Here is a 53,466-nt window from a genome sequence, read left to right on the forward strand (position 1 = left end):
GACGGAACATCCTGAAAAAAGGGCATGCCTGGCATGTCCTTTTTTCATTTTCCAAGAAACTCAGCAGGGCTTCTACGCGTCTTGATACATGAATACACATTTTGAGAATCGGAAAAAACAGAGGTGTCGCAGAGATGAGAGGTCCCGGAGTGAAAGTGTTCCTCATCGCCATGCTGCTCGGATTCGCCACAGGAGATTTCGTCATGGCCGAGGAACCCCAGTCACAGCAAACGAACGGTACAAATCTGACGGTGCAAACGGAAGCAGGGCAGGCAGCAGCAACCGAAGCGGAGTAAAAAACAGAGGAGTGGGAGACGCAGAAAACCCGGCGTGCGGCGCGCCGGGTTTTCTTGTATGTCTTACTTAAAATCCCCATGATGCAAAAGTGTACTCATACTCACCGCGTTCCACACAAAGACCAAACCTCAATTGAGGCTGCACGATCAGGATGTCAAATCGTCCTTGGGTAAAGCCTGTTAAAGGCAGCAAAAGGGAGAAATTTTCTTGAAGTGCCCGGAACTCCAACTTTACAGCTTCAATCTCTCCCTCCTCGTACAGAAACAGAATCACTTCTGTATCGGGTGGAAGGACTACTTCTGCCAAGGTGTCCGACAACCGTTGTATGAAAGATTCTATACTCGGCTCTGATTTTGCCAAGTTGTCAGCACGATCGATTTTCTGAAAAGCAGCATGAAGCAAGCGCTGCGTTTCTTCCACCGTGAGAAACGATTCCGGTGTAAGGCCGATACGCGGGGACAACCCTTTGAGCAGGTTCTGTTGTTTCTGTTTTCGTTTCAATTCTGTTATCTTCTTTTGCCGTTCTTCCAGGTTCAAGGCAAAGTCCTCCATTTCAATATTATATTTTTTGTCCATGAGCATCACATTCGTATACACAGGAGTGACCTAGTGTATGTCCAAAGCATTATCAGAGATATTTATCGAGACGCAAGGCAAACCATTCGAGCATGAAGGCAAATTGGTTTCCATGGGGTTTACAGCATCGGTCTCAAAGGGGCAACAAGTAACACTTGAGTTGATCAGCGCCAATTCGGAGCTTGAACAAGGAATCGAGGTCTCAGTTGATTCAAGAAAAGGGGAAGTGGAATTTTCAGAAGGAAAAGTGAAGCGGCCTATTTTCTGGACAAATTTTGCTCCTGATCAAATACCTTTTGTTTGTTACCCCAAAAAACAAGACGGGATCTTACGGATCTGGAATGTGTGGTGTTATCCCGGCGAAAAAGAGCCAAACGCTTGGATCAACAACGCAGGAATTGTCATCGAACCAATCAGTGACAGCGAGTCGATCTTGCATTGCAGCAATGGCTATGGTGATGTGGATTTCTCGAATCTGGTTTTCAGAGTCACCATTCAATCATAATCTTCTTTCCCCCTCAGAGACTTGTTCTCTGAGGGTTTTTCATTTTCAGTACCACCTGCAGGCGTGGTACATATGCTGATCCTATAGAAAGTTGACTTCTGTAGTCAGGATTCGCCTGAAGGAGGGATGAACGATGACGCAAGCAGAGTTGAAACTGCATCAATTGCAAGTCAGCGCAGGCGGCACGCCGATTCTTAACGGGGTGTCCCTCGACATCAAAGGCGGGGAAGTGCACGCCATCATGGGCCCGAACGGGACGGGGAAAAGCACCTTGTCACTGGCCTTGATGGGCCACCCGCGCTATGAAGTGACCGGCGGAAGCGCCACGCTGGACGGGCAGGACTTGCTGGCGATGAAGGTCGATGAGCGGGCGCGGGCCGGGCTGTTCCTGGCCATGCAATACCCAAGCGAGATCGCCGGCGTGTCCAACGCCAACTTCCTGCGCACCGCCGTCAACGCCCGGCAGCCGGACGGAAAAGAGATCGGCGTGCTGCCGTTTCGCAAACAGCTCGAAGCAGAGATGGCGTCACTTGGCATCGAAAGCAAATTTGCCGACCGCTACCTCAACGAAGGGTTCTCCGGCGGCGAGAAAAAACGCAACGAAATCCTCCAACTGGCCATGCTCAAGCCCCGCATCGCCATCCTTGACGAGATCGATTCCGGGCTCGACATCGACGCGCTGAAAGTGGTCGCCCAAGCGGTCAACAGCCTGCGCTCGCCGCAGATGGGCGTGCTGATCATCACCCATTACCAGCGCCTGCTCGAATACATCGCGCCCGACCATGTCCACGTCCTGATCGGCGGCCGCATCGTCAAAAGCGGCGGCAAAGAGCTGGCACAGGAACTGGAAGCAAAAGGCTACGACTGGCTGAAACCACAAGATCCCGCCGATCCCCAAGGGGGCGGGGCCCCATGACAAGCGACACGGCAGAACAAAAGCGCGTGCAGAAGCTCCATACCGAAAAGCTCGAACCCGACTGGATGCGCGACCTGCGCCTGGCTGCGCTCACACACTATGAACAGCTCTCCACCCCCCAGACAACGCACCCCAACACCGGCTTCTTCCCGGCAGCCCGCACCCCCGCGCCATGTCCCGACCTGTTCGAGCCGGAGCACCTGTTTCTCAAAACGGGACGCAACCGCCTTTCCTACGCCAACAGCCGGATCACCGTCCACCACCTCGAAGCCAACCTCGCCAAAGCAGGCGTGCTGCTCGTCGACCTGTCCTTAGCGATCCGCGTCTACCCGCAGTTGGTGCGCCCGTATCTCGCACAACTGATCCCGCCCGCCGAACACAAGTGGGCCGCCCTGCAGACCGCCGTGTGGAACGCCGGCCTGTTTCTCTACGTCCCGAAAAACATCCGCGTCAAAGTCCCGCTCCAAGCGTGGTGGCACCGCACCACAGGCGGCGGCACCCTGCATCCGCGCGTGCTGGTCGTCGCCGAAGAGAACAGCGACGTAACCTTGCTCACCGGCGAAGTCTCCAAGCTCGAAGAGGCCGCCTTCTCCATCCTCGTCAGCGAAGTCTTCGCCAAAAAAAATGCCCGGGTGCGCATCGCCTCCATCGGGGAGCATGACGCCGCCATGACACGCCACACCTTCGCCCGCGCCAAGGCCGAGCGCGACGCGCAGGTCGAGTGGCTGTTCCTCGACGGCTCCGCAGGCGCCGTCACCGCCGACATCACAAGCGTGCTGGCCGGCGACAACGCTCAAACGAAAATCGACGTTGCCGCACTCAGCCATGCCGCCCAGCGCCTCGACCTGACCTTGACCGCCCGGCACATCGCCCGCCACACATCCAGCTCGATCCGCACGCGCGGCGTCGTCACCGGGGCAGCGGAGACCAACACCCGCGTCATCTCCCAGATCGAAAAAAACGCCGTCGGCACCAACGCCGTACAAGATGCGCGAATGCTCCTGCTCAGTGAAAAAGCCCGCGCCAAAGCCCTGCCGATGCTCTTAATCGACGAAGAAGACGTCAAATGCGACCACGCCGTCTCCGTCGGCCAACTGCCGCCCGAGCCGCTGTTCTACCTAATGTCGCGGGGGCTGTCGGAGCGCGCGGCAAAGCGGCTGCTCTTGAGCGGCTTTTTGTCACCGCTCGCCCCTGACATGACCGAACTGCTCGAGCTCTGGATCGAAAGGAAGGCGTCGCCATGAAACAAGACTTTCCGCTCTTGAAGCAACACATGAATGGCAAGCCCCTGATCTACCTCGACAGCGCCGCCACCACACAAAAACCGCAGCCTGTGCTCGATGCGCTCCACCGCTACTACACCACGCAAAACGCCAACGTCCATCGCGGCGTGTACGCCCTCGCCGCCACCGCCACCGACCTTTACGAAGGCGCGCGGGAAAAAGCGGCCCGGTTCGTAAACGCCCACTCTGCGCGGCAGATCGTCTTCACGCGCGGCACGACCGAAGCGCTCAACCTCGTCGCCAGCGGCTATCTGCGGCCCCGCCTGCAGCCGGGCGACGAAATCCTCACCACCGTCGCCGAACACCACAGCAACCTCATCCCGTGGCAGATGGCCGCCAAACAAACGGGAGCACGGCTCCGCTTCCTGCCGCTCGAAGCGGACGGCACCCTCGATCTGGCAAAAGCCGCCCCATGCATCACGCCGCGCACCCGCGCCATCGCCATCGCCCACATCTCCAACGTTCTCGGCACCATTCATCCAATCCAAGAGCTCGCCGCCCTCGCGCACCAAAACCACGCGGTGCTGATCGTCGACGCCGCCCAGTCGGCTCCGCATCATCCGCTCGATGTGCAGGCGCTCGACTGCGACTTCCTCGCTTTTTCCGGACACAAGCTCTACGGTCCGACGGGCATCGGGGTCCTGTACGGCAAACGGGAATTGCTCGCCGCCACCGAACCGGTGCAGTACGGCGGAGAGATGATCGACGAGGTCGAACTGCTCGACGCCTCCTGGAAAGACGCCCCGTGGAAACTCGAAGCAGGCACGCCGCCAATCGCCGAAGCGGCCGGGCTGGCGGCTGCGATCGACTACCTCGAAGCTCGCGGGCGCGACACCATCCAACAACACATCGCCGACCTCACCGCCTACGCCTACGACCAGCTCTCCACCCTCGACAGCCTCACGCTCTATGGCCCGAAAAAGCGGGGCGGGGTGGTTTCGTTCAACCTCGGCGGCGTCCATCCGCACGACGTGGCAACCGTGCTCGACGCTGCGGGCATCGCCGTCCGCGCCGGACACCACTGCGCACAGCCGCTGATGAAATGGCTGGGCGTGGCGGCGACCGTTCGGGCGAGTTTTGGCATCTACAACACCCGCGCAGATGTCGACGCATTGACCGCCGCCCTGCGCGAAGCAAAGGGGCTGTTTGACGTATGAACCTCGCAGAACTGTACCGCCAAGTCATCCTCGACCACTCCCAGCAGCCGCGCAACTTCCGTGTACAAGACGGCGTTGTTGGAGTGAAGTTGAAAAACCCGACCTGCGGCGACGACGTGACGTTATACTTGACGATCCACAACGGCCTTGTGCAAGCCGCCTCTTTCCAAGGCACAGGCTGCTCGATCTCCATCGCTTCGGCCTCAATGCTGACCGAAGCGGTGCAAGGGCAGCCCCTCGCTGACGTGCTCCTGCTCGACGAAGAATTCCGCAAGCTCGTGCAGGGCCAGCAGGCGGACGGCGAGCGCCTCGGCGATCTCGAAGTCTTTGCCGGCGTCGCGCGCTTTCCGGCCCGCGTCAAATGTGCGACGCTGGTCTGGAACGCCTTGCTGCAAGCGCTACAGGAAGGGGAGGGACACCTTGATGAGTGATGAAAAACAGCGGCCCGATCTGCCGGGCTACCAGTATGGATTTGCCGATCAGCACGTCTCGCTCGTCCGCTTCGGCAAAGGGCTCACCCGCAAGACGGTGGAGGAGATCTCCAGCATGAAAAACGAGCCGGGCTGGATGACCGACTTCCGCCTGCGCTCCTTGGAGCTCTTTGAAAAGATGCCCTTGCCGAACTGGGGCGGCGATCTTTCCGGGCTTAAGTTTGACGATATCACTTATTATGTAAAGCCCGCCGACCGCAAAGGAAAAACGTGGGACGAGGTGCCGGAGGAGATCAAAGACACGTTTGAAAAACTCGGCATTCCCAAGGCGGAACGGGAGTTTCTCGCCGGCGTCTCCGCGCAGTACGAGTCGGAAGTCGTCTACCATTCGATCCAAAAAGACCTGGTCAGCCAAGGCGTGCTGTTCACCGACACCGACACGGCACTCCGCGAGCACCCGGAGCTTTTCAAAAAGTATTTCGGCAGCATCATCCCGCCCTCCGACAACAAATTCGCCGCGCTGAACTCGGCGGTCTGGTCGGGCGGCTCGTTCGTCTACGTGCCAAAAGGGGTGCGCTGCGAGGTGCCGCTGCAGGCGTATTTTCGGATCAACTCGGAAAACATGGGCCAGTTTGAACGCACGCTGATCATCGCTGAAGATGACAGTTTCGTACATTATGTAGAGGGCTGCACAGCGCCGATCTACTCCACCGACTCCCTGCATTCGGCCGTCGTCGAGATCATCGTCAAAGACCGCGCCCGCTGCCGCTACACGACGATCCAGAACTGGGCGCCGAACATCTACAACCTCGTCACCAAGCGCGCCGTCGCTTATGCGGACGCGACGATGGAATGGGTCGACGGCAACATCGGATCGAAGCTGACGATGAAATACCCCGCTGTCTATATGCTTGGCCCGCGCGCAAAAGGCACGATCCTCTCCATCGCCGTCGCCGGCCAAGGGCAGCACCAGGACGCCGGAGCCAAAGTCGTCCACCTCGCGCCGGACTGCACCTCGACCGTCGTCTCCAAATCGATCTCCAAACAAGGCGGCAAGACCACCTACCGCGGCCTGTGCGAATTTGGCCCCAAAGCGCGGGGATCGAAAGCAAACATCAAATGCGACACGCTGATCTTTGACCCGGATTCCAGTTCTGACACCATCCCGCAGAACAATGTGCGCACCGACGACGTGACCTTGGAGCATGAAGCGAGCGTTTCGAAAGTGTCGGAGGATCAGCTGTTCTACCTGATGAGCCGAGGTTTGAGCGAAGAGCAGGCGACAACGATGATCGTGATGGGCTTTATCGAGCCGTTCACCCGCGAGTTGCCGATGGAATATGCCGTGGAGATGAACCGCTTGATCAACTTCGAAATGAAGGGATCGATCGGCTAGTGAAATGCGACGCAAAGCAGCAGCCAGCCCCGGACTGACAGACCCCGTTTTAAACGCGGGGAGTCTGTTGGAAAGGGGAATTTTTTTCGTGTAAAGCAGGATTTTGTTTTCAGTAAGATGAATTTTAAAGATCATCTATTTATGATATTTATTCGGGTGGAAGGAGCCTAGGCATGAAATTTAGCATTCGAACCAAGTTGATACTGGCCTTTACGATCATTTTACTGATGCTGGCGGGAACGGCAATTACGACGGTTGTCAATTTAAATCTGGTATATGAAGATGCTGAGCAGATCGATCAGGAGGTATTGCCAAGCATCGTGATGCTGGCCGACCTGCGGACCGACGTGATGGAACTGAACCGTTTGGTGTTGCGGATTCGTCTGGAGAAGGTGCCGTCCGAAATCGATCGTCTCAACACCAAATTGACCGATCATATCGCTGAATTGGACAAGCATATGAAAGATTACAGCACCATGCTGGAGGATGAGCAGGAGCAGGAGCTGTTCCAAAGCATGAACGCTTCTTTTCTAACCTATAAGCAGCAAATTCCGAGATTGCTGGATAACTCGATCCGCGATCAAGAGTGGCTGGAACTGAATACGGAAGCGCAAAAAGTGTTTATCAAGGCGAGCGATACCTCCCTTGAACTGGTCAACTTGCATGTCGAGGAAGGGAATCAGGCGACCGACCAATCGGTTCAAGTCGTCAAAGAGTCGCGGACGCTGATCATCATCCTGTCGGTCATCGCCTATCTGATCGGCATCGGGATTACATCGTACATGGCACGCAACATGTCCAAGCCGATCCGCAGGCTGACCGCACAGGTGCAGCGGGTGGCAGAAGGCGATCTGACGGTGGAAGACCTGAAGATCAAGAGCCGCGACGAAGTGGGCGAACTGTCCGGCCACTTCACGAAGATGACCGGCAACCTGCGCGCCTTGCTCCGGCAGGTGGCGCTCAATTCCGAGCAGGTCGCCGCAACGTCTGAGGAGCTGACGGCAAGCGCCGACCAGACCACCATCGTTGCTGAGCAGATCTCGCAGTCGGTGCAGGACGTTTCGTTTGGTGCAGAAAAACAGCTGCAGGGCATTCAAGATTCCACACAGGTCGTCGCCGACATTTCGGAAAGCGTCGGGCAGATCGCCCAGTCGATCCAAGGGGTCACCGATTCCTCACTGCGGGCGACAGGCAAAGCGACCGACGGGCAAAATGTCGTCAACCGCACCGTCTCGCAGATGGAAGTGATCGGGGACCGGGTGAACTCGACGGCCGATGTGATCAATGACCTCGGCAAAAAGTCGGAAGAGATCGGCGCGATCGTCGGTCTGATCACGTCGATCGCCGGGCAAACCAACCTGCTGGCGTTAAATGCCGCGATCGAAGCGGCAAGAGCAGGCGAGCATGGCAAAGGATTTGCCGTCGTGGCCGATGAAGTGCGCAAGCTGGCCGAGCAGTCGGGCGAGGCGGCCGATCACATCCGCCGCCTGATCACCGAGGTGCAGGCGGACACCGGGCGCGCGATCGCTTCGATGGAGGAAGGCACCCGGGCGGTGGAAGACGGGGTGCGCCTGATCGGGGACACCGGTGCGGCGTTCCGTGAGATTCTGGCGTCCGTCTCGACCTTGTCCGACCAGGCGCAGGAAGTGGCCGCTGCCGTGCAGCAGGTCAGCGCCGGCACGCAGACGATGGTCAGCGCCATGGAAGGCATCGCCGCCGTTTCCGAACAGGCGGCCGCCAACACCCAGCAGGTCGCAGCTTCGGTGGAAGAGCAAAATGCTTCGATGGAGGAAATCGCCAGCGCGGCAACCTTGCTCTCCAAGATGGCAAGCGAACTGCAAGACGGCATCAGCACGTTCAAATTGTAAAAAATAAACAAAAGGCTCCCTGCGGGGAGCCTTTGTTTATGGGTTAATATTTATACGCCACAACGGCTTATAAAAAATTGCTTTCAAATTCAACTGTTATCATTTATTATAAGAATCAGATATGTCGAAATCGTGTCGATTTATGACAAAAAATTAAAGTGTTGGCAATGGGGGGGCAAATTACATGAAATTTTCAGTACGCTTGAAATTATTCGTCAGCTTTTTCCTCGTCTTGTTGTTGCTGATCGCGACTGGGGCTGTCGCGGTGATGCAGATGAACAACATGGAGCAAAAAGCCATGGAAGTAGACGGGCACATGATGCCAAGCGTGGTGCTGGCTGGTGAGATCAATGAGAAAGTCACCAACTTGCAGCGCTTGATGACCCGCATGCGGATGGCGCAGTCGCCGGAAGATGCGCAGGCGGTCATCGACAAGATCCACGCAGAACAAAAAGCGGTGGCGGAGATGCTGCCGAAGTTTCAAGAGCTGTCGGAAACCGGGGACGAGAAAGCGCTGTACGATGGGTTTGCTGTCGAGTACGCGAAATTTGACACCCAGATTCCGCTCTTGCTCGCTGCTGCCGAAGCGCGCGATCCGGAAGCTTTTGCCACGGCAGACGAAGCGTCGCTGGTCGCCTATGACAAAGCGACCGAACAGCTGAATCTCCTGAAGCAGATCAACCAGGACCTCGGCGCGGCGACAACCAAAGAAGCGGTGTCGATCAACCACAAGGCAAAAAACCTCGTGCTTGGGCTCTCCATCGGCGCGATCGTGCTGACGATCGTTGTCGTACTGGTCATCTCCGGCATGATCACCACGCCGGTCTATCGTCTGGCCGCACAGGTGAAAAAGATGTCGGACGGCGACTTGACGCTGGAAGCGCTGAACTTGAAATCCCGTGATGAAATCGGCGATCTTGGCCGTGATTTTGATAAAATGGTGCAAAACCTGCGCACCATCCTGCACCAGGTGTCGCTGAACTCTACACAGGTGGCGGCGACTTCGGAGCAACTGATGGCGGGCGCCGATCATACGGCCCGCGCAGCGGAGCAGATCGCAGCGTCGGTGCAGGAAGTGTCCTCGGGGGCGGACAAGCAACTGCAAGGCGTGACCGACACGACGACGATCGTGACCGACATGAAGGTGAACATCGACCAGATCGTATCCGGCATCGCCACGGTGACCGACTCGACGCGCATCGCAACCGAACGCGCCAAAGACGGGCATGAAGTGGTGGACAAGACGATCAAGCAGATGGAGACCAGCACCGAGAAGATCCACAGCACCGCACAAGTTTTGAACAAGCTGGGCCAAAAGACCGACGAGATCGGTCAGATCGTGGCCTTGATCACTTCCATCGCCGGTCAAACCAACCTGCTGGCACTGAACGCGGCGATCGAAGCATCCCGCGCCGGCGAGCAAGGCAAAGGTTTTGCGGTCGTCGCCGACGAAGTGCGCAAACTGGCGGAGCAGTCCGCATCGGCAGCCGACCACATCCGTGCGCTGATTGGGGAAGTGCAGACGGATGCGGGCGTGGCGATCGTTTCGATGAACGAAGGCACCAAGTCGTTTGACGAAGGCATTCGGATGATCCATCTGACCGGCGATTCGTTCAAAGGCATCCACTCGGCGGTCGACGCCCTGGCCAGACAGGCGCAGGATACGGTGGCAGCGGTGGAGCAGGTGAGCGTTGGCACACAGGAACTGATTCAGGCCATCGACACCATCGCTTCCTTCTCCGACCAGGCGGCAGGCAACACGCAGCAGGTCGCAGCGACGGTGCAAGAGCAGACCGCGTCGATGGAAGAGATCAATGCGGCTTCCAACCTGCTGGCCCGCATGGCCAGCGAGCTGCAGGATTCGGTGTCCACGTTTAAGCTGTAACAGATAGATAGAAGAAAGGCTCCCGGATCGGGAGCCTTTTTCTGTTACTGCTGTTTCGGAAAGGTCATTTTCAACAGCGGCGGGGTGAGCACGGTCGTCACCAGCACCACGACAACCAGCACGGCGAACAGGGAATTGTCGAGCAGTCCGGCCTCCAGGCCGATCGCGGCGATGATCAAGGCCACTTCGCCGCGCGAGACCATCCCGGCCCCGACGGCGAGCGAGCTTGGCGTGGAGAATCCGGCCAGCTTGGCGCCGACGCCGGAGCCGCCCCATTTCGTCAAGACGGCGATGATGCTCAACACGACGACCAGCCACCAGTTGCCGCCGATGCCTTGGATTTCGGTCATCACGCCAATTGAGGTGAAAAAGACGGGGACAAAGATCGAGTAGGCGATCGTTTCCGTTTTGTGCATCACCTCTGCTTTTTGTTTGGTCTGGGAGATCGCCACCCCGGCGATATACGCGCCGATGATCGCGGCGACGCCGGTCAGTTCGGCGAACCAGGCGAAGAGGAAGCACAACGCCAGCGCCATCGTGACCACCGCTTCGGTGACGCGCAGCGGGACAAATTTTTGCAACAGCCACGGCACCGCTTTCCAACCGACGAGGATGGCGATCAGGAAGAAGGCGATTTTTTTGCCGATCAACAGCGGCAGGTTGACGTCGCCGCCCGCAAAACCAAGCAGGAAGGCGAGCAGGATGACGACGACCACATCGTCGATGACAGCGGCGCTCATCAGCGTGTTGCCTTCGCGGGTGTTCAGCTGTCCCATCTCGCGCAGGGACTGCACGGTGATCGAGACGGAGGTCGCGGAGAGCAAAAGGCCCAGGAAGATCGCTTCCAGCGTATCTAAGCCGATGGCAAGCCCGGAGAGCCAGCCGAGTCCAAGCGGTACGACGATACCTCCCAAGCCGACCAGCGCACCCGCCTTGCCGGAGCGTTTGAATTCTTTGAGGTCCGTTTCCAGACCGGCGATAAACATCAGCAAAATGACGCCGATCTGCGAAATTTCGCTCAGGACGTCCGTATTTTCGATCCAGCCCAGCACGGAAGGGCCGAGGATCAGGCCGATCAGCAGTTTGCCGAGAACGGAAGGCTGCCCGAGCCGGGCGGCCAGATCTCCGGCGAGCTTGGTGGCGACGAGGATGATCATGAGTTCAAAGATGAGCATAGGGCATCTCCTTTCAGCACCGGAAAACTCAGCTTAGGGTGCCACGAATTTGGCAAAAGGATATCATGTCTGCGATACTGGGGGAAAGACATTGCGACAAGGGAGAGAGGATGCTGTGCAAGAACTGTGGTCCTTAGTTTATGAAGGAATAAGAAGTGAACAAAATGTGAACTTGCCGGACACGCTCCGTTTCGGGAGCAGTTGGCTGAATTTTTGCAAGAGAAGCTGCCCGAAAAGTTTGGCGCGGTGCAGGGGCAGATCTTTTCGCTGGACGGCACGGCGGCAGACGAGAGCGATGTCGTACTGTATGACCGGCTGCACACGCCAAAGCTCTCCGCCGGCAAGCGGATGCTGATCCCGGCGGAGACGGCCGGAGCGGCGCTGCAGACCCTGGAGGCGCTGACCGCCGGTCTGCTCGTCGAAGAAGCGCGGCAACTGCGCGAGGTGCGCAGGCTGCAGAAGGTGACAAAGAAAGGCTTCACCGGCGGCTTGGAGCTGATCAGCGCTCATCCGTATACGCTTGGCGTGATCGTGGCGCGGACCAGCGAGCTGTCTTTAGAAGAGATCGCAGAGACGCTCAACGGCGAGCAGGCAGCGTGGCCGCTGCCGGAGCGGGTAAGCGCAGTATTTGTGCTCGACGTCGGTCTGGTCGTCTATCAGACCCCGGCGACCGGGGAAGTGCGCTATTTTCCGCTCGACGGGAGCGAGCTTGGCACAGTGGCAGCAGGCGCAGATACGCTGGCTTTTCTGCTCTTGTATCTGAGCAGCTATCTGAACTCGATCGAGGTGATTGCGCCCGACTTGATGCCGTTGCTTGCTCAGCGATTTTAGCAAGCGCAGCAGGCGGCAGATGATCATCTCTCACAATCTCAGTTCCTTCTTTCAGAGCTTTTGCTCGTTCTTTTACGAGCGTTTGTTTCAAGTCGGAAGTTGAGATGCGCGCCGGAATCCTGTAGGATAAAGACATCGCTTCGGTGCAACACTAGTACCACGGTGAGACGGCAAACAACAAACAGAACTACATATTCCTGCAGTGTTCGTTAGGGTCCAACTGTTTTGAACCTTGAGTGTTTCTTGGGAGACAGAACTCTTTGGTGTATGGCAGGCCCACCTCTTGCAAAAGACGATTGGGAAGTCAGATCACTTTGGACGGGTCACCCACCTGCGAGAGCAGGTTCTGAAACATGGGGCTCGACGGCACATGCGGGGTACATATTGCAAGTGAATAAACAGAGCGGCCTCCCGGATTGGGAGGCCGCTTTTTTGGTTGACGGATTTGACTGGCTATTCTAATATAGAATTATGAAATGAATGGACACTCATTCATTGAGGTGAGGACGATCGCACAGAAGAAGAACAATGAAAAGTACGAGGCGATCCTCAATGCCGCCGTCAAAGTGATTGGCCAAGCCGGCTATCACAATGCGCCAATCTCTAAGATTGCGAGGGAGGCGGGGGTCGCAGATGGTACTGTGTATCTGTATTTCAAGAACAAAGAAGACATTCTCATCTCGATTCTCCGCGAGACGATCGGCACGATTGTCGACCGGATCCACGACGAGTTGAAGCTCGAAGACGGGGATGCGGCCGAATCTTTAAAAGGATTGATCACGATCTATTTTGGCATCTTTGGCGTCAATCCTGATTTGGCGATGTTTACACAAGTTCATTTGCGCCAGTCCAATGCGGAAATGCGCAAGCAGATCGGCGACATCATCCGCCCGTATTACCAAATCATCGACCAGATCATCTTGAAGGGCATCGAATCCGGCGTGTTTCGGGAAAGTATGGATAAGAGAATTGCCCGCCGCATGATCTTTGGCACGATGGACGAAACTGTGACCGCGTGGATACTCACCGGTGCCAAGTACAGCTTGGCGTCACAAGTTCAGCCGGTTTACGATGTGATGGTAGGCGGACTTCGCGCATAGCAATGCATAACACTTGGATTTCAAGTCTGAAAGGAGTTCACACCGATGAATATTTTCGTGTGCCTCAAACAAACGTTTGATACTGAGGAAAAGATCGTTGTCGAAAACGGCCAAGTCAAAGAAGACGGCGTCCGCTTCGTCATGAACCCGTACGATGAGTATGCGGTTGAAGAAGCGATCAAACTGCGTGATGCAAACGGCGGTTCCGTGACCGTCATCACCATCGGCCCGGAGCGCGCTCAAGAAGCGCTGCGCACGGCGCTGGCGATGGGCGCTGACGAAGCGGTGCACATCACCGACGAGTCTCTCTTTGGCGATGAATATACGGCATCCAACGTGTTGGCTGCTTACCTGAAAGATCAGTCTTATGACATCATCCTCTGCGGCAACCAGGCGGTTGACGACGGTTCCGGCCAAGTGGCGATCCGTCTGGCCGAGCTCCTGAACATCCCGCACGTGAGCACGATCACCAAGCTGGAAGTAAGCGGCACCGATGTGGTGGCGCACCGCGACGCGGAAGGCGACCTCGAAATCGTCGGCGGCAACTTGCCGATCCTCGTTACTGCCCAGCAAGGCCTGAACGATCCGCGTTACCCGTCTCTGATCGGGATTCGCAAAGCGAACAAGAAGCCGCTCGCGAATCCGGGCGCAGGCGACCTGAACGTAGCTGGCGATATCGCGAAGAAAGCCGCAGTTCTGGAAACGTTCCTGCCGGCAGCAAAATCCGGCGGCCGCATCCTGGAAGGCGACAACGAATCGCGCGTCAAAGAACTGGTCGGCTTGCTGCGCACCGAAGCGAAAGTCCTGTAAATTAGGGATCTTGAACTCGAAAGACAGAGAGGAGCACTACACATGAGCAGAACAATTCTCGTACTGGCAGACCTGCGCAACGGCGCGGTCCGCAACGTGACTTTTGAAATGCTGTCCGCTGCAAAGCGACTGGCGAACGGCGGCACGGTTGTCGCTTCCATCATCGGCAACAACGGCGCAAACATCAACACCGACGCGCTGGCTCACTACGGCGCTGACAAAGTGCTGGTGGCTGACGACGCGCAATTTGAGAACTACGTGCCGGATGCGTACGCATCCGTTCTCGAAGCGATGATCAAAGAAGTGAACCCGAACCTCGTGTTCATGTCGCACTCCGCAATCGGCCGCGACCTCGCGCCGAAGCTGGCTGCACGTTTTGCTGCCGGTCAAGTGTCCGACATCATCGACGTGACCGAAGACGGCGGCAACCTCGTCTTCACCCGTCCGATCTACGCGGGCAAAGCGTTCACCAAAAACACCGTCGCTGGCGACATCGTATTTGCGACCGTCCGCCCGAACAACTTGACTGCAGACGAAGCGGACACGTCCCGCTCCGCTGAAAAAGTTGCCAAGGCATGGGCAGAACTCCCGGCTGGCTCCCTGCGCACCTTCATCAAAGAAGTTGTGAAAAAGTCGACCGGCGGCGTTGACCTGTCCGAGGCGAAAATCATCGTCTCCGGCGGCCGCGGCGTCAAGTCGCAAGAAGGCTTCAAGCCGCTGTACGAACTGGCGGAAGTCCTCGGTGCAGCTGTCGGCGCATCCCGCGGCGCTTGCGACGCAGACTACTGCGACTACGCGCTGCAGATCGGCCAAACCGGTAAGGTGGTAACGCCGGACCTGTACTTTGCAGTTGGCATCTCCGGTGCGATCCAGCACTTGGCAGGCATGTCCAACTCCAAAGTGATCGTGGCGATCAACAAAGATCCGGAAGCTCCGATCTTCAAAGTGGCAGACTACGGCATCGTCGGCGACCTGTTCGACATCGTGCCGATCCTGACCGAAGAGCTGAAAAAACTGCTGGCTGAGTAATCCGTTCAGCAAACAAGTTCAGCAAAAAAAGACCCTCTTTTGCAGAGGGTCTTTTTTTATCGCACCGCTCCCACCGGTCCGGTCGTCGCCGGAACGATCGAGGCAACTGGCCGTACCCCGCGCGAGATGGAAACGGATTGGGGCGTGATGATTTCCGTATCGCCAAGCAGCACGACCGAAGACGAGGAGATCGAGTTGATCTTGAACATCCCGACTTGCAGGTCGCCGTTGTTGACCACTTTGAGTTTGACTTTTTTCACCTGGGGTCCACACCTCTTGTATTGGGACGAAAGGCTTCCAATGTGCCGCCCCACATATTTGCATCGCGCACTTCTTCATCCACTTGGTTTGCAAAATGCACCCGAGTGTCAATCGGTTCTTCAAACCGGCCTTTGGAAGCGAAACTGGGAGCGCCGCGGTATCCGGAATATGCTTCGCTGTAGTCAAACGGATCAACGCCTTGCCAGACATCGCCGATCTGCACGACGCCGGAGTTGCCGACGGCGAGCACGATCATCTCCTGTACGATGGTCTGTTTGGCGCGCGTTCGCTTAAACATCCGCCTACACCCCGGAATTGGTGCTGCCGTCGACGACATCAGGATCGAACGTCGAGGTGTTGTTGATCCCGTTGATCGATACTGCGAAATCTCCGGTCAGGCCGCCGCCGGAACCGCTGTAGCTTTTTGCTGCTTCTTTGGGCGCGATAAATCCGGAATCGCCAAAGATGACGGTGCCGCCTGAGATGCTGACAATTTTGATCGGACCTCCGACCACGGATGGCATGGCACTCGCTCCTTTGTTCATACAAGTCTCTAAAGGCAGGATATGTCGAAGCAGAGGAAAGGGTGCGGGCTTTCACCCATGACAGCTGACATGCATAGACTGCCTAGAGAAAAGATTTTAGGCAGCAGAGGTGGTGGCGTCGTGCCTGCGATTCTCGGCAATCTAAAAGTGATCAACATCTCTTCTGGCGGAGTATTAAGCATCGGGGATGTAGGTCTTATCTCTCCGAAAACGACAGCCAAAACGTATGCCGGTTCCGGATCGTTTAATACGGGTGACTTCCCGCAAACGTATAACGTGATCTCCTCGACGAACACCAATGACAATGATGTGCTGGACGAAAACGTGATCAGCGCTTTCTAACGGGAGGTGAATCGATGCGCGTCAATCAAACGATCAGGATTGGATCACTCAGCGTCAATACGATGTCGAACTCGTCGATTTTGCAGATTGGAACCAGCGGCGCCATCAAGGCCCGTTCGGAAGAGATCACCGAGCAAATCACACAAGCGCAGGCCAATCAGGTTGTTGAAGATAAGATTCACAAAGAGATCGCTCCGATCCTGAACGCAGAGGGACTGCCGCCTGAAATGCAGCCTCTACAGCAACAGCAACAGCAGCAGCAGCAGCAGCCCGGCAGCAGGGCGAGAACGAAAAATCGTACCTGAGCAGATTGCAACTGCTCAGGTACGATTTTTTTGCTGCGGCTGGTCGGGCTGGAGGCGGTCGAGTCCGTAGATGTTGTCGAGGACGTAGGCGTACTGGCGCGTCGCTTCGTAGTACGCTTCCCGGGCGATGGCACATTCCTGCGTTTCCTGTCCAACCGGGCAGGCAGCGTAGCGCGCTTCTGCTGCCGCCATCACCGCTTGCCACTGCGGAAATGTCGGGTCGGCCGGGCCAAAGGGCGGCGGAGACAAAACATTGTAAAACGGGTCATCAAAAAAGACCTGCCCGGTGATCAGCTGTGTCTCTTCAAAATACTCTTCCCCGACGATGCCAAATCCGGGCGGAATGGGCGGCGGTACAAGAAAATCGGACGGGACATGCGGCAAGAGTCTGACTTGCTGGCGGCGGCGGCGTTTCCACCGGCGGTAGGCGCGGCCCATGGGCTGGCTCCCTCCTCTGTGTTAGATCAGCACTTTTGATCAGCACTTTTGATCAGCACTTTTGATCAGCACTTTTGATCAGCACTTTTGATCAGCACTTTTGATCAGCACTTTTGATCAGCATATGGAGCGGCCTATGGGAGGGTGTGCCGGATTGTGCGGCCGGGCGGCGATTTCGTTCGACAATTTCCCGGGAAATCGACGGCAAAGGAGGTTGCTGTCGAAAGAGAAACGGCCCTCCCGCGAAGGGAGAGCCGTTTTGTCGAGGGGTGCCAGGTTTACTTTTCTTCGATGGTGATCGTTTCGATGTGCACGTCTTCCTGCGGTTTGCTCATTTCGCCGCTTGGGCTTTGGCCGACCGGCACAGAGGCGATTTTGTCGACGATCTCGATGCCTTCGGTCACTTCGCCAAAGACGGTGTAGTTCGGCATGCGATTGAGCCCGTCCACTTGCGAGCCGCTGCCGATGAAGAATTGGCTGCCGTTGGTGTCGGGGCCGGCGTTGGCCATCGCGACGATGCCTTTGGTGTATTGTTTTGCCGGGGGCAGTTCGTCTTCGAATTGGTAGCCGGGGCCGCCGGCGCCTGTGCCGGTCGGGTCGCCGGACTGGATCATGAAGTCTTTGATCACGCGGTGGAAAGTGACACCGTCGTAGTATTTGTCTTGGGCGAGGAAGACGAAGTTGTTGACCGTAACCGGAGCTTCGTCATCGAGCAGCTTGATTTTGATATCGCCTTTGTTGGTTTTCAATGTGGCAGTGTACGTTTTGGCTTTGTCGATCTTCATCTCCGGCTTCTTGGCGTATTGCTTTTGCGGTTTCGAAGTGTCGACAGAACCGCTGTTGTTCTGGTCCTGCTGCTGGTTGTTGTTGTTCTCTTGCGTGTTTTCGTCTGTGCCGCAGCCGGACAGAATCGTCGTGACCAGCGCGGTCGCCAGCACGGTGGTAAACAAGGTCCGTTTGTTCATCTGTTGCTCCTCCAGTTCAATTAGGGCATATTCTGACTCTATTGTATCAGGCATCCAAATGAAGGCAAGTCTGTTGACAAAGGTTGACAAGGTGCTTACAATAAAAGACAAATAAATTCCATCTTGTTGCAAAAGCTGTGAGAAGGAGAGTACAACTTTTTAGATCGTGCAGAGAGCCGGTGGGTGGTGCGAACCGGTCGGTCGGAGAGTTGGAAACACACCTTTGAGCTGTGGCCCGAACGGCTGCCCGATGGCAGCTCACTAGACGTCACCGGAGACTTCCACCGTTATCAGCGGAAGAGGGGTTAGTTGTTTTGACTCCTGATGAGTGGTCATGTGCGGCTGTTGAGTTCGTGCATGGCAAGATGGGTGGTACCGCGAGCAAGCTCTCGTCCCGTTATGGGATGGGAGTTTTTTTATTTGCTCAAACAAATTTTTGGAGGAGGGTTTTGAAGATGGAACGTGTGAATCGTCCGCGCGGCACAGCAGATCTGCTGCCGCGGGAAGTGCAGGATTGGCAGCGTCTGGAGGCAAAGGCAAGGGAGGTGTGCGGGCATTTCCATGTTCAGGAGATCAGAACCCCGCTGTTTGAGCACACCGAGCTGTTTATGCGCGGCGTCGGTGACGGGACCGACATTGTGGAGAAGGAGATGTACACGTTTCTCGACAAAGGCGGGCGGAGTTTGACGCTGCGGCCGGAAGGGACGTCGGCGGTGGCCAGGGCGGTGCTGGAAAACAAGCTGTATGTGGAAACGCTCCCGCTCAAGCTGTATTATCTGGCCCCGATGTTTCGCTATGAGCGGCCGGGGACGGGGCGGCTGCGTCAGCACCACCAGTTTGGGATCGAAGTGGTCGGCAGCGATAGCGCCGCCGCCGATGTGGAAGTTGTGGCGCTGGCGATGCGGTTTTATGAGGAGATCGGAGCCAAAGGGCTGACGGTGGCGCTCAACTCGGTCGGATGCAAGGAATGCCGCCCGCAGTACCGGGAGGAGTTGCTGGAGTACTTGGAGCTGCGGCTGGAGGCGATGTGCGGGGATTGTCAGCGGCGGGCGGAGAAGAATCCGCTGCGCATCCTCGACTGCAAAGAATCGTGCTGCCAGGCGGCGGTGCTGGGGGCTCCGTCGATTCAGGAGTGTTTGTGCGGCGCCTGCAAGGCGCATTTTGACCGGGTGGTGCAAGGGCTGGATGCGCTTAGACTACCGTATCGGGTCGATGCGCGTCTGGTGCGCGGGCTCGATTATTACACGCGGACGGTGTTTGAAGTGATGACCCCATCGGGAGCGACAGTGTCGGCCGGGGGACGCTATAACGGGCTGTACACGGAGTTGGGCGGCGTGGAGCTGCCGGCCGTGGGCTTCGGGGCCGGGCTGGAGCGAGCACTGCTCTTGTTGCAGGAGCAGGGCGTGACACTTGCGGAAACTGAGCCGGGCGTGGATGTGTTTGTGATTCCGCTGGGCGAAGCGGCGGAGATCGCCGTCCTCCAGACGCTGGATGCTTTGCGCAGAGCCGGGCTGACCGTCGAACGGGACTTCGGCGGCAAAGGGCTGAAGAGCGGGTTAAAGCGCGCCAACCGCTTGCAGGCGAAGCGGGCGGTGATCGTCGGTGAGGAAGAGCTGGCCGCCGGGAAATTGCTGGTGAAAGACCTGCAGGACGGCGGGCAGGAGACGCTGGAACTGGAAGAACTGCTGTATCGGTTGACATAAAATCAAGAAAAAGCAAGTAAAGCGAAAGCGACCCGGGAGTTACCGGGTCGCTTTTTTTGCAAAGTCGAGCGTTTGGAGAATGATGCTCCGGGTGGTGTCGTCAGGCAAGGTGACATCAAAGCCGTGTGGCGCGGTCGGGTGTTCGAGGTAGTCGAGTTGAACCCTGCGGCTGACGGCTTCCTGATAGAAGCTGTCGAGCGGGGTGTTGATCGCGGCAGAGTCCTGGCCGGCCTTGACCAGAAGCAGGGGCGGGAGCTGCTCCGGAGAACGGGCCAGATGCGTGATCGGGGAGTAGGTGCGGAGCGCCTCATCGGTCACTGTTTCCGGCAGCTCTGAGCGGCGGTCGCGCAGGTCGAGCAGCGGGTAGTAGGCGATGAGGCCTTTTATGTAACTTGGACGCTCTTGCAAAGCCATCCGCAGGCCGAGCGGAGCCCCGGCGGAACAGGACCAGATCACGATCCGCTCCGGGTCGAGGCCGTATTCGCTTGCCCGCTCGCGAACATAGGAGATCAAGTCGTCCACGTCGGCGCCTGCTGCGGTCAACTCCGTGAAATTGTCGGTGGAACGGTGGTTGAACGTCACCGCCGCCATCCCGGTTGCGGCGACCGCACGCGCCCAAGACGAGTATTGCCCCCAGTCCTTGGCCCCTTTCAGCTCGGCGGGAGGAGCATCGCCATGCACAAAGATGACGACGGGAAGCTTGCCGTCCGGCTTTTTGGCAGGGGTGTAGACATCGAAGCGGAGTTCTTCATCGTCCACCAGCTTGTACGGGATGTCTTTTTCAATTTGGACGTTCTCTGCACCTTCGGGGATATATGCGATCGGCCGCTGATCGAGCGGCAGGGTAGTTGGGTCAACAGAAGCGGTGTCGGCTTTTTTCGGTTGTTCGGCTGAGGAATTATCGGCGGCATGTTGGCTGTTGTTTGAAGCGGCACAGCCTGCGATCATCGAGCTGGTCAAGAGGATCGGGAGCAAAGCAAACCAGCGGCGTTTAGGCATAAATGTTCCTCCTTATTGGAAACTTTGTATTTATTTTGTCGCACGAAAGAAGCAGGCGTTACAGGGAAAACAGAATATAACCGGCAAAAATAGGCTGACTGGTTTGCGGGGTGTCGAATAGAATGTGACCATCAAAATCAATTTTTAGTGGTTGAATCGGCGGCTGCGGGGGTCTTTGATGGCATGAAGTCTAGAACGCAAAGAAAAGCCAGCTTCGTCTAGAAGCTGGCTTTTTGTATGCGTAAGCGTCAGGACGCCAATTCGCCCGGGTTGAGCAGCACGACCGGCTGATCGACTCGCGGCAGGCGCAGGATCAGCTGCGGGTAGGTGATCGCCTGCAGGAGCATCGCGCCCGGCTCAGGACGGATCAGCTCGACGAGGATCTCGATCTGGTCGTTGCCTTGGACGACGCTGGTCGGCACGATGCTGTAGCCGCCCGTGTTGCGCTCGCCGCCGGAGATGACGACGTAGGTGGCTTCTTCGGAGCTGACGACATTGACGCCCGGCTCGATCATCGATTCGGCCGCCTTATCCATCACCAACTGCGGCAGAACTTCCGCTTCGGTGATGATTTCGTACGGGACAGGGCGCTTGCGGGACTGGATGCGCTCTTGGGCGCGGCGCAAGATCCAGTCTGCTTCCTCGCGCTCCAGCTTGCGGTGCGGCTCGAACACGCCGGCGTCGTTGCCAATCATGATGCCGAGGTGGTAGACGCGCGATACGGCGCTCTGCTGGCCGGCGGTCAGGGAGGTGATGTCTTTGAACGGTGCGGGCAGGCCGCCTGCGATGCCGGTGTTCATCGGCGGCAAGGTGCTGGACAGCAGCACGGCTGTTTCGATGCGGGTGACAGTTTCGTCGGGACGATCAACCACTTCTGACGAGGAAAGTCCGCTGATCTGCATCACCTTGGTATGTAGTTCTTCGCGGGTCACATGATTTTGGTTCATGTTCAAACGCCTCCTTGGTGTGGGTGGATTGATCTGTCGTGTTATACCCTACGCCGCACCTGCCCTCTTTCAAGCTGGGAGAAAAGTCCCGTTTTCTGGAGGACAAGTTTTTCGTGTATACTCAAGGGTGAGGTGGTGATCGGGATGTTTTCCTACTATGGCGGCCTGTTGTGGGTCGATTTTATCAATACGGAGCGTCTGGAGCAAGGGCAGGTCGAAGATCTGATTCCGGAGTTCCCGCTGTTTGAGCGCTGGCTGCAGGAAGCGGGGGTCGACGACTTGCCCGAGCCTGCCGGAGTGGATGGCAGGCAGGCGCTGCAAAAGGCGGCCGGGCTGCGTCGCCAGCTTCGGAAGATGGCGGAAGAATTGACCGACCCCGCAGTGGTGCCGGGCGACTGGGCAGCTTTTTTAAACGGGGAGCTGGCCGCAGTCAAGGGGCATTGGCAGATCCACGAGGGCAAGGCGGTGTTTGTGCCGGATGGGGGCTGGCTGGAGCGGGCGCTGTGGCCGGTGCTGCAGTCGGCGATGCTGTTTTGGACGGAAGGCGACCGGGCGCGCTTGAAGGCTTGCTCGAACCACGCCTGCATCAAATATTACTACGACACATCGAAAAACGGCACGCGCCGCTGGTGCCGGATGGAAACGTGCGGCAACCGCGCCAAAGCGCGCCGCCATTATTCCAAGCGCAAAGGAGCAAGTCAGGATGAGTGAAGCACAAGAACCGCGCTATGTCGAATACGCGCTTGCCGTCGATTCGGAGCGCGCGGAGGAAGTGATCGCGAAGCTGCAGATGCGCGGTATCGAGTATGTGTGGATCGATGCGCCGTTTGAGACGTTTGTGACGGAAGACGGCTACGGCTATCAGGAAGTGGAGACGGAGCGGACGACCGTCCGGGCGTATGAGGAAGTCGGGGAAGAGCCGACAGAGGAGTTGCTGGTGAAGTTGCGCGGGGAGATTCAGGCGCTGCTCGGCGAGCTCGCGCATGACGTCTCGGCGAGTGTGCCACAAGCGGTGACGGAAGACCCGGTGTATGAGTTCACGGCGCTGGAAGTCCGGCCCGGCCTGATGATCCGTCCGCCGTGGGATGAAGAGCGCGGGGCGGGGGAGACGACGATCGTCATCGAGCCGTCGGCCGCGTTTGGCACCGGACTGCATCCGACGACACGGCATTGTCTGGAGCTGATCGATGAACTCGTGCGGCCGGGCGATGCGGTGGCCGACCTCGGCGCCGGTTCGGGGATCTTGAGCCTGTTCGCGCGGATGAAAGGCGCATCGCCGGTGGTGGCGGTCGACCTCAACCCGTCGGCGGAAAGCAGCATCTCGTATCACATGGAGCTGAACGGTGTCGAAGGCATCGAGATCCGCATCGGCGATGTTTTTACAGAATTCGCAGGCGTGGAGCATCATTTCGACATGGTGGCGGTGAACATCGGCGGCAAAGAGGCGATGGAGCTGGCTCCGCTGCTGTTGCAGATCGTGAAACAAGACGGTGTGCTGCTCTTGTCGGGGATCGTCGAGTGGATCGAAGAGCAGGTGCGGGACTGCTTTGCCGCGCTGGGCTGGACGGTGAGCGGGCGCAGACAGGGCGAGGAATGGGTGACGCTTGCCGTGAAGCGGGTGCAAATGGAGCATGCATAAGCAAGAGGCGGCTGAAACGAGGCCGCCTCTTTTTTATTTACCGGGACGCCGGTTGTCTGGCTGTTTGATCCACCAGCGGATGCCTTTGCCTGTGTGCGGCTCGTCAGCAAAGCGGGGGATGATGTGGAAGTGCGCGTGCATGATCGTCTGTCCGGCCGGCTCGAAACAGTTCCAGCCGAGGTTGTAGCCGTCGGGGCTTAGGGTCTCGTCGAGCAGTTGCCGGGCTTGCTGCAGCAGATCTTGGGTGGCGGCCCACTCCTCCGGGGTGAGCTCAAATGCGGTGGTGCGGTGCTGTTTGGGCACGATCAGACCGGAGCCTTGCAAGATGTCCTGCTCCTTCTGCAGGAACCGGCAGTGTTCATTTTCCAGCACGATCCGCTGCCTGGGGTCGGCGTGCGGATGGCAATGCGGGCATACCATGCGGAGTCCTTCTTTCTCGTCTCGCGTTTTTCCACCAGTCTAGCACAGAACGGCTAGATCCAAAATGTCTGCGTGGATTGCTTCAGCAGGCCCATCATCAGTTCGGTGTCGAGGATGAGCTTGGGGAGGAGGCTTCTATACATGGCGATGATCGAGAGGCAGGAGGCGATTTCCCGTTCGCTCAGCACTTGCTGCAGGCGGCCGGGGGAGAGCGGAAGCGGGTAGGGGAGGCTGCGAGCTAACGTTTGCGCGGTGTGGAGCAGGCGGCGGCTCTGGTCGCGGTACCAGGGGGTGTGCAGGTAACCTTCCACGCCTTGCCAGGCGCCGGCGAGAAAGGTCGGGTACAAAGCCAGGGCCCGAATGTCGCCGGGCGGGGCAAATCCGTAGTGCGTGTCGGTGATCTGGCGCAGCAGGCGCTGGACCTCAGGAGGTGCTGTTTCGGTGCGCAGGAGCGGCACATTTTTCGGGAAGGTTACGGGGATGCCGGGCGGGACAAACGTTTCTTCCTGCTGCCAGCCGGGGATCGGACGCTCCGACAAGGCTTCGTACCAGGCGGTGGTCAAGAGCAGCAGTTTGGCATTGCCGTAGTGGAAGACGGGCAGCACGGCCGATGCGCCGCGCAGGTCGCGCCGCGTGACAAACGACGGCAGCTGAGGCAGGGGCGGAGAAGGGGGAGGCAAGGCGCGCAACTGGTCGGACAACAGCTCGAAGTGGTGGGACAGCAGATTGCTTCGGCTCGTTTCCAGCGCGTAGGTCAGGAAAGACGGATAGTGGGCGAGCACGCGAAACACGTCGCTGACGAGCGGCAGATGCAAGGTGTTTTTGATATTGTGGTACAGGTTGCGAAGCCGCCCTCGCGCCTCCCCCTCCAGAATCTCGGGGATGTACAAGCAACGTGCCTCCTTTCCTAACCAAAAGCTCTGTTGTAAAAGCATATGTTCCGCCAGCCCGAAAACAACCCCTATAAATAAAGCCGGGATTGAAAATCCCGGCCGTTACGTTTGAAACGTCGATTGTGGAATTTTTTCGGCGAGCGACTCGCGCACCTGTTTGTAAGTCGGGAGCAGCCGGCAGATGCCAACCGCGCCGATCTCCATCACGCCGCAGATCATGAACACCGCCCGCGTGCCGATCACCGAAGCGAGCGATGTGCCCGCGCCGACGGAGAGCAGCGACAAGGGACCGGTGATCGGGCCAAACGCGCCGTAGACGCGCCCGCGCATGTTTTCCGGAACGATGGTCTGGATCAGCGTATCCTGCACGATCTGGTTGACCGACCCGATGATGCCAAAGAAAGCGAAGCAGGTGATAGCGACCACCATCGTATCGCACATCGCAAAGATCACCACCATCACCCCGTCAAAGGCGAGCGAGGTGAAGAGGAGCAGCAGCAATGGCAGCCGCTTGACGAGCAGGGTGGTCAGGAAAGCCCCGACCAGCCCGCCGATGCCAAGCGCCGAGAACAACAGCCCGACCGCGCCGCTCGCCTGCTCCTCCGGCACGAGGTGCTGGCCGACAAACAGCATCGTCAAGGTCCCTTGCGTGCCCATACAGAGCGTAAACAGCATCATAAACACGAACAGGTAGACCAAGATCGGCTCCGTGCGAATGTACGCGACCCCTTCGCGCACCTCCTGCCACATCGAGGAACGGGCCCGCTCTTCTTTCGTGCGGTGCGCGGCGCTGTCATGCGCCTTGACCATGAGCAGCAAGAGCGGCGCCAGCAGATACATCCCCATCCCGACCAAAAAAGCGGTCTGGGAGCCAAACGTGAACACCACCCAGCCGCCGATCGCCGGGCGGAAGATCTGCCAGAGGTTGTTCATCGTTGCGATCAGCGAGTTCATCGACACGTATTGCTCCGGGCGCACCAAGAGCGGCAAAAACGCGCGGTGCGGCGGTTCGCCAAAAGCGACAAACGTCGAATGCAGCCCGGCCAGCAGATACAGCTGCCACAGCTCCGTCGACAAAAACATCAGGAACAAGGTGCCGGCGCGCAAGACGTAGCAGATGATCATCAGGGTCCGTTTCGACATCCGGTCTGCGAGCAGCCCCGCCCACGGCGAGATGAGGATGCCGGGCAGGATCTCCATCATCGTCACCATCCCCAGCGCCAGCGGATCTTGGCCCGACAAGCGGAGCGCCTGTGCCCAGATCGCAAACATCTGCACAAAATTGGCAAAGCCGCCGACATAATAGCTCGTGATATACGTCGTGAAATTGCGGTTCTTCAAGATCTCCTGAAACCGCTTGAAGTTGCGCGCCATAGGCACATCCCCCCTTTTTCCCCCTGAAACAAAAACGACCGCAAGCGACAATCGCCCGCGGCGGAATCCGACAGCAAATTTTACTCATTATCTCTGCCAAGACGCTCCGTTGTCAATATGCTATACTTAAAATGTTTTCAACCTTGCACGGAGCAGGAGGAATCCAACATGGAAGTCATCAAAATTTCACCGCGCGGCTATTGTTACGGGGTGGTCGATGCGATGGTGCTGGCCCAGCAGGCGGCCAAAGACCTCGATCTGCCGCGCCCGGTCTATATACTCGGCAAGATCGTCCACAACCAGCATGTGGTCGACGCCTTCACAGAGCAGGGCATCGTCACGCTGGACGGCGAGAACCGCATGGAACTGCTCGACAAGATCGACAAAGGCACAGTCATTTTCACGGCGCACGGCGTGTCGCCGGAAGTCCGCAAAAAGGCGCAGGAAAAAGGCTTGACCACCGTCGACGCCACCTGCCCGGACGTGACAAAAACGCATGACCTGATCCGCGAAAAAACGGCGCAGGGCTATGAGATCATCTATATCGGCAAGAAGAACCATCCGGAACCGGAAGGCGCGATGGGCGTGGCGCCCGACCTCGTGCATCTGGTGGAAAAAGAAGGGGACGTCGAGCATCTGACGCTGAAAAGCGACAAGATCCTCGTCACCAACCAGACCACGATGAGCCAATGGGACACCAAGCACCTGATGAACGTCGTGCTGCGCAAGTTCCCGCACGTCGAGATTCATAATGAAATCTGCCTCGCCACGCAGATTCGCCAGGAAGCGGTGGCAGAGCAGGCCGGGGCGGCCGACCTGACGATCGTCGTTGGCGACCCGGCTTCGAACAACTCCAACCGTCTGGCCCAAGTCTCCGAAGACATCGCCGATACCAAGGCGTACCGCATCGCCGACATCTCCGAGCTGCAGCTGGAGTGGCTGCAAGGCGTAAACAAAGTCGCCGTCACCTCAGGCGCATCGACGCCGACGCAGATCACCAAGGAAGTGATCGATTTCCTCGAGCAGTACGACCCGCAGGACGAAGCGACGTGGGGGCGGCTGCGCAAGATCACCGTCGACCGGATTTTACCGCGCTTCAAAGAGAAGTCCAAGTAAGACGAAACGAAACGAGTCAACATCCGTAGTAGATGTTGACTCTTTTTTCGTAAGATGTTTGTAAGAAGTCCGTAACAAGGAGGAACTCATACCGATGCGCAATCCGCCGCAGCACCAAGTGGACCGGCATGCGGTAAGCGTCTGGAGGATCAAAGAAGCGCTTATCGGGCTGCTCTACGGAATCGTTCCGCTGGCCTACTTTTTGCTATCTCGTGTTATCGAGCAACTGCCCGGCTGGGGGTTGTACGTCTTGATCGCCTTGGCGCTGCTCGGCTATCTCTTCGAAGTTGGTTTGGTGCCGCTGATCCGCTACCGCACCTTGCGCTATGAGATCACCGCCGAAGAGGTGTATCTGCAATACGGTGTCCTGATCATCCGCCGCAGCCTGATCCCGATGAACCGCGTCCAGCACGTCGAGACGGCGCAAGGCTTGCTCTTGCGTACCTACGACCTCGCCAACGTGACGATCTACACGGCGGCAGGCAAACATCAGATCCCGGCCTTGCAGTTGCAGATCGCCGATGGCCTGCGCAACAAGATCGCCGAATTCGCCAAGGTGGTGGATGATGACGATGTCTAATCCGCGCCGTGTGCATCCGCTGGCGATCATCCCGTATACGATCTCCTTTCTGCGCAACGCCTTGCTGCCATTTTTGTTTGGGAGTATCTCCCTGATTCGCGAACATCCGCTGATCACCGTTTTCGGAGCATTCGGACTGCTTGTGCTGACGGCGGTGTTTGGCTTTTTGTTCTGGTACAACTTCTCCTATACGATCGAAGCGGGCGAACTGCGCGTCAAGAAAGGCATCTTCAACAAACAGCGCCGCTTCATTCCGCTGGAGCGCATCCAGTCGATCGACATCAAGGCGGGCATCATCCTGCAACTGGTCGGACTGGTGCAACTGCAGATCGAAACGGCATCCGAAGGCAAAGTGCCGGAGATCTCGCTGGCCGGCATCACGCGGGAAGAGGCGGAGGATTTGAAAAAAGTGCTCAGCGACGCCAAAGCGGCCCGCCAGCCGCACGCGGAAACGGTCGCAGGGCAAGCGGCCGCGCCGGAGCAGATCCAATACCGCCTGACGATGAAACAGCTGATCTTCATGTCGCTGACATCCTCATCGATCGGCTTGATCGCGCCGTTTCTGTCGGCTGTCATCGAGCCGCTGACCAGCTACTCCGAGCATCTGGTGAAATGGTTGGGCCTGTTTCAAAACAGCAACCCCAACCTGATCGAAATCGGCATCCTCGTCGTGCTCACCGCGATCCTTTCAGTGCTCGGCTCGATCATTGTCACCATGCTCGCCTACGCCCGCTTTACGCTGACCCGGCAAGGCGACGTGTTGAAAATCTCGCGCGGGCTGCTGGAAAAACGCGAGCTGACCTTGCCGCTCGACCGCCTGCAGGGCATCCGCATCGTCGAAGGGCTCCTGCGCCAGCCGTTTGGCTATGTCACCTTGCATGTGGAGAGCGGCGGCGGCTACGGGAAAAAGCAAGGCCAGACCACCGTGCTCTATCCGCTCCTGAAGCGAAAAGACGTCAAGCAGTTTCTGCAGGAGATGGCGCCCGGCTTTGAAGCAGGTGCGAAGCTCAACCGGCTTCCGCAGCGTGCCCAAAGACGATACGGCGGCCGCCCGCTCCTGATCGCCTGCGCAGCGGCCGCTGTGATCGCCTTGCTGTTCTACCCGTTTGGCCTGTTCGCTTTGCTGCTCCTGCCGTTGTCGCTGGCCTGTGGCCTGCTGCAATACCGCGACGCGGGCTGGTCGTCCAGCCCGTCCTGCCTGACGATCCGCCGACGCAAGTTCGCCCGCACCACCGTGGTGATCCCGTGGCGCAAAGTGCAGTCTTACCACCGCCAGCAGTCCCTGTTGCAAAAACGGGCCCGCCTTGCCACCGCCTCCGTCCGCATCATCTCCGGGGGAGAGGGGAAGGAGTACAAAATCATCGATGTCGAAGCAGACCAAGTGCTTGGATCATAAAAAGGAGAGCCTCGCGGTAGGCTCTCCTTTTTTATGTTCAACTGTTAAGCTCAGCCGGTTATTCCGGCATGATGCCCGTATAGGTCGACTGCGGACGGATGATCTTGCCTTGTGCCGCTTCGAGGATGTGCGCACACCAGCCGACGGTGCGGGAGACCGCAAACGACGGGGTGAACAGCTCATCGGGCAGGCCGATCGCACGCATCACGGCAGCCGCGTAGAATTCCACGTTGGTGTTCAGGGGACGGTTGGGCTTGAACTCTTTCAACAGGCGCAGGCCCACTTCCTCAACATGCACGGCCAGCGCAAACCACGGGTCATCCCCGGCCAGCCCCGTCGCGATTGTCGACAACGCTTTGGCGCGCGGGTCGTAGGTGCGGTAGACGCGGTGGCCGAAGCCCATCAGGCGCTCGCCCGCTTCCAGCTTGGCACGCAGCCACGGCTCGGCATTTTCCTTGGTGCCGATCGCTTCGATCATCTCGGTCACTTCGGACGGAGCGCCGCCGTGCAGCGGGCCTTTCAGTGCGCCAATCGCTGCGGTCACCGACGAGATCAGGTCGGAGCGGGTGGAGGCGACCACGCGGCCGGCGAACGTCGACGCGTTCAGCCCGTGCTCCTGGGTCAGAATCAGGTAGGCATCGAGCGCACGCACATGCGCCGCCTGCGGTTCCTGGCCTTTCAGCATGTACAGGTAATTCGCCGTGTGCCCGAGGTCAGCGCGCGGCGCGAGCGGTTCGCGCCCTTCGAGGCGGGCATAGCGGTACGCGACGAGGGTCGGCACTTTCGCCGTCAGCGCGATCACCTGCTCCAAGGTCGGCGGCCAGGCGGCAAAATCTTCGGTGCCGAGCAGGGACACGCCTGTCCGCAGCGCGCTCATCATATCGGTGTCAGCCGGGATCGCGTCGAGCGCCGCTTTCACAAAAGCTGGGAGTTCGCGCTGGGCAGCCAGCTTGTCGTGCAATGCTTTTGCTTCTTCTGCATTTGGCAGATGTCCGTACCAGAGGAGGTGGGCGACTTCTTCAAACGTATGGTTGAGGGCAAGGTCGCTGGCCCAATGGTTGCGGTAGACGAGCAGACCGTTTTGACCGTCGACGAGGCTCAAATCGGTTTGTGCAACGACGACATTTTCAAGTCCGAGCGAGATCAGGTTGTTTTCCATGTTCATCCAACTCCTTTTCGTTTTTGCTTCTAGTTTCAGTATATCGACACATTTTCGAAAGGAGAAATAGAGATACTTGTCGTATTCGATTATAAAATATAATCGCTGAAAGGGTTGACAAGACTAAAACATGGATATCAAGCTCCTCCGAACGTTTATCATGATGGCGAAAGAGCTGAATTTCCACCGCACCGCCGAACGGCTGTACCTCGCCCAGCCCACCGTTTCTGTCCACATTCGCCAGTTGGAAGAGATGGTCGGCTATGCTTTGTTTGAGCGCACGGGACGCAAAGTGCGCCTGACCGCCGCCGGGGAACGGTTTCGCCTGCACGCCGACAAGATTTTGCAGGCGCACGACGAGGCGCTGTCCGATCTGGCGCGGTGGAAGGCCGGCTATGACGACCGCTTGGATCTGCTGCTCGCGCCTTTGTGCGCCGAGCATGTGCTGCCTCCGCTTTGGAAGCAGTATACGATGAAGCATCCGAACGTAGAAGTCCGCATCTATACCACGCTCTCCCCGTCGGTCGGCCCGGGCATCGCGGCCGGGCGCTCGCACGTTGGCTTGGCGCGGACGGCGTCCACGCATCCCGACACCGAATCGCACGTCCTGCACGAAGACCCGGTGCTGCTGGTCGCGCCAGGCACGGTCGACCCGGAGCAAGTCGACTACCGCGAACTGCTGCTCGACCATCCGCTGCTCACGAAAAACCACCCTGAATACTGGGACGAACTCCTGTTCCAGCTCCACGAGACCCGCGCCCCGATCCGCCCGATGTCCGTCTCTCAGGTCGCCGTCACCCGCAAGCTGATCATCGAAGGGCTCGGCGTGTCGTTCCTGCCCCGGTCGGCCGTGCAGGAAGATCTGGAAAAAGGGGATCTGGTCGCCTTGCCCACGCCCGATCTGCGCCTGCCCACCGCCTACACCTATGTGATCACCCCACGCAACAAAGAGCTGCCCCGGGCTGCGCAGGATTTTCTAAAATTGCTTTATGTAAACGAAGCCTCTTCATGATAAACTAGAAGCTGGAGGTGGCGATGAACGATGATGAAACGACTCGTACTTTCCGGACTGATCCTCACCTGTGCGCTGACTTTTACCGGCTGCAGCGAGCAGGATCATGACCATGCTGCAACTCCTGCAACGCAGGCGCAGCACAACCACAACTAATCACAACTGCACACGCATAAAAAAGCCGCCGAGCACGAGACTCTGCGGCTTTTTGCTTTTGATCAGAACATTACTTTTGCGGCTTTTGATACGGCTTGCGGCGCGAGAACTTGCGCGCCACGTTGTTGATCAGCAAAAACGCGCAGAAGATCCACGCATACCCGGTCAGCCCCATCAGCCAGTAGGGGAGCGTACCGCCTTGCCATTTGATCCGCACGGCAAAAGTCGTGCCCACCACCAGCAGCAAAAACGACAAAAACGCAAGCAGCCGGCCCAACTTGCTCCGACGCCTTTCATTCATCCTTGCACCTCAACGTTTGCCCCTTGCAGCTTCTCCTGCAGGGCGGCCAAGTCGTCTGCCAGCGGCGCGGTCAGCTCCATCTTCTCGCCGCTCACCGGGTGGGAGAAGGAGATCCGCGACGCATGCAGCGCCTGGCGTTTGATCAAGTTCAGCCCGACCCGCCCATACTGGCGGTCGCCGAGCACAGGATGGCCGAGGTGAGTCATATGTACGCGGATCTGGTGCGTGCGGCCCGTTTCCAATTCCAGATGCACAAGCGTCGCCGTGTCATAGCGCGTCACCACTTCATAGCGGGTCAACGCAAATTCACCGGCGTTGGGACGCACGGCGCGCAGGTTCGGATTTTGCTTATGCTTGCCGATCGGCGCATCGATCTGCCCGCGCTCTTCGGAGACGGTGCCGTCGACAAACGCCAGATACTCGCGCTTCAGCTCCCGTTCGCGCAGTTGGCGGTCGAGATGCTGGTGGGCAAACGCCGTCTTCGCCACGACCAGCACGCCCGACGTGTCGCGGTCGATGCGGTGCACCGGGCGGATTTTGGCCTGCAGGCCCTGCTGCAAAAAGTGCCAGGTCAGCCCGTGCGACAACGTTTCGGTCTGCGTTGGGTTGGTCGGATGCACCAGCACAAAAGGCGGCTTGTTCACAACGATCAGATGCTCGTCTTCAAATAAAATATTGAGCGGCATTTCAACAGGTGCCAGCCCCGCTTCCTCTGTAAAGGACATCGCGGCGCGGATCACGTCGCCTTCCTTCACTTCGCGGCCGAGAAAAGCCGGCTTTTTATTGAGCTGCACGCCTTTGGAGCGCGTCAGCTTCTGGATCATCCGCCGCGAGATGGAGAGCGTGCCCGTCAAAATCTCCTCCACCGTCCGGCCCGCTTCTGCAGCGGTCACCGTGTGGGCGGTCCATTTCCGTTCCGACATGAAAATTGCCTCCGTTCCGTTGTTTCACCGTAGTATTCCCTTTGTATCACAGTCCACTCGTTCTGCAAAGCCAAACGATACAAAAAGAGCAGCCGGTGAGGGCTGCCCGATTTGTGGTGCGCAGTTACTGCTCTTTTTTCTTTTGTTTGAAAGTGTGGCACATGGTAGCGGCACTGTTTTGCGCGTAATCTTTGTGCACACCGTCGCCGACCTCGCCGAACTCCGTCGAGAAGTCGCGATTTGCGTGAGCGTCGATCTCCACCAGAATGGAATTTGCGACGCAAGCGCCGCCTTTCGCCCAGTATTCACAGTTGCTTACCGAACAGCGTACCTCCGGCATCCACATGCACTCCTTTCAAAATGGGGTCTGGGCTTAGTATGGCTTCCCGCGATTGTCGAAACCATGTCAAGTTTTGGCGAAAGTGTCTTTTGTGCTTTACCGCATAACTGCATACGGGCGGTGACGCATCCTCTTGCAGGACAAGGGCAGAGATTGGTAATCTGAACTTGAAATGTTTTGAAAACGGATTCCCGACAAATGGGAACCTGTCAAAGAGGGAAGTCTACTTTCGAGAGACCTTTTATAGTAGGGGGAATATGGATAATGGCAGAACAAATGGACTTTTTACCGCTTCGTCATGTCGATTTTGTAGAATTTTATGTAGGGAATGCGAAACAAGCAGCCTACTACCTCGCTGGCGCATTCGGCTTCAAGCCGGTCGCGTTCAAAGGTCTTGAGACGGGTTCCCGTGACCGCGTTTCTTATTTGATGCAATCGGGCGACATCAACATCGTCCTGACCGGCACCTTGGTGCAGGACAACGAGATCGCAGAGCACGTGAAAGTGCATGGCGACGGCGTCAAAGACATCGCAATGCGCGTTGACGATGCTGCGGCAGCGTACGAGGAAGCGATCAAACGCGGCGCGAAATCCGCGTTCGAACCCCAAGAAATCTCCGATGAAAACGGCTCCGTCAAAGTGGCGGCGATCTATACCTACGGCGAAACCCTGCACACCTTTGTGGAGCGCGACAACTACAAAGGCATCTTCCTGCCGGGCTTCAAGGCATTCACCGGCCAAATGCCGGTCAACAACTCCGGCCTCGTGGCATGCGACCACATCGTCGGCAACGTCGAAGAAGGCAAGATGAACGAGTGGATGGACTACTATGCACAAGTGCTGGGCTTCTCGCAGCTGATCTCCTTCGACGACAACGACATCTCCACCGAATACACCGCGCTGATGTCCAAAGTGATGCAAAACGGCACCGGCCGCATCAAGTTCCCGATCAACGAGCCGGCACAAGGCAAGAAGAAGTCGCAGATCGAAGAGTATCTCGACTTCTACAACGGCCCGGGCGCACAGCACATGGCGCTGCTCACCCATGACATCATCGAAACGGTGGCGATTCTGCGCGAAAACGGCGTCGAGTTCCTCAACGTTCCGGACACCTACTACGAAGACCTGAAGAGCCGCGTCGGCGAGATCGACGAGGAGATTGAAGAGATCAAGAAGCTGAACCTGCTCGTCGACCGCGACGAAGACGGCTACCTGCTCCAGATCTTCACCAAGCCGATCATGGACCGCCCGACCTTCTTCTTTGAGATCATCCAGCGCAAAGGCGCGAAGAGCTTCGGCAAAGGCAACTTCAAGGCGCTGTTCGAAGCGATCGAGCGCGAGCAAGAACTGCGCGGCACCCTGTAATGAAATTCGTATCGTATCAGCACAAGGAGCTGGGCGAGCGCGCGGGGTATCTGCAGCACGATCATGTGCTGGACCTGGCGCTCGCAGAGTCTTGGGCACAGGAGCAAGGACGTTGCCATACGCAACGTCCTCTTCCTGTAACGATGGCCGGGATTTTGGAACTGGAGGCGGAGGGGCTGGCTCAGGCGCGCGCGATCGCCGAAGTCACCCGAGACACGCCGGCAGCCGAACTTCCTTTTGCGATTCCGCTGACCGCAGCGCACCTGCTGGCGCCGGTGCCGCGTCCGCGGTCGTTTCGCGACTTCTATGCGTTTGAAGAGCATGTGAAGACCGCGCGCGGCCGCCGTGGCCTCGACATGGTGCCGGAGTGGTACGATTTTCCGGTGTTTTATTTCTCCAACCACAACGCGTTTGTGGGTCCCGATGCCGATGTGGAGCGCCCGGCGTACACCACCTGGCTCGACTATGAGCTGGAGATCGCCTGCGTGATCGGCAAGACGGGGCGCGACATCAAGCCGGAAGCGGCGCATGAGTACATCGCCGGTTTTGCCGTCCTGAACGACTGGTCGGCCCGCGACGTGCAGCGCGAAGAGGTGAAAGTGGGCTTGGGTCCGGCGAAAGGCAAAGATTTTGCCACTTCGATGGGGCCGTACCTGCTGACGCTCGACGAGTTGGAAGATGTGCGCGACGGCGACCGCTGGAAACTGGAGATGACAGCGAAAGTGAACGGGCAAGAGCTTTCGCGCGGCAACTTCGGCAGAATCTATTTTTCCTTTGGCGACCTGATCGCCCGCGCATCGGACGGCGTGACGCTCTATCCGGGCGATGTGATCGGATCAGGCACAGTGGGCACCGGCTGCATTTTGGAGCTTGGCACCGAGGTGCACCGCTGGCTGGAACCGGGCGACGTGGTCGAACTGGAGATCGAACGGCTGGGCGTCCTGCGCAACCGCGTGAAATAGAGAAAAACAGAGATTGATTGAAGCAGAGAGGAGGCAGAGGCTGTGCCATTCTATCATAAATTAGGCGAAGTTCCGGCCAAGCGCCATACGCAGTTCCGCCAGGCGGACGGCTCCTTGTACCGCGAACAGCTGATGTCGACAAAAGGCTTTTCCGACATCTACTCGCTGACCTACCATATCAACCCGCCGACGCAAGTGACGCGGGTGGAGAAGATCCGTGACATCGTGATCGAAAAAGAAGAGCAAGGCGCGCTGAAACACCGCCACTTCCTGGCGCATCGCGCGGAGCTGAAAGGCGACCCGATCGACTCCCGCCAAGTCCTGATGTTCAACAGCGACGTGTCGCTGGCGATCTCCAAGCCGACCGAAGAGATGAACTACCACTACCGCAACTCGGACTGCGACGAAGTGCTGTTTGTCCACGAAGGCGAAGGCGTGCTGGAGACGATCTTCGGCAACCTGACCTACGGCAAAGGCGATTACCTCGTCATCCCGGTCGGCACGACCTACCGCGTGGTGATGCACACCCCGAGCCGCTTTTTCGTGATCGAATCGGCGTCGATGATCAAAACGCCGAAGCGCTACCGCAACGAACACGGTCAGTTGGAAGAGCATGCGCCGTTCTACGAGCGCGACATCCGTCCGCCGTCTGAACTGGTCACCCACGATGAAAAAGGCGAGTTCGAAGTTCGCGTGAAGTCGCGCAATCAACTGCACTCGTACATTTTCGATTTCCATCCGCTCGACGTGGTGGGCTGGGACGGCTACCTGTTCCCGTATGCGTTTAACATCGGGGACTTCGAGCCGATCACCGGGCGTCTGCATCAGCCGCCGCCGGTGCACCAGACTTTCCAAGGCGAAGGTTTTGTCATCTGCTCGTTTGTGCCGCGCCTGTACGACTACCATCCGCTGTCCATTCCGGCGCCTTACTTCCACTCGAACATCGAGTCGGATGAAGTGCTGTACTATGTGGACGGCAACTTCATGAGCCGCAAAGGCATCGAAGAAGGCTCCGTCACCCTGCATCCGATGGGCATCCCGCACGGCCCGCATCCGGGCACGATCGAAGCGTCGATCGGCAAGACGGAAACGAACGAGCTGGCCGTCATGGTCGACACGTTCAAGCCGCTGCACATCGCCAAAGCTGCGCACAAGGTGGAAGACGAGAACTACATGTACTCCTGGCTGCCACCGAAGGCGTAAAGAAAGAGAGGAAAAGACATGCAACTCGATCCGGCTACACTCTCTTGGGAAGCTGCGTACAAATACCTGAACGGAGCGATCCTGCCGCGTCCGATCGCTTTTGTTTCCACGGTCGACGGGGAAGGGAACACCAACCTCGCGCCGTTTTCCTTCTTCACCGCAGTGGCGGCGAATCCGCTGACGATCTGCTTTTCGGTCATGCGCCGTGGCACGGACGGTGAGAAGAAAGACACCTTGGTCAACATCGAAAACACCAAGGAGTTTGTCGTCAACGTCGTTTCCGAATCGTTTGCCAACCAGATGAACGTGACGGCTACCGAGTTCCCGCACGGCGTTTCCGAGTTCTCCGAGTCCGGCCTGACACCGGTGCCAAGCACGGTCGTGCAAGCGCCGCGCGTCAAGGAATCCTTGGTCAACTTCGAATGCAAGCTGACCGAGATCGTGCACATCGGGGACGGCAAAGGCGCCGGGTCGCTGGTCATCGGTCAGGTGGTGCAGGTGCACGTCGACGATGAAATTCATTTTGACGGCAAGATCGATACGCATAAACTCCAGCCGATCGGACGTCTCGCCGGGGCCGACTATGTGCGCGTCACCGACACGTTTGAAATGGTGCGGAAAAAATAGTACGCTAAACAAGGCAACCTGTCGCACAGGTTGCCTTGTCCTTTGCGAAGGGAGGCCTACATAAGATGTCAGAATCGTATTACGCAACGTATGCGGTCGAAGCGCTGGGGCCGATGAAGGCGCGGTTTGCCGATATCGACAAGCGGGACGGATTTGAGATTTCGCTTGGGATGTACAAAGCCAATCTCGGGCCGGTGACGCGCGATGTATTTTTGCAATACGCACAACGATTTGAAGGCGAAGTGCTGGAACTTGCCGAATCGGAAGGGGAAAAAACGAAATGACGAAGCTGATCATCACCTTGCTCTTGCCGCTCTTGGCGGTCGTGTGGCTGTTTTATGTGATCAAGCGCAAGGCGAAATACCAAACGGCGGTGGACGGCATCGGCGCGATGCTGATCTATTGGATCGTCGGGTTCCTCGTGACCTGGCTGTTTGCGACCTACCTCGGGCTCTACCTGTACGGGATGGCGCAGCAGCAGGAAGTGGGCGGCAGCGCGAAGATTCTGTTTGTGCTGAGCGTTTATGTCGGCGGCCTGTGGGGCGCGTTGCTGCCGTACCGGGCGTATGCGCGTTCGAACAAGGACAGCGTGTGGATTTGGCTGGGCAGCGCGCTTTTGTACAGCGTGCTGTTCTATCTGTCGACGATGTTTGTACGGTAGAAATTTGATTTTCGATTATTATTAAATTTCTGTCTATTTCTGTTGAAATACAGATTTTTATGTCGTATAATGTTCTTGGGGGATGCACTTATTTAAAGCAGTGAAGCAGCGATAGAGAGCTGCCACGGGGGAGCGGGTGTCTGCGCCCGGGGGGGACGGCGCTTGGGGAAGTGCCGGAAAGCAGGCATTCGCTCTCGGCAGCAGTGCGGCTTGTCAGGAATCGGAAAATGATTTACAATCGAGAGAAAGAGATTGCTGACAACCTTTACAACTGAGAACCGTCTCGCATAACTGGCGGAAACGTGGAGCGTACCACGAGGGAGTGCGAGAGGAACAAACATAGCCGACCGCCTGGGCACCTTTGGATTTTTTGATCCGAGGCTCAGGGCGGTTTTGTCTTTTTCTGAGCCGAGTACTGTTGGGATGAGAGGGAGGCGTGTTGAGATGGTATTTGAGGAGCGATACGGTGAGCGGGTGACCTGCCCGCATTGTGAAGCGAACGGAGCTGCGTTTGAGGAGATCGAGACGTCGGAAGGCAGCTTTGAAGAGGTGCCGTGGCACGTTTCGTCCTGTCTGAAGTGCGGGGCGGAAGTGCTCTACAAGCGGGTGCGCGATCTGGAACTCATCACCTCACTGTGGCTGGCCGACCCGAGCGGAGAGCCCTTGCGCCGCTACGTGATCTTCCCGGAGCCAAACGGCCGCCGCGTCCTCTGGCGCATGTTCGTCGAGGACCCCTTGCATACGTTTCTGGCCCGCCAAGGCTTCTACGACCGCTACCTGCGTCCCGTCCTGCCCGTCAAACGCGCCGCCGGCGGTACTGTTGAGAAACAAGCTCTGGCGAAGAAGTAGCCCGGCAGACCTTCCTGCAAAATGCAGCTTGGCAAGATTACGCGGACTTGCAAGACTGCACGGACATATAAGACTGCAGACTTGAAGTCTTGCAGTCTTGCAGAAGACCATGTGTATCGGTGAATTCTAAATGAGTTTATAAAGAAGCCCTTGTCCTGATGATGTCAGACAAGGGCTTTTGTTATGAGTGCAGGCGTTAGCCTCGTTACTTAAAGTCTTTCCAGTTCTGCTTGGACTGTTTGAGCAGATATTCGAAATTGTTCTCCAGCTCTTTCTGCTCTTTTTCGCGGCGAGTGACTTCGGCTTGGCGGCGCTGGTCTTGTTGGACGCGCTCCTGCTCTTTCATCTCGGAGGACTTCTCTTGCAGTTTCTTCAGCATTTCCGGGTTGAGCATGTCTTTGAGCGTGGTGCCTTTTTCTTTCGGCATGTCACCTTTGCCGACGCGGTAGTTGTCCAGCGGATCGCGCTGCCCGGCGTTTTGTCCGGAAGATTTGCTTTTGCTTTTACCTTTTTTCATCTTTTTCACCTTCTCCTTCAGATGCCCGCGGGTGCGCAGCTCTTCCAGCACCCGCTGTTTGTCACTGTCTTCGCAGACGATGAAAATCTCCTGAATCGCTTCGGTCGTTTTTGCCAGCAGCTTCAGCCCGGTATCGGTAAAATACTGAAACGTCAGCTCCTCACGCTCCGACTTGTGCGGGGAGATGACGCCGGTGATCACCGAGCGCACCTGGGGGATCGTGCCAAGCTCCTCCAGCACCTTTTCATAGCCGCCGATGATCGTGTGCATTTTCTTGACTTTGTTCTCGCGGTGGCGGTGCTTGCGGCTCACTGGGCAGCTCCTTGCTCCTTGTCGACCAGCATCGCAAACGGGTACGCTTCTTCCAGCCGCACGCCGTTCAGATAGCCCCACGCCATCACGCCGTCCGTCCGCGTCACTTCAAAGCGGTCGTTGGAGTCGATAATCGTGTAGCTCTTGCCGACTTTGATCTGATCTTTGTCCATCGTATACGAAAGAGCTAAGTAATATTTACGCTCCAAAACATCAAGTTCCTCGTAGCGCTGCTCCGCAAGCGCGCGGTGCCCTTCATCCTGCAGGCGCTTCATCTCCGCCGTCAATTCCTCGCCGTTCATATCCCGGTACAGTTTCGCCATTGTGTCTAGGTCTCCTTTTGCAAAGGGGTGTCGATCTTTCCATTATACACATTTCCTCCATTTCCCGTCTTGAGTGCAAATCTTCGCAATGTTAGCATCAAACGGGGGGAATGACCGTTGAAAAAGATCATATGGCTGGGCAGCGGGCTTGGTGTGCTCGTCTTGGGCCTGTTTTTCCTGTATGTGTTTACGCAGCATGAACAGACCCGGCTTGCCAACGCAGAGCCCGGTTTCACCGCCGAACAAGTAGCATACTGGGACGCCTTGGAAGCGCACAAGATCAAGTTTAATCTACGCTCCGAGAACACGGCCAAACTCATTGAATCCAAACAGAATCCAGACGAGCTGTTCAGAAGCGTAGAAGACACGCTGGCTCTCACCCGGGAAGTCAAATTTATCCGCTATCCGAACGAATACGAAGAAATCCACCTGGCCTACAAGGAAGTGATGGCCCGCTACGAAAAAGTCTACGCCACCATGAACGCCTATCTGAATGGCGAGCTGGAAGAAGACCCGGAAATGCTGCGAGACGAGTTGGAACAGCTCACCTTCGAAGCCGATACCGCCTATTGGAAGTTTGGCAAAATGGAATCCAAAACGTATGTGAAAAGCGGCGAAGACCTGCATGACGACCGATAACCTCCGCTCACGGGCCGGAGGTTTTTTTCATAGAGTAATTTGACAGTTCATGCCGAACTTTGAGATGATTTATAGAAGAGAAGACGGAGGAGGTACCACTATGGGGAACCGTGACAACAAGAAGACGTGGCTGGTCTGGCTCAGCACGGCCGTGATCATCGCGGCAGTTGCGTTTACCGGCGGCTACTATTTTTCGAAACAGTCCGAGCCTGTCGTGCAGCCTGTCAAAGAAGAACCTGTTAAGCCGACACCGGAGCCAACACCAACTCCACAGCCTGAACCCACACCGACACCGACGACGCCAACTCCGCAGCCGACCGAACCCGGCACGCCGCAAACGCCCGCTCCGGCGAGCGATGTGTTCGCGATCAACGCATACAGCGGCAGCGGTTCGCTCGACATCCGCGACCGCGGCTTGGAAAACGGCGCATTCCGGGTGAAAAGCATCGACTGGTCGGACACCAGCCGCACGCTGTACGTCTCGGCCGACATGCGCGCCTTTGAAGGCGTCGCCTATTTCCGCGTCAAAGATGAAAACGGCACCCTGCTCGAACCGGAAAGCGTGCTGCGGGCCACTGAAGGCGCACCGGCCTGGAGCCCGGTGCAGGCGCAAGTGCCGCTCATCGAGGCATACCAAGGCAAAGTCCTCGTCGTCGAGTTCTACGCCAAGAGCGCCAACGACGGATCGCGCATCAACATCCTGCGTCTGAAGATCAAACCGGAGTAGCAAGCCCGTTTAGGAGGAACCCCTGATGCAGCACAAACCACACTTAGAACTTGTCACCGGCGCCGAAGCGGCCGAACAGCTCAAACAGTTTCCCGTGCCCGTTTCGACCGGACTCTTTCATATTCCCAACCAGCTGACCTGGCCGCTGCTCGTGCCCCAAGGCGGCCTCAAGGTCACGCTGGAACCGGACAACAAAGACAAACAGCTCACCTACGGGCTCGTCACCGGCATCATCGCGTTTGAAGAGAACTTCTACCTCGTCGGCCGCGTCGACTACGCTTATGGCGAGGCAGAGTACACCACACAGTTTCGCCTCGACTGGTCGGAGGACAAGACGCTGATCGAATCGATCGCCGAACTTGGCATCCTTGGCCTGACCGACAAAATGCCGCCCAAGCTGTCCGGCAAAGACGAGATGGTCGAACACCTCACCCGTGTCACCACGTTTGTCTGCCAGTTTGACGCCACCGAACTGCACCGCCTGAAGATCCAAATGATCCGCATGCAGGAGCAAGCCAAAACGACCCGCCACTAGCTGGCGGGTCGTTTTATGGCTGTGACGGGGTATGGGTCAGCGACGTGCCCGCTTCCTTGACCGCTTCGATAAAAATCGTCGTCGTTTCGCCGATCACCACGTGTTTGACTTGGATCGAGACCAGATGGTCGGTCACATGGAATTGCCGTTCGTGCAGGAATTCGATAAAAATGTCCGGGTTCTCTTCGAACAGCTTGATGTTGCTGCCGACCAGCCGTTTCAAGCGGCTTTTGACTTCTTTTTGCACGGCGAGCTTGATAAACTCATCGGGGGAAGCGATGACGGTCACGTTGATCTTTTGGATCTTGCGCACATTCGATTTTTCGATCGTGCTCAGCTTGGCCTGCAGTTTCTCGTTGTCTTCCTGCAGCTGGGCGATCTGCGTCTGACGTTCGGTCAGGCGCAGGTATAGCAGATCGAGGTCATGCCCGCTGAACGTGAGCAGCACCGCCGAGCCAAACAGGGCGCCGACCGCAAACGTGGCGAGAAACTGGCGGGTTCTCATTTGATTTCACCGACCATCCATTTGATCAGAAAATAGCCGACGTTGCAGCCGAGAAACGCGGCGACGATATAGCACAGCTGCTTGACGGGTGCGCCAAACTGCCCGCCGAGCACGCCGGTCTCCAGCACTTTCAAGGCGTCCATCGTGCCGCCAAGCGCAGCGACGAGCGCCCAGATTTTCAATTTGTCCGCCATGTCGACCATCTCGGTCATCGGCGGCCGGTGCGTGAGAAACGCGCCCATCGCCCCAAAGACCGAGCCGCCGAGCACGATCCCAAGCGCTACAAAGAAGTCGAGGATGACCGTACTCAAAAATCCCACAGACTCTCACTCCTCGTCCCATGTCATCCCTTGATACCTATGCGAAAAAGGGGACAGACATGCGATTGTAAACAATGGGGCGTAGGAGGATGGGGCGGACTGTGATAAAATGGTATCTGCATACTCAACTCGATCTGGAAAAAGAAGGGATCTCTATGTCGCAATATATGCGGGTCCTCTGGGCCATGTTTTACAAGTTTTTAGGGGCGGGGCTGGTCTTTGTCACCGCCGTGATGACCGCCAACTATGTCGGGCCGGCCGGGCGCGGATTTTTGTCCTCGATGACGGCCAACCTCGCCATGTACTCGCCGGTGGTCGGCTCGTTCTCGGAGTACATCCCGTACGGCATCAACAAGCGCAAACAACAGCCATCCGAAGTGTTTACGACCGTGCTGTACTACTGCTTTGTATTTGTTTTGATCCTCTTTGCGGCGGCGCTTCTCGCGACCCCGTTTTTTTGGCACGATCTGATCAACCTTGTGCCATCCAAGGCGATGACCTGGTGGATCGCAGGCATGATCGGACCGTTCGCTTTGTTCCACGTCTGTGTGACGCGGCTGATCCTCGGGCTGAACGAGCTGGAGTGGCTGAACCGCCTGAACACCCTGCAGTCGCTGCTGGCGATTCCGCTGTTTTTCCTGGCGTTAACGCTGCCCGATGAACAGAACGAGAAAGTAGTCTGGGCGATGTTTGCCTGGCTGGCTTCTTATGTCGTGACCGCTTCGATCTCAGCGGTGGTCGCGGTCAAGAAAGGAAAGGTCAGCCTGGTGCCCAAGCCGGTCCAAGACCTGCGCACGGAGATCTTCAAGTACGGCAACCAACTGGCCGGCAGCCGGCTGTTGACGCAGCTCAACTACCGGGTCGACTACTTTTTCGTGCTGTACATGATCAGCGTGGAAGCGGCGGGGATCTACTCGGTGGCCGTCACGGTGGCCGACATGCTGCTGTTCGTGTCGATGTCGCTCTTGCAGGTCGTCGTAACCCGCGTCTCGGCGCTCGAAGAAAAAGATTCCTCGCTGCTGACCGCCCGGACGTTTCGGCACACGGTGGTCATCCTGCTCTTCTCGCTGATCTTCTTTTACCTGGTGATGCCGTCGGTGATCATCTTGGCGTTTAAGGAAGACTTTGCGACCGCGCTGACTCCGTTTTACATCCTGTTGCCGGGCGTGGCGATGCTTGGCCTGGCGCAGGTGCTGACCAATTTCTTCACCAACCAGCTTGGGCAGCCGAAAGTGCTGATCCGGCTGGAAATGATCTCGATCTTCACCAACATCATCCTCTCCTTTCTGTTCTTCGGCGTGTTTCACATGGGGGCGGAAGGGATGGCGCTGGCAAAGACGAGCGGATTTGCGATCATCTTCCTGATCGCGATCATCTACTTCTGCCGGGCGACAGGCTATCCGTTCTGGAAGATGTTTGTCCTGCAGGAAGACGAGATTCAGCAATACAAGAACCTGTTTGGCAAAGTGACAGGCAAACTGCGCGGAAAATAAAAAAAGCCCCTTTGCGAGCGATGCGCAAAGGGGTTTTGTATTACAGCCATTGTCCGTAGTAAACGCCGATGTAGCCGCCGTCCGCCTGCGGGTAGACGCGCTGCAGTTGGCCGGAATAGCCGGTCTCTGCATTGTAGTAGTATTGCGGCGGGTAATCTGCGAACCACAGTTCTGCAACGACCCAGTCTTCATTCCATTCCGGTGTGATCACCGTTGCTGCTTGTGCCGGTACTGCCACGGACAGCGCCCCGGCAGCGAGTACTGCTGCGAGAATCAGCTTTTTCATACGAACACCCCTTTTTATGTTTTAATTACAATTCAAATTATATCACCACTTCAAAAATTCATCAATAAAATAATTATTTTAATTTAAATTTTAGAACTAGTGAAAATAAAGAAAGACCTGAGTTCGGGTGATGAACTCAGGTCTCGTCGAAGAATGAGGGAAGAATTACATATCCCATTTCAGCTGGCGTCCGCCGATCACATGGTAGTGGATGTGGAAGACGGTCTGCTGGCCGTGCTCGCCGGTGTTGGTGATCACGCGGAAGCCCGACTCGGCCACGCCGAGGATTTTCGCGACCTCTTGGATCGCCAGGTGAATCTTATGTACATGTTCGCCGTCGTCTTGGGAGATGTGCAGAATGCTCTGGATGTGTTTTTTCGGGATGACCAGCGCATGGACCGGCGCGATCGGGTTGATGTCATGGAAGGCGTAAACATGATCGTCTTCGTAGATTTTTTTCGATGGGATCTCGCCTGCGATGATCTTGCAGAAGATGCAGTCCGACATAGATAGAACCTCCTCCAACAGTTGGGTGCTTGTACCAAAAGAGTAACACGGAATGGCTAAAAAGGGAAAGAAATCGTCAAGAATACAGGAAAAGAGAGCGAAACGTGGAATAGAATTGAGTGGAGGAGATGAATGCGTGAAGAAAAAATGGCTGCGGCTCGTCGGTTTTGTGCTGACGATACTCTTGTTATTTTCCGGGTATTACGTATACTCGATGTTTTCATTTTTAGAAGATGTGAGCACCACCAAATTCTCAAGCGGAGACAGTCCGCTGACCACCGCGACATGGGAAGGCAAGGAACAAGTGAACATCCTCTTCCTTGGGGTCGACACCCGCGTCAAAGGAGAGCAGCCGCGCTCCGATACCATTTTGCTGTTGAGCGTCAACCCCGTCACGAAAAAAGCGTCCCTGTTCTCGGTGATGCGCGACACGTACCTCGATATTGAAGGGGTCGGGCAAGCCAAGATCAACGCAGCGTTCGCCAACGGCGGACCGGAGCTCTTGATCTCGACGGTGCAGGACTTTTTAGACATTCCGATTCATTATTACGTGGCGACCGACTTCCAAGGGTTCGCCAAGATCATCGACGCCATGGGCGGAGTGGATGTTAACGTCAAAGAGGCGATGGTGCACCCGGATGACGGCGTGTACGACATTAAGCTTGCAGCGGGACAGCAGCATCTGAGCGGCCAGCAGGCACTGATGTATGTGCGGTACCGCGGCACGGCCCGCGCCGATTTCGACCGCACGGAACGCCAGCGCGAGATGGTGAAGATCGTCGGCCAGAAGATGGCAACGCCCGGCATGGCGCTGAAACTGCCCAAGATCTTAAAAGAAGTCACGCCGTACACGGAGAGCAACATCGCGGCGGGCGACCTTTACAAGCTGATCGCCTTAGGCCTCAAGGCCGACACGACCGGCATGCAGACCGAGCAGTTGCCGCCGGTGGAGTTTTTGTCCGAAGAATATAACATGTACGGCGAGCAGGTGCTCTGGCCGGACATCGCAGGAACGCGCCAGTTCGTCAAAGAAAAGATCGGCGCCACCGCGAGCACGACAGCCGGCACACCGCCTGCAGACGGCGGCTCGGAGACGGCAGGCCCGGCTGGCGGGGGTCAGGACTCCGGTCAGGAGCAGCCCGTCGCTGAGAACCCGTCTGACAGCGGCAAGCAAAAGGGGCAGGTCACCGGCGAATACGTCAACCTGCGCCAGATGCCGGGCACCGAGAACGAAGTGATCGGTCAGGTCTACGCCGGCCAAGTGCTGATCATCGAAGAGACGGCGGGCGACTGGTATTATGTCCGCACCCCGGACGGCATGTACGGCTATGTGACCGCATCGCTTGTTCAACTGTTATAAGCTTTTCCGCAAAAAAAGTAAGTATATTGTACATGTGTCAGGGTCTCGTTGTCGTGTATAATATATTTGAGTAAATGGAAAAAGGAGTTCATTAACTTAGGGCTCTTGATAAAATGCGGATAAACTTCTGGAAGGAGGAGAAAAGATGAAAAAAACCATTGGCGCTTTGTTTCTTGCGGTAACATTAATCGCAACTGGTTGTGCCAGCGGGGCGTCAGATCAAGAAGCCGCAGAGGAAGTCGCTAAAAATTTTGATAAAGCAGTACTTGATTATGCAAATCGTGCAGAAGGTGAAGATCTGAAAGGTACTGAATATGCGACGGAGCGGGCTCAAAAAGAAATGAAAGAAGAACTCCTTAGCTATTATGACTTTGTCCATAATGTCAGAGGTCGTTCAGATCTTCCTGAAGTACAAGATGTCATAATCAAGGATGTTTATAAAACAAAAGTGGATGGTCAGGATGGCTATATAATCAATACTGTCGTTGTTTATAATCCAGACAGATTTGTATTTCATAGAAATGTGGGCTTAAAGTTGATAAGTTTAGAAGGTGCTTGGAAAGTAGCGTATTTTGATTTTCATCAGCATTTCGGAGAACCGAAATGAACGAAAGGACAGGGTGCTTGCCAATTGGCAGGTACCTTTTTTTTACAAAATGTGTTGGAATTACCTCGTTGAATGTTGTATACTATGTTTACAACATAAGGGGGTATATTTATGAGGAAACTCTTAGTGGCATCTTTACTTACAACTTTGTTGGTATCGGTTTCTGCAAATTCTGTCGATGCAGCCTATGGTCGTTGGTACGGTGGATATAAACCCCCGACTTGGTCGGAGAATTATTATGGTGTTCATGCCGCAATCTCGACGCCAAGCACCACGCCATATACATATAACGACGGCGCTTACTCGTTTGCTGCAAATTTCATTGATGTTTCGAATGTAAGTAAGTTGAATCCGGAAATCGTTTGGTGGGTACAAATCGGTTGGATGAAAGGATATGACCACCTTAGTAACTACAAGTCCACTCCAACAACTTATGTCGAGTGGGGACCTAGCAATAACCTTTCGGAAACCTTCCCGATGACGCAACCTCTGAACACAACCTATGACTATTGGATTAGATGGGATTTGGACAAAAAGGCATGGAAAGTTAACATCGCAAATTCGTACATCGATTGGTTCTATCTTGGTACCAATACTGCACCTGCGCGTGTAACGGCGCAGAGTGAGGTCAACTGGGACACAAACAAAAACGGTCCGACACGTTTCTCTGGAACGACCTACCTAAGCAGTGATTTAGCTACCTGGTCTCCGTTTAATGGGGGATTTAACTTGACACAAGAATCTGGGTACACGGTTACGGGCACTAGAACAGACTTCACGGTAACCAGATAACGAGGGGGAATAACTTGATGAAAAAAGTACTCGGTACTCTTACAGTTGCCTGCCTTGCGCTACTTACTGTAACTACTACAGGTCAGGCAAGCAACGAGGATCTTCAAATAAAAAACGAATTGAAAGCCAAGGGACATGCACAAGTTGAAAAAGTCGAGACTAAAATCGACACCATCACTGTAATTGACAAAAAGGGCAATCCGCTCGTACGTGAACCCAAAAAAACGAACGTCATTGATCTCGAATTCTCCTCGAACAGCGAAATTAATGAAAAGTATGGAGATATCATTGCTGATATCTATAAACAGAAAGGAAATTATAAAAATAAGACAAAATCTGAGTACATAAAGATTAATATTTTTAGAGATGGTGAACTTGTTGCGTACCTTGTGCTGAACGAGAAAAATGAACGTACCTTTAAGATCATCGACTACACGAACATCACGTCACTGGGAATGGGCATGCCGCTTCCGAGTGCGGAGCATGAGCGCCAGGAAGCTCTAGTAAAGCGAGTCGCCGAGCAGGAAGGAAAATAGCATCAATTGCATTCTTGATAAAATATTTGATTGTGAAAAAATCCCCTTTGAATGAGAGCACTGCAAAAGTGTAGGGCTGGGATTCTGACCGCATAAAGGAGTCGGATTTTTAGAATGAAAAAGCGAGTCTCCGTCTAGGAGGCTCGCTTTTCTTGTTCAAGTAACCGTACCATCCTCTTGGCATTGACGGCGAAAGCCGTTAGGTACGCTTGTATTTTCATGCCAAATAGACCACGGTATCGTGCCCTGGCCATGCCATGATGAAGTTTCAGTTCGGCATTTTTGTGCTCGATTCTGGATCGAATGCCTTTTCGCAACTGAAACAACGTAGTCTGTTCGTATTTTAACTGTTTCTCGTGATGTTTAGAGAGGATTCGGAAAGAGTAGGTCTTTGTACGAGAACCAGGATTGTAACATCCTTCACGCAGCGGACAGTCCTTACAGATATTCACATCAAAATAATAAACCTCACGCTGGTTTGTTGTTACAGCCAATGCCAATTGACCAAAAGCTGACGCTATTGCCTGTCCAAAAATTGACGGATATAATGACCACGTACAAATTAAAAAAAGGAAAAAGACGACTCTGTATGATGTGCCGCTGCGCTAACAGTTGCACCAGAGTCGTCCCAAAAAATCGCATGATCATTTTATCAAATTATGGGCTCGAAGAAAATAGAAAACGTGGTGTTTTTCGTTAGGAGTGCAGAGCAGCATATCTGCCCTGTCTGTGAGCATGAACTGTTCGTGATCGGTAGCAGGAGTCGCATTGGGCGTAAGCCAACCAGTGAACGGGTCACCTATATCATTCGTCGTTTGCGTTGCAAGGGGTGCGGGAAGATCCATCATGAGTTGCCGGACCTGCTCGTTCCTTATAAACGTTATGAAGCCGAATGCCTTGAAGCAGTCTTGTCTCAGGCGCAGACCTCAGACGTAGCCGCTGATGAATCAACCCTGTATCGCTGGCACATTTGGTTCAAGGTGTGCTGGCAATACTGGGTTAATTGTTTATCAACGGTTGCAGCGCGTCAAGAAAATCCGGTGGAGCCATTGTCCGTACCTTCACCGTCTGCACTCCAAAGGATCGGACATTACGTTGGACAAGAGGCAGGTTGGCTGGCGAGAGTTGTCCGACCCATCGTTCATTCTCAATTATGGGTACATACCCGTTTCGCCTTCTTGTCCGCGATTCCCTAAGGTATCGTGAATCTACATCCTATTGGAAAGGACTGTAGATTCCTATGAAAAACGACAAAAAGGCAGAAGAGATCGCCGTCGAACGGATGCAGTTGATCTCTCCTCTGTTGGCCGATGGTATTGACCCTGGAAAAGCCAAAGAGCTGAAGAAAGCCATTTGTGAACAAACCGGCTTATCCGAAAGAACTCTCCGTCGTTATCTATCTGCCTACCGGGCCGAAGGTTTCGCCGGACTTCGACCTCAAGGGAAGGGTCAAAGGCAAACAGCCGAAGCAATTACTCCCTATCTCCTTGAGCAAGCCATCCTGCTTCGCCGAGAAGTACCCAGCCGCAGTGTTGCACAAATCATTCAGATCTTGGAGTGGGAAGGTTTAGCGAAGCCCGGTGAGATCAAGCGCAGCACCTTGCAGGAAAAATTGATGGAGAACGGCTACAGCACTCGCCACATGCGACTATACTCAACCTCTGGCCTTGCGGCCAGACGCTTTCAACACAAACAGCGTAACCAACTGTGGCAAGCTGACATAAAATTCGGGCCGTATCTACCGATTGGTGAAGGCGGAGCCAACAAGCAAGTCTATCTCGTTGCGTTCATCGACGATGCGACTCGTTATGTGTTGCATGCGGCTTTCTATCCAACACTCGACCAAACGATCGTAGAAGACTGCTTCCGTTTCGCAATACAAACAAATGGCGTACCTGATTCTGTCTACTTTGATAACGGCAAGCAATTTCGAACCAAAAGTATGACTCGTACATGTGCAAAACTTGGCATACGTCTTCGCTTTACTAGGCCATATGCAGCCGAATCCAAAGGGAAAATCGAGCGCTTCAACCGGGTCATAGACAGTTTCCTAACGGAAGCTGCGCTTGAAAAGCCCCAGACACTCGACCAGCTCAATCTGTTGTTCCAAGTTTGGCTCACCGAATGTTACCAGACCAAACCCCATTCCGCACTCGATGACAATTCTAGCCCGCAGGTGGCATTTCGAAGCGGCTCGACGCCGCTCCGGCTCGCCGAGGAATCTCTCATTGCGGATGCGTTTTTACACAGCGAAACGAGAAAAGTGGACAAGGCTGGCTGTATTAGTTTTATGGGGAAGAAATACGAGGTCGGGCTTTCTTTCATTGGACAAAAGTAAGCGTAAAACAGTCCCCACCTTGTGTCGTTTGCCGAAAGGTGGGGACTGCTTGAAAGATATTCATCGTAAACAAAACACGAATAACCTTCAGCTACGCAAGAACTGAAGGCGATTCGTGCTTTTTATTAAATACTCGGCAGATGAGCGGCAGCGTGTCCGACCACGGGAGCAAGCGATCCAGCTCATGGTGATCATGAGGGTTCGCAAGGTTGGGCAGGGTCTCGAAGAGATAGGTCAGGTAGACCAGCGGATTTACCCCGTTCGCCTTCGCCGTCTCGACAAGACTATAGATCACAGCGCTTGCCTTTGCGCCGCGTGGAGTATTGGCGAACAGCCAATTTTTCCGTCCAATCACGAATGGTTTGATGGCGCGTTCACTTCGGTTGTTGTCGATCTCCAAACGCCCATCGAGCAAAAACGCCCCCAATGCTACCCATTGGTTCTGGCAGTACTTTATGGCCTGCCCCAGTGCGCTCTTCGGTAACGCGCGGGATTTTTGAGTCTGTAGCCATACCGAAAATTCCTCCAGTATGGGCCGACTACGCTCCAAACGGGCCGTGTATCGTTCTTCCGGCGAGGCATCTTTCATCTCGCGTTCGATCGCGAAAAGACGATTGCAGAACTCGAGCCCTTCTTTCGCGGTTACAGCTGCGGTTCGGCTGGAGGCCGGCAATGCTTTCAGAGCCTCGTCGAACTTGCGGCGAGCATGTGCCCAACACCCGACCAGGGTGACGTTAGGGATCTTCTTATACCCCGCGTATCCGTCCACATGCAGGTAGCCGTGAAACTCGGACAGGAACTGTCGCGGGTGTTCGCCTGCTCGTGTCGGCTGGTAGTCATACACGATGATCGGATGACTGTTGCGCCCGGTACGGTAAAGCCAGAGATACGATGTGCTCTTGGCTGCCCGACCCGGTTCACGCAGTACTTGCAGGGTCGTTTCATCGGCATGCAGAATGTCTTGCTTCAGCATGTGCTCTCGCATACGATTCTCCAGCAGGCTCAGCCAGCGGTCAGCTGCATAGATCATCCAGTTGGCCATCGTTTGTCGCGACAGGTTTACTCCGAGAAGCATGAGTTGCTGCTCCTGACGATACAAGGGCAAGCCTTCCCCGTACTTTTGATTCATGATAAAAGCCAATGCGGATGGGGAAGCCAAACTGCCAGGATATACAGGTTGCGGCATGGGAGCTGTCAGCACGGGAGTGCTGATCTCCTCACGCTCACAACGGCGGCACGCATACACATAGCGAACATGCTTCAACACTTTTACTTGAGCCGGGATGATTTTCAGCTCTTGGCGAACCTCCGTGCTCATTTCATGGGTAGGACCACCGCAGCACGAGCAGACCTGCTCGTCTTCCGAGAGACGGTATTCCACCGTTTCAACCGGCAGGTTTTCAAGCAATTCTTCTCGCTGTCCACGTTTCTTCTTGCGGACGTATTGAATCGTTTCTGCGGTCGGCTCTGGCACGGCTGTGGAGGATTCGGATTCCGCTTCGTTGAACAGTTCCAACTGATCCGCGTTTGTCCGCTCACTTGAGGCACCGAAACGCTTCTGTTGGCTGAGACGAAACTGTTGTTCCAACCAGTTGAGCTTAGCTTTCAACTCTGCGTTTTGTATTCCAAGTTGTATGTTCTGTTTTTGAAGTTCTTCAATGGTGGTTGGGATGGCTATTGTAGGTTTCATACTTTTTTCTTCGCCTTGAAGCTCTCATTCTCCTAGTGAGAACAAGAATTTTTTCATACTAAATCACCGTCTGTGCGGTGAGTTTCGGGTGTGCCTTTCGTTGCTGAAGCGACAAGCCATCCAGAAGCCACCGCAACTCTCTTCGACTGATCTGCATCGTTGGACCAGATTTCTTTTGCGGCCATTGGAAGGTTCCTCGCTCTAAGCGGCGATAGTAGAGCCAAAAGCCGTTATGCTCCCAGTGCAGGATTTTAAGTTTGTCTCGTTGCCGATTGCAAAAGACAAACAGGCATTGGGAGAATGGATCCAGTTCGAAACTCTCCTGAACCAAGGCGGCCAAACCGTCTATCGACTTGCGAAGGTCCGTGTGGCCGCTGGCTATGTAGACACGAGTTATGTCGGTTTCGTTTAACATATCGTTTGCAAGGCAAGGACGACATCCGCCAACAGGTCTCGATTGAAACCTGGCTTGACTTCGATCACGGCAGAGCCAATTTTGACCTGCAAGCAGGAGTCGGTTTCGTTACTTGGCTGTTGGTCTGCGCAGACCTCCAACCAGCGAGGTGAAGGCATCTCAGTGTTGGAGAGCTTGCGCAGCCAATAGTAGTACTGGCGAGAATTGATCTGATGAGCTGTACACCACGCCGCTACACTTTGACCGCTGGCGCGGCAGTCAGAGATTCGAGATTCCCATACAGCTCGAAGCTCGCTTCGAGTCATAAAAAATTCCTCCTCATTTCCGTCTGAGGAGGATTATCTCATGCTCTATGTTTCGTGTGGAGGTGGGGAGTATTAGACGCTTACGGACAAAAGGTTGAAGTCGTCTACGACCCGCGTGACATCTCGACGATTACAATTGAGTATGGCAGCCATACACCGTGGCAGGCGAAAGAACTGATCATAGGTGAATGGGCAGGAAGACGCCCCTCTATCCCGTCGACAATTGAACCGCTTATAGTCGAAGGTTCACGGTTACTGGACGCTGCGGAGAAGAAGAATCAAGTCAGGAAAGAACGTCAAACACGCGCCGTCTCATTCCGCAAAATTCGGGAGGAGGCGAAGCGAGATGTTTGAGGCGTTTTATGAAATGGCGAGAACCCCTTTTTCTCGTGATATGCCTACCCATGAGCTGTATGCGTCGGATGTTTTGGAAGAAACGCTTGAGAGATTGGAATATACGGCCGAAAGGCAATGGTTCTCCGTTGTGACCGGCGATTGCGGAACTGGTAAAACAACGAC

At 56.1% G+C, this 53,466-nt stretch carries 67 protein-coding genes, 1 other RNA gene, 1 pseudogene, 1 riboswitch and 1 other annotated feature (2 of these 71 cut by a window edge); of the genes and pseudogenes, 43 read left to right on the forward strand and 26 right to left on the reverse strand.

Translation table 11 applies throughout. The features are described from left to right. On the forward strand, positions 1–15 hold the final stretch of the coding sequence (locus CBW65_RS11770) for a GTP diphosphokinase (protein ID WP_087456988.1). The gene continues 780 nt to the left of window position 1, outside the view; 15 of the gene's 795 nt are visible here — the last part of the coding sequence; its start codon lies beyond the left edge, outside the window; its stop codon occupies positions 13–15. Between the two features lie 134 nt (positions 16–149). Next, the gene (locus CBW65_RS24230; protein WP_157721906.1) at positions 150–296 is read left to right on the forward strand and encodes a hypothetical protein; all 147 of its coding nucleotides are present in this window, start codon (positions 150–152) and stop codon (positions 294–296) included. A gap of 67 nt (positions 297–363) precedes the next feature. Here CBW65_RS24230 and CBW65_RS11775 read toward each other — a convergent pair whose 3' ends face one another. Then, positions 364–873, reverse strand: coding sequence for a YxiF family protein (locus tag CBW65_RS11775; RefSeq protein WP_087456989.1), 510 nt, complete (start codon positions 871–873; stop codon positions 364–366). Between the two features lie 37 nt (positions 874–910). Here CBW65_RS11775 and CBW65_RS11780 point away from each other — a divergent pair, with 37 nt between their 5' ends. From CBW65_RS11780 to CBW65_RS11815, 8 genes are all read left to right on the forward strand, one after another. Next, the gene (locus CBW65_RS11780) at positions 911–1,378 is read left to right on the forward strand and encodes a hypothetical protein (RefSeq protein WP_087456990.1); all 468 of its coding nucleotides are present in this window, start codon (positions 911–913) and stop codon (positions 1,376–1,378) included. 133 nt (positions 1,379–1,511) lie between these two features. After that, complete coding sequence (gene sufC / locus CBW65_RS11785) at positions 1,512–2,294, forward strand: Fe-S cluster assembly ATPase SufC (protein WP_087456991.1); 783 nt, start codon at positions 1,512–1,514, stop codon at positions 2,292–2,294. Next, positions 2,291–3,538 (forward strand): SufB/SufD family protein, encoded by a 1,248-nt coding sequence (locus CBW65_RS11790; RefSeq protein WP_087456992.1) that lies wholly within the window; start codon positions 2,291–2,293, stop codon positions 3,536–3,538. The genes sufC and CBW65_RS11790 overlap by 4 nt, the downstream gene beginning before the upstream one ends. Next, positions 3,535–4,734 carry a cysteine desulfurase gene (locus CBW65_RS11795; protein WP_087456993.1) on the forward strand — a complete coding sequence of 400 codons (1,200 nt, stop codon included), beginning with the start codon at positions 3,535–3,537 and terminating at the stop codon, positions 4,732–4,734. Before CBW65_RS11790 ends, CBW65_RS11795 begins: the two co-directional genes overlap by 4 nt. After that, on the forward strand, positions 4,731–5,165 hold the full coding sequence (sufU, locus tag CBW65_RS11800; protein WP_087456994.1) for a Fe-S cluster assembly sulfur transfer protein SufU: 435 nt from the start codon (positions 4,731–4,733) through the stop codon (positions 5,163–5,165). Before CBW65_RS11795 ends, sufU begins: the two co-directional genes overlap by 4 nt. After that, positions 5,158–6,561, forward strand: a complete 1,404-nt coding sequence (sufB, locus tag CBW65_RS11805) for a Fe-S cluster assembly protein SufB (RefSeq protein WP_087456995.1) — start codon at positions 5,158–5,160, stop codon at positions 6,559–6,561. The genes sufU and sufB overlap by 8 nt, the downstream gene beginning before the upstream one ends. Positions 6,562–6,734: 173 nt before the next feature. Next, the gene (locus CBW65_RS11810) at positions 6,735–8,429 is read left to right on the forward strand and encodes a methyl-accepting chemotaxis protein (protein ID WP_087456996.1); all 1,695 of its coding nucleotides are present in this window, start codon (positions 6,735–6,737) and stop codon (positions 8,427–8,429) included. A 184-nt stretch (positions 8,430–8,613) separates the two neighbouring features. Next, a complete protein-coding gene (locus CBW65_RS11815) occupies positions 8,614–10,314 on the forward strand; it encodes a methyl-accepting chemotaxis protein (RefSeq protein ID WP_087456997.1) in 1,701 nt (566 codons plus the stop codon). Positions 10,315–10,358: 44 nt separating this feature from the next. Here CBW65_RS11815 and CBW65_RS11820 read toward each other — a convergent pair whose 3' ends face one another. After that, positions 10,359–11,489 (reverse strand): cation:proton antiporter, encoded by a 1,131-nt coding sequence (locus CBW65_RS11820; protein WP_087456998.1) that lies wholly within the window; start codon positions 11,487–11,489, stop codon positions 10,359–10,361. A gap of 201 nt (positions 11,490–11,690) precedes the next feature. On the opposite strand from CBW65_RS11820, the gene CBW65_RS11825 reads away from it, so the two are divergent. The 5 genes from CBW65_RS11825 to CBW65_RS11845 all read left to right on the forward strand — a co-directional run bounded on the left by CBW65_RS11825 (position 11,691) and on the right by CBW65_RS11845 (position 15,259). Further along, the gene (locus CBW65_RS11825; RefSeq protein WP_087456999.1) at positions 11,691–12,320 is read left to right on the forward strand and encodes a DUF6602 domain-containing protein; all 630 of its coding nucleotides are present in this window, start codon (positions 11,691–11,693) and stop codon (positions 12,318–12,320) included. Between the two features lie 191 nt (positions 12,321–12,511). After that, positions 12,512–12,703, forward strand: a non-coding RNA gene (gene ssrS / locus CBW65_RS11830) — 6S RNA. Positions 12,704–12,820: 117 nt separating this feature from the next. Further along, entirely contained in the window at positions 12,821–13,420 is a 600-nt protein-coding gene (locus CBW65_RS11835; RefSeq protein WP_232463489.1) for a fatty acid metabolism transcriptional regulator FadR, read from the forward strand. Between the two features lie 45 nt (positions 13,421–13,465). Then, positions 13,466–14,230: an electron transfer flavoprotein subunit beta/FixA family protein gene (locus CBW65_RS11840; protein ID WP_087457001.1), complete on the forward strand. Its 765-nt coding sequence runs from the start codon at positions 13,466–13,468 to the stop codon at positions 14,228–14,230. Between the two features lie 42 nt (positions 14,231–14,272). Further along, the gene (locus CBW65_RS11845; RefSeq protein ID WP_087457002.1) at positions 14,273–15,259 is read left to right on the forward strand and encodes an electron transfer flavoprotein subunit alpha/FixB family protein; all 987 of its coding nucleotides are present in this window, start codon (positions 14,273–14,275) and stop codon (positions 15,257–15,259) included. A 56-nt stretch (positions 15,260–15,315) separates the two neighbouring features. On the opposite strand, the gene CBW65_RS11850 is transcribed toward CBW65_RS11845, so the two are convergent. Genes CBW65_RS11850 through CBW65_RS11860 form a run of 3 tightly spaced genes read right to left on the reverse strand, consistent with a single transcriptional unit; the run spans position 15,316 to position 16,044 of the window. After that, on the reverse strand, positions 15,316–15,519 hold the full coding sequence (locus CBW65_RS11850) for a hypothetical protein (protein ID WP_087457003.1): 204 nt from the start codon (positions 15,517–15,519) through the stop codon (positions 15,316–15,318). Further along, complete coding sequence (locus tag CBW65_RS11855) at positions 15,516–15,818, reverse strand: hypothetical protein (protein ID WP_087457004.1); 303 nt, start codon at positions 15,816–15,818, stop codon at positions 15,516–15,518. The genes CBW65_RS11850 and CBW65_RS11855 overlap by 4 nt, the downstream gene beginning before the upstream one ends. 4 nt (positions 15,819–15,822) lie before the next feature. After that, positions 15,823–16,044, reverse strand: coding sequence for a spore germination protein (locus tag CBW65_RS11860; protein WP_087457005.1), 222 nt, complete (start codon positions 16,042–16,044; stop codon positions 15,823–15,825). Between the two features lie 141 nt (positions 16,045–16,185). Here CBW65_RS11860 and CBW65_RS11865 point away from each other — a divergent pair, with 141 nt between their 5' ends. After that, positions 16,186–16,407, forward strand: a complete 222-nt coding sequence (locus CBW65_RS11865; RefSeq protein WP_087457006.1) for a spore germination protein — start codon at positions 16,186–16,188, stop codon at positions 16,405–16,407. A gap of 14 nt (positions 16,408–16,421) precedes the next feature. Further along, positions 16,422–16,712, forward strand: a complete 291-nt coding sequence (locus CBW65_RS11870; RefSeq protein WP_087457007.1) for a spore germination protein GerPB — start codon at positions 16,422–16,424, stop codon at positions 16,710–16,712. A 15-nt stretch (positions 16,713–16,727) separates the two neighbouring features. Here CBW65_RS11870 and CBW65_RS11875 read toward each other — a convergent pair whose 3' ends face one another. Further along, positions 16,728–17,150 (reverse strand): hypothetical protein, encoded by a 423-nt coding sequence (locus CBW65_RS11875; protein ID WP_087457008.1) that lies wholly within the window; start codon positions 17,148–17,150, stop codon positions 16,728–16,730. Positions 17,151–17,428: 278 nt separating this feature from the next. Further along, on the reverse strand, positions 17,429–18,115 hold the full coding sequence (locus tag CBW65_RS11880; protein WP_087457009.1) for a peptidylprolyl isomerase: 687 nt from the start codon (positions 18,113–18,115) through the stop codon (positions 17,429–17,431). 128 nt (positions 18,116–18,243) lie between these two features. Then, positions 18,244–18,515 (forward strand) — a binding site (T-box leader). A 55-nt stretch (positions 18,516–18,570) separates the two neighbouring features. Between CBW65_RS11880 and hisS the strand changes: the two genes are divergently transcribed. After that, positions 18,571–19,818, forward strand: coding sequence for a histidine--tRNA ligase (hisS, locus tag CBW65_RS11885; protein ID WP_087457010.1), 1,248 nt, complete (start codon positions 18,571–18,573; stop codon positions 19,816–19,818). 39 nt (positions 19,819–19,857) lie between these two features. Here the strand turns inward: hisS and CBW65_RS11890 are convergent, their stop codons facing one another. Further along, positions 19,858–20,817 carry an alpha/beta hydrolase gene (locus CBW65_RS11890; protein ID WP_087457011.1) on the reverse strand — a complete coding sequence of 320 codons (960 nt, stop codon included), beginning with the start codon at positions 20,815–20,817 and terminating at the stop codon, positions 19,858–19,860. Positions 20,818–21,065: 248 nt separating this feature from the next. Further along, positions 21,066–21,764: a protease complex subunit PrcB family protein gene (locus CBW65_RS11895; RefSeq protein WP_087457012.1), complete on the reverse strand. Its 699-nt coding sequence runs from the start codon at positions 21,762–21,764 to the stop codon at positions 21,066–21,068. 144 nt (positions 21,765–21,908) lie between these two features. Between CBW65_RS11895 and CBW65_RS11900 the strand changes: the two genes are divergently transcribed. Both CBW65_RS11900 and CBW65_RS11905 read left to right on the forward strand, forming a co-directional pair. After that, positions 21,909–22,475, forward strand: coding sequence for a CGNR zinc finger domain-containing protein (locus tag CBW65_RS11900; RefSeq protein ID WP_157721907.1), 567 nt, complete (start codon positions 21,909–21,911; stop codon positions 22,473–22,475). Next, positions 22,468–23,403, forward strand: a complete 936-nt coding sequence (locus CBW65_RS11905) for a 50S ribosomal protein L11 methyltransferase (RefSeq protein WP_087457014.1) — start codon at positions 22,468–22,470, stop codon at positions 23,401–23,403. Before CBW65_RS11900 ends, CBW65_RS11905 begins: the two co-directional genes overlap by 8 nt. A gap of 33 nt (positions 23,404–23,436) precedes the next feature. On the opposite strand, the gene CBW65_RS11910 is transcribed toward CBW65_RS11905, so the two are convergent. From CBW65_RS11910 to CBW65_RS11920, 3 genes are all read right to left on the reverse strand, one after another. Continuing rightward, a complete protein-coding gene (locus CBW65_RS11910; protein WP_087457015.1) occupies positions 23,437–23,823 on the reverse strand; it encodes an HIT family protein in 387 nt (128 codons plus the stop codon). A 53-nt stretch (positions 23,824–23,876) separates the two neighbouring features. After that, a complete protein-coding gene (locus CBW65_RS11915; protein WP_087457016.1) occupies positions 23,877–24,713 on the reverse strand; it encodes a hypothetical protein in 837 nt (278 codons plus the stop codon). A 105-nt stretch (positions 24,714–24,818) separates the two neighbouring features. After that, positions 24,819–26,090, reverse strand: coding sequence for an MFS transporter (locus tag CBW65_RS11920; protein ID WP_087457017.1), 1,272 nt, complete (start codon positions 26,088–26,090; stop codon positions 24,819–24,821). 168 nt (positions 26,091–26,258) lie between these two features. Here CBW65_RS11920 and CBW65_RS11925 point away from each other — a divergent pair, with 168 nt between their 5' ends. The 3 genes from CBW65_RS11925 to CBW65_RS11935 all read left to right on the forward strand — a co-directional run bounded on the left by CBW65_RS11925 (position 26,259) and on the right by CBW65_RS11935 (position 29,182). Next, positions 26,259–27,206 carry a 4-hydroxy-3-methylbut-2-enyl diphosphate reductase gene (locus CBW65_RS11925; RefSeq protein WP_087457018.1) on the forward strand — a complete coding sequence of 316 codons (948 nt, stop codon included), beginning with the start codon at positions 26,259–26,261 and terminating at the stop codon, positions 27,204–27,206. Between the two features lie 94 nt (positions 27,207–27,300). Continuing rightward, a complete protein-coding gene (locus CBW65_RS11930) occupies positions 27,301–27,786 on the forward strand; it encodes a PH domain-containing protein (protein WP_087457019.1) in 486 nt (161 codons plus the stop codon). Beyond that, positions 27,773–29,182, forward strand: coding sequence for a PH domain-containing protein (locus CBW65_RS11935; protein ID WP_198299819.1), 1,410 nt, complete (start codon positions 27,773–27,775; stop codon positions 29,180–29,182). Before CBW65_RS11930 ends, CBW65_RS11935 begins: the two co-directional genes overlap by 14 nt. Positions 29,183–29,240: 58 nt before the next feature. On the opposite strand, the gene CBW65_RS11940 is transcribed toward CBW65_RS11935, so the two are convergent. Next, positions 29,241–30,341, reverse strand: coding sequence for a citrate synthase/methylcitrate synthase (locus CBW65_RS11940; RefSeq protein ID WP_087457021.1), 1,101 nt, complete (start codon positions 30,339–30,341; stop codon positions 29,241–29,243). A gap of 130 nt (positions 30,342–30,471) precedes the next feature. Between CBW65_RS11940 and CBW65_RS11945 the strand changes: the two genes are divergently transcribed. Both CBW65_RS11945 and CBW65_RS25085 read left to right on the forward strand, forming a co-directional pair. Beyond that, on the forward strand, positions 30,472–31,353 hold the full coding sequence (locus CBW65_RS11945; protein ID WP_087457022.1) for a LysR family transcriptional regulator: 882 nt from the start codon (positions 30,472–30,474) through the stop codon (positions 31,351–31,353). Positions 31,354–31,383: 30 nt separating this feature from the next. After that, positions 31,384–31,509 carry a hypothetical protein gene (locus tag CBW65_RS25085; protein WP_269768016.1) on the forward strand — a complete coding sequence of 42 codons (126 nt, stop codon included), beginning with the start codon at positions 31,384–31,386 and terminating at the stop codon, positions 31,507–31,509. A 70-nt stretch (positions 31,510–31,579) separates the two neighbouring features. Here the strand turns inward: CBW65_RS25085 and CBW65_RS11950 are convergent, their stop codons facing one another. The 3 genes from CBW65_RS11950 to CBW65_RS11960 form a co-directional block, all read right to left on the reverse strand. Continuing rightward, positions 31,580–31,810, reverse strand: coding sequence for a hypothetical protein (locus CBW65_RS11950; RefSeq protein WP_087457023.1), 231 nt, complete (start codon positions 31,808–31,810; stop codon positions 31,580–31,582). After that, positions 31,807–32,733, reverse strand: coding sequence for an RluA family pseudouridine synthase (locus tag CBW65_RS11955; RefSeq protein ID WP_087457024.1), 927 nt, complete (start codon positions 32,731–32,733; stop codon positions 31,807–31,809). The genes CBW65_RS11950 and CBW65_RS11955 overlap by 4 nt, the downstream gene beginning before the upstream one ends. A 124-nt stretch (positions 32,734–32,857) precedes the next feature. Beyond that, positions 32,858–33,073 (reverse strand): DUF1540 domain-containing protein, encoded by a 216-nt coding sequence (locus CBW65_RS11960; RefSeq protein ID WP_087457025.1) that lies wholly within the window; start codon positions 33,071–33,073, stop codon positions 32,858–32,860. Positions 33,074–33,337: 264 nt separating this feature from the next. Between CBW65_RS11960 and hppD the strand changes: the two genes are divergently transcribed. The 7 genes from hppD (at position 33,338) to CBW65_RS11995 (ending at position 38,740) form a co-directional block, all read left to right on the forward strand. Further along, positions 33,338–34,438 (forward strand): 4-hydroxyphenylpyruvate dioxygenase, encoded by a 1,101-nt coding sequence (gene hppD, locus CBW65_RS11965; RefSeq protein WP_157721908.1) that lies wholly within the window; start codon positions 33,338–33,340, stop codon positions 34,436–34,438. Continuing rightward, positions 34,438–35,400 carry a fumarylacetoacetate hydrolase family protein gene (locus CBW65_RS11970; RefSeq protein ID WP_087457027.1) on the forward strand — a complete coding sequence of 321 codons (963 nt, stop codon included), beginning with the start codon at positions 34,438–34,440 and terminating at the stop codon, positions 35,398–35,400. Before hppD ends, CBW65_RS11970 begins: the two co-directional genes overlap by 1 nt. 42 nt (positions 35,401–35,442) lie before the next feature. After that, the gene (locus tag CBW65_RS11975; protein ID WP_087457028.1) at positions 35,443–36,603 is read left to right on the forward strand and encodes a homogentisate 1,2-dioxygenase; all 1,161 of its coding nucleotides are present in this window, start codon (positions 35,443–35,445) and stop codon (positions 36,601–36,603) included. Positions 36,604–36,621: 18 nt separating this feature from the next. Further along, positions 36,622–37,230: a flavin reductase family protein gene (locus tag CBW65_RS11980; RefSeq protein ID WP_087457029.1), complete on the forward strand. Its 609-nt coding sequence runs from the start codon at positions 36,622–36,624 to the stop codon at positions 37,228–37,230. Positions 37,231–37,295: 65 nt separating this feature from the next. Continuing rightward, the gene (locus CBW65_RS11985; protein ID WP_087457030.1) at positions 37,296–37,514 is read left to right on the forward strand and encodes a hypothetical protein; all 219 of its coding nucleotides are present in this window, start codon (positions 37,296–37,298) and stop codon (positions 37,512–37,514) included. Continuing rightward, complete coding sequence (locus CBW65_RS11990) at positions 37,511–37,891, forward strand: hypothetical protein (protein ID WP_087457031.1); 381 nt, start codon at positions 37,511–37,513, stop codon at positions 37,889–37,891. Before CBW65_RS11985 ends, CBW65_RS11990 begins: the two co-directional genes overlap by 4 nt. A gap of 277 nt (positions 37,892–38,168) precedes the next feature. Then, a riboswitch (ZMP/ZTP riboswitch) is annotated at positions 38,169–38,255 on the forward strand. 80 nt (positions 38,256–38,335) lie between these two features. Next, positions 38,336–38,740 carry a hypothetical protein gene (locus CBW65_RS11995; protein ID WP_087457032.1) on the forward strand — a complete coding sequence of 135 codons (405 nt, stop codon included), beginning with the start codon at positions 38,336–38,338 and terminating at the stop codon, positions 38,738–38,740. A 205-nt stretch (positions 38,741–38,945) separates the two neighbouring features. On the opposite strand, the gene CBW65_RS12000 is transcribed toward CBW65_RS11995, so the two are convergent. Together CBW65_RS12000 and CBW65_RS12005 are read right to left on the reverse strand one after the other, a co-directional pair. After that, positions 38,946–39,569, reverse strand: coding sequence for a DUF3886 domain-containing protein (locus tag CBW65_RS12000; RefSeq protein WP_087457033.1), 624 nt, complete (start codon positions 39,567–39,569; stop codon positions 38,946–38,948). Beyond that, positions 39,566–39,892 (reverse strand): DUF1811 family protein, encoded by a 327-nt coding sequence (locus CBW65_RS12005; RefSeq protein WP_087457034.1) that lies wholly within the window; start codon positions 39,890–39,892, stop codon positions 39,566–39,568. Before CBW65_RS12005 ends, CBW65_RS12000 begins: the two co-directional genes overlap by 4 nt. 117 nt (positions 39,893–40,009) lie before the next feature. Between CBW65_RS12005 and CBW65_RS12010 the strand changes: the two genes are divergently transcribed. The 3 genes from CBW65_RS12010 (at position 40,010) to CBW65_RS12020 (ending at position 41,793) form a co-directional block, all read left to right on the forward strand. Next, a complete protein-coding gene (locus tag CBW65_RS12010) occupies positions 40,010–40,531 on the forward strand; it encodes a hypothetical protein (RefSeq protein WP_087457035.1) in 522 nt (173 codons plus the stop codon). Between the two features lie 100 nt (positions 40,532–40,631). Then, a complete protein-coding gene (locus CBW65_RS12015; protein ID WP_087457036.1) occupies positions 40,632–41,258 on the forward strand; it encodes a Gmad2 immunoglobulin-like domain-containing protein in 627 nt (208 codons plus the stop codon). A 25-nt stretch (positions 41,259–41,283) separates the two neighbouring features. Continuing rightward, the gene (locus tag CBW65_RS12020) at positions 41,284–41,793 is read left to right on the forward strand and encodes a hypothetical protein (RefSeq protein ID WP_087457037.1); all 510 of its coding nucleotides are present in this window, start codon (positions 41,284–41,286) and stop codon (positions 41,791–41,793) included. Between the two features lie 13 nt (positions 41,794–41,806). Here the strand turns inward: CBW65_RS12020 and CBW65_RS12025 are convergent, their stop codons facing one another. Further along, positions 41,807–42,298, reverse strand: coding sequence for a sporulation membrane protein YtrI (locus CBW65_RS12025; protein WP_087457038.1), 492 nt, complete (start codon positions 42,296–42,298; stop codon positions 41,807–41,809). Then, a complete protein-coding gene (locus tag CBW65_RS12030; protein WP_087457039.1) occupies positions 42,295–42,618 on the reverse strand; it encodes a YtrH family sporulation protein in 324 nt (107 codons plus the stop codon). The genes CBW65_RS12025 and CBW65_RS12030 overlap by 4 nt, the downstream gene beginning before the upstream one ends. 101 nt (positions 42,619–42,719) lie before the next feature. Between CBW65_RS12030 and CBW65_RS12035 the strand changes: the two genes are divergently transcribed. After that, complete coding sequence (locus CBW65_RS12035) at positions 42,720–44,111, forward strand: oligosaccharide flippase family protein (RefSeq protein ID WP_157721909.1); 1,392 nt, start codon at positions 42,720–42,722, stop codon at positions 44,109–44,111. A 40-nt stretch (positions 44,112–44,151) separates the two neighbouring features. On the opposite strand, the gene CBW65_RS12040 is transcribed toward CBW65_RS12035, so the two are convergent. Beyond that, positions 44,152–44,397 carry a hypothetical protein gene (locus CBW65_RS12040; RefSeq protein ID WP_087457041.1) on the reverse strand — a complete coding sequence of 82 codons (246 nt, stop codon included), beginning with the start codon at positions 44,395–44,397 and terminating at the stop codon, positions 44,152–44,154. A gap of 165 nt (positions 44,398–44,562) precedes the next feature. After that, positions 44,563–44,904, reverse strand: coding sequence for a histidine triad nucleotide-binding protein (locus CBW65_RS12045; RefSeq protein ID WP_087457042.1), 342 nt, complete (start codon positions 44,902–44,904; stop codon positions 44,563–44,565). Positions 44,905–45,040: 136 nt separating this feature from the next. Here CBW65_RS12045 and CBW65_RS12050 point away from each other — a divergent pair, with 136 nt between their 5' ends. The 4 genes from CBW65_RS12050 to CBW65_RS12065 all read left to right on the forward strand — a co-directional run bounded on the left by CBW65_RS12050 (position 45,041) and on the right by CBW65_RS12065 (position 48,199). After that, positions 45,041–46,264 carry an LCP family protein gene (locus CBW65_RS12050; RefSeq protein WP_198299820.1) on the forward strand — a complete coding sequence of 408 codons (1,224 nt, stop codon included), beginning with the start codon at positions 45,041–45,043 and terminating at the stop codon, positions 46,262–46,264. A 145-nt stretch (positions 46,265–46,409) separates the two neighbouring features. Then, positions 46,410–46,871 carry a hypothetical protein gene (locus tag CBW65_RS12055; RefSeq protein ID WP_087457044.1) on the forward strand — a complete coding sequence of 154 codons (462 nt, stop codon included), beginning with the start codon at positions 46,410–46,412 and terminating at the stop codon, positions 46,869–46,871. A 111-nt stretch (positions 46,872–46,982) separates the two neighbouring features. Then, positions 46,983–47,663 carry a hypothetical protein gene (locus CBW65_RS12060; protein WP_087457045.1) on the forward strand — a complete coding sequence of 227 codons (681 nt, stop codon included), beginning with the start codon at positions 46,983–46,985 and terminating at the stop codon, positions 47,661–47,663. Positions 47,664–47,680: 17 nt separating this feature from the next. Then, positions 47,681–48,199, forward strand: coding sequence for a hypothetical protein (locus CBW65_RS12065; protein ID WP_087457046.1), 519 nt, complete (start codon positions 47,681–47,683; stop codon positions 48,197–48,199). 134 nt (positions 48,200–48,333) lie between these two features. Here CBW65_RS12065 and CBW65_RS25355 read toward each other — a convergent pair whose 3' ends face one another. Then, a complete protein-coding gene (locus CBW65_RS25355; protein ID WP_157721910.1) occupies positions 48,334–48,699 on the reverse strand; it encodes a transposase in 366 nt (121 codons plus the stop codon). Between the two features lie 159 nt (positions 48,700–48,858). Between CBW65_RS25355 and CBW65_RS24845 the strand changes: the two genes are divergently transcribed. Both CBW65_RS24845 and CBW65_RS12080 read left to right on the forward strand, forming a co-directional pair. Continuing rightward, positions 48,859–49,395 (forward strand): DUF6431 domain-containing protein, encoded by a 537-nt coding sequence (locus CBW65_RS24845; protein WP_232463330.1) that lies wholly within the window; start codon positions 48,859–48,861, stop codon positions 49,393–49,395. A gap of 44 nt (positions 49,396–49,439) precedes the next feature. Continuing rightward, positions 49,440–50,534 (forward strand): annotated as a pseudogene (locus tag CBW65_RS12080) (DDE-type integrase/transposase/recombinase); the annotation flags it as partial. 94 nt (positions 50,535–50,628) lie between these two features. Here the strand turns inward: CBW65_RS12080 and tnpC are convergent. Genes tnpC through tnpA form a run of 3 tightly spaced genes read right to left on the reverse strand, consistent with a single transcriptional unit; the run spans position 50,629 to position 52,947 of the window. Continuing rightward, positions 50,629–52,227 (reverse strand): IS66 family transposase, encoded by a 1,599-nt coding sequence (gene tnpC / locus CBW65_RS12085; RefSeq protein WP_087456260.1) that lies wholly within the window; start codon positions 52,225–52,227, stop codon positions 50,629–50,631. A 58-nt stretch (positions 52,228–52,285) separates the two neighbouring features. Next, the gene (gene tnpB, locus CBW65_RS25360; RefSeq protein WP_087456259.1) at positions 52,286–52,642 is read right to left on the reverse strand and encodes an IS66 family insertion sequence element accessory protein TnpB; all 357 of its coding nucleotides are present in this window, start codon (positions 52,640–52,642) and stop codon (positions 52,286–52,288) included. Continuing rightward, on the reverse strand, positions 52,636–52,947 hold the full coding sequence (gene tnpA, locus CBW65_RS12095) for an IS66 family insertion sequence element accessory protein TnpA (protein WP_087456258.1): 312 nt from the start codon (positions 52,945–52,947) through the stop codon (positions 52,636–52,638). The genes tnpB and tnpA overlap by 7 nt, the downstream gene beginning before the upstream one ends. A gap of 346 nt (positions 52,948–53,293) precedes the next feature. Here tnpA and CBW65_RS12105 point away from each other — a divergent pair, with 346 nt between their 5' ends. After that, positions 53,294–53,466, forward strand: the beginning of a protein-coding gene (locus tag CBW65_RS12105; protein ID WP_087455883.1) for an ExeA family protein. Its footprint extends 628 nt past the window's final position; the window shows 173 of its 801 coding nt (coding positions 1–173); its start codon is at positions 53,294–53,296; its stop codon lies beyond the right edge, outside the window.

The sequence above is a fragment of the Tumebacillus avium genome, from assembly GCF_002162355.1.
Lineage (GTDB): Bacteria > Bacillota > Bacilli > Tumebacillales > Tumebacillaceae > Tumebacillus_A > Tumebacillus_A avium.

Bases quoted from the DNA above. Each gene is read 5' to 3' on its own strand.
- CBW65_RS11820 (WP_087456998.1), bottom strand. From the start codon at position 11,489: ATGCTCATCTTTGAACTCATGATCATCCTCGTCGCCACCAAGCTCGCC.
- CBW65_RS11840 (WP_087457001.1), top strand. From the start codon at position 13,466: ATGAATATTTTCGTGTGCCTCAAACAAACGTTTGATACTGAGGAAAAG.
- CBW65_RS11995 (WP_087457032.1), top strand. From the start codon at position 38,336: ATGGTATTTGAGGAGCGATACGGTGAGCGGGTGACCTGCCCGCATTGT.
- CBW65_RS11925 (WP_087457018.1), top strand. From the start codon at position 26,259: ATGGAAGTCATCAAAATTTCACCGCGCGGCTATTGTTACGGGGTGGTC.
- CBW65_RS11810 (WP_087456996.1), top strand. From the start codon at position 6,735: ATGAAATTTAGCATTCGAACCAAGTTGATACTGGCCTTTACGATCATT.
- CBW65_RS11955 (WP_087457024.1), bottom strand. From the start codon at position 32,733: ATGTCGGAACGGAAATGGACCGCCCACACGGTGACCGCTGCAGAAGCG.
- CBW65_RS12005 (WP_087457034.1), bottom strand. From the start codon at position 39,892: ATGGCGAAACTGTACCGGGATATGAACGGCGAGGAATTGACGGCGGAG.
- CBW65_RS12045 (WP_087457042.1), bottom strand. From the start codon at position 44,904: ATGTCGGACTGCATCTTCTGCAAGATCATCGCAGGCGAGATCCCATCG.
- CBW65_RS11875 (WP_087457008.1), bottom strand. From the start codon at position 17,150: ATGGGCCGCGCCTACCGCCGGTGGAAACGCCGCCGCCGCCAGCAAGTC.
- tnpC (WP_087456260.1), bottom strand. From the start codon at position 52,227: ATGAAACCTACAATAGCCATCCCAACCACCATTGAAGAACTTCAAAAA.
- CBW65_RS11945 (WP_087457022.1), top strand. From the start codon at position 30,472: ATGGATATCAAGCTCCTCCGAACGTTTATCATGATGGCGAAAGAGCTG.
- CBW65_RS11855 (WP_087457004.1), bottom strand. From the start codon at position 15,818: ATGTTTAAGCGAACGCGCGCCAAACAGACCATCGTACAGGAGATGATC.
- CBW65_RS11985 (WP_087457030.1), top strand. From the start codon at position 37,296: ATGTCAGAATCGTATTACGCAACGTATGCGGTCGAAGCGCTGGGGCCG.
- CBW65_RS11910 (WP_087457015.1), bottom strand. From the start codon at position 23,823: ATGGTATGCCCGCATTGCCATCCGCACGCCGACCCCAGGCAGCGGATC.
- CBW65_RS11935 (WP_198299819.1), top strand. From the start codon at position 27,773: ATGACGATGTCTAATCCGCGCCGTGTGCATCCGCTGGCGATCATCCCG.
- tnpB (WP_087456259.1), bottom strand. From the start codon at position 52,642: ATGTTAAACGAAACCGACATAACTCGTGTCTACATAGCCAGCGGCCAC.
- CBW65_RS25085 (WP_269768016.1), top strand. From the start codon at position 31,384: ATGATGAAACGACTCGTACTTTCCGGACTGATCCTCACCTGTGCGCTG.
- CBW65_RS11775 (WP_087456989.1), bottom strand. From the start codon at position 873: ATGGACAAAAAATATAATATTGAAATGGAGGACTTTGCCTTGAACCTG.
- CBW65_RS11950 (WP_087457023.1), bottom strand. From the start codon at position 31,810: ATGAATGAAAGGCGTCGGAGCAAGTTGGGCCGGCTGCTTGCGTTTTTG.
- tnpA (WP_087456258.1), bottom strand. From the start codon at position 52,947: ATGACTCGAAGCGAGCTTCGAGCTGTATGGGAATCTCGAATCTCTGAC.
- CBW65_RS11920 (WP_087457017.1), bottom strand. From the start codon at position 26,090: ATGGCGCGCAACTTCAAGCGGTTTCAGGAGATCTTGAAGAACCGCAAT.
- CBW65_RS11780 (WP_087456990.1), top strand. From the start codon at position 911: ATGTCCAAAGCATTATCAGAGATATTTATCGAGACGCAAGGCAAACCA.
- CBW65_RS11900 (WP_157721907.1), top strand. From the start codon at position 21,909: ATGTTTTCCTACTATGGCGGCCTGTTGTGGGTCGATTTTATCAATACG.
- CBW65_RS11790 (WP_087456992.1), top strand. From the start codon at position 2,291: ATGACAAGCGACACGGCAGAACAAAAGCGCGTGCAGAAGCTCCATACC.
- CBW65_RS12015 (WP_087457036.1), top strand. From the start codon at position 40,632: ATGGGGAACCGTGACAACAAGAAGACGTGGCTGGTCTGGCTCAGCACG.
- CBW65_RS11795 (WP_087456993.1), top strand. From the start codon at position 3,535: ATGAAACAAGACTTTCCGCTCTTGAAGCAACACATGAATGGCAAGCCC.
- sufU (WP_087456994.1), top strand. From the start codon at position 4,731: ATGAACCTCGCAGAACTGTACCGCCAAGTCATCCTCGACCACTCCCAG.
- CBW65_RS11890 (WP_087457011.1), bottom strand. From the start codon at position 20,817: ATGCCTAAACGCCGCTGGTTTGCTTTGCTCCCGATCCTCTTGACCAGC.
- CBW65_RS11990 (WP_087457031.1), top strand. From the start codon at position 37,511: ATGACGAAGCTGATCATCACCTTGCTCTTGCCGCTCTTGGCGGTCGTG.
- CBW65_RS11815 (WP_087456997.1), top strand. From the start codon at position 8,614: ATGAAATTTTCAGTACGCTTGAAATTATTCGTCAGCTTTTTCCTCGTC.
- CBW65_RS12020 (WP_087457037.1), top strand. From the start codon at position 41,284: ATGCAGCACAAACCACACTTAGAACTTGTCACCGGCGCCGAAGCGGCC.
- CBW65_RS11970 (WP_087457027.1), top strand. From the start codon at position 34,438: ATGAAATTCGTATCGTATCAGCACAAGGAGCTGGGCGAGCGCGCGGGG.
- CBW65_RS11940 (WP_087457021.1), bottom strand. From the start codon at position 30,341: ATGGAAAACAACCTGATCTCGCTCGGACTTGAAAATGTCGTCGTTGCA.
- CBW65_RS11895 (WP_087457012.1), bottom strand. From the start codon at position 21,764: ATGAACCAAAATCATGTGACCCGCGAAGAACTACATACCAAGGTGATG.
- sufB (WP_087456995.1), top strand. From the start codon at position 5,158: ATGAGTGATGAAAAACAGCGGCCCGATCTGCCGGGCTACCAGTATGGA.
- CBW65_RS11905 (WP_087457014.1), top strand. From the start codon at position 22,468: ATGAGTGAAGCACAAGAACCGCGCTATGTCGAATACGCGCTTGCCGTC.
- CBW65_RS11845 (WP_087457002.1), top strand. From the start codon at position 14,273: ATGAGCAGAACAATTCTCGTACTGGCAGACCTGCGCAACGGCGCGGTC.
- hppD (WP_157721908.1), top strand. From the start codon at position 33,338: ATGGCAGAACAAATGGACTTTTTACCGCTTCGTCATGTCGATTTTGTA.
- CBW65_RS12055 (WP_087457044.1), top strand. From the start codon at position 46,410: ATGAAAAAAACCATTGGCGCTTTGTTTCTTGCGGTAACATTAATCGCA.
- CBW65_RS24845 (WP_232463330.1), top strand. From the start codon at position 48,859: ATGGGCTCGAAGAAAATAGAAAACGTGGTGTTTTTCGTTAGGAGTGCA.
- CBW65_RS11960 (WP_087457025.1), bottom strand. From the start codon at position 33,073: ATGCCGGAGGTACGCTGTTCGGTAAGCAACTGTGAATACTGGGCGAAA.
- CBW65_RS12040 (WP_087457041.1), bottom strand. From the start codon at position 44,397: ATGAAAAAGCTGATTCTCGCAGCAGTACTCGCTGCCGGGGCGCTGTCC.
- CBW65_RS11870 (WP_087457007.1), top strand. From the start codon at position 16,422: ATGCGCGTCAATCAAACGATCAGGATTGGATCACTCAGCGTCAATACG.
- CBW65_RS11860 (WP_087457005.1), bottom strand. From the start codon at position 16,044: ATGCCATCCGTGGTCGGAGGTCCGATCAAAATTGTCAGCATCTCAGGC.
- hisS (WP_087457010.1), top strand. From the start codon at position 18,571: ATGGAACGTGTGAATCGTCCGCGCGGCACAGCAGATCTGCTGCCGCGG.
- CBW65_RS12065 (WP_087457046.1), top strand. From the start codon at position 47,681: ATGAAAAAAGTACTCGGTACTCTTACAGTTGCCTGCCTTGCGCTACTT.
- CBW65_RS12060 (WP_087457045.1), top strand. From the start codon at position 46,983: ATGAGGAAACTCTTAGTGGCATCTTTACTTACAACTTTGTTGGTATCG.
- sufC (WP_087456991.1), top strand. From the start codon at position 1,512: ATGACGCAAGCAGAGTTGAAACTGCATCAATTGCAAGTCAGCGCAGGC.
- CBW65_RS11930 (WP_087457019.1), top strand. From the start codon at position 27,301: ATGCGCAATCCGCCGCAGCACCAAGTGGACCGGCATGCGGTAAGCGTC.
- CBW65_RS11880 (WP_087457009.1), bottom strand. From the start codon at position 18,115: ATGAACAAACGGACCTTGTTTACCACCGTGCTGGCGACCGCGCTGGTC.
- CBW65_RS11980 (WP_087457029.1), top strand. From the start codon at position 36,622: ATGCAACTCGATCCGGCTACACTCTCTTGGGAAGCTGCGTACAAATAC.
- CBW65_RS12025 (WP_087457038.1), bottom strand. From the start codon at position 42,298: ATGAGAACCCGCCAGTTTCTCGCCACGTTTGCGGTCGGCGCCCTGTTT.